Below are 55763 nucleotides of genomic sequence, written 5' to 3'. Positions count from 1 at the left end.
TGCTCGTCCAGGCGCGCCGCGGCCGACTCGAGCAACCGTCCGGTCAGGCCGGCGAGGGCCGCGCCGCGCCACAGCCGGAGGCCCGCTCGTAGCTCGGCCACGGCCTGGTGGGTCTCGCCGGCGGCGCTCAGGCTTCGCGCGTTCCCCACATGGGTCGAGAAAAGCCGCGCGTCGAGCGTGCCCCCGCCGAGCCGGAGCCGGTACGCGTTGCCCTCGGCCAGGATCGCGGGGGCCTCGCCCGAGGCGTCGGTGTCGGACTCGAGGAGGCGGCGTAGCGCGGAAAGGCTGTTCTGCACCTGGCGTTTCGCCGTGGAGGGCGGGTTCTCGTCCCATACGGATTCGATGAGCGAGTTGAGGGGAACTGCGCGATCGGCGTTGACCAACAGCAGGGCGAGCAGCGTACGTTGGCGCCGGCCGGTCAGGCGGAGCGGTTCCCCACCCGCCAACACCTCCAGGGGCCCCAGTACTCGGAACTCCATCTGCGCCTCCGCGGGCGGGATGTGACCACTCCGGCGGCGCTCATCCTAGCGATTGTGGGAGTTCCAATACCGTTCTTCGGGTTCTACTGAAGACCGGGCAGGAGCTTGCACGTCGGGTCGGTGGCGGCGGCCTTCATGTCTTCGCTGACCGGAACTCCGTCGAGGGGTTTGGCCGCCCTGTTGGCGACGCTCGGCCATGCGGTACCTACGACCTCGCCGAGGTCGGATTCGGTGGCCGCCGGCGGCAGGTCGGCCAGTGCGCGATGGGCGGTCTGGACGTTCTCGCGCAGGGTGGTCAGTTGGTCGTTCAGATCGCTTACGGCCTGCTCGGCGCCGGCAGGGGGGTTGGGGGGCAACGTGTCCAGGCGCGTCGTGGCTGTTCGGAGGGCGTCGGCGGCGGCGGACAGCTGGGTGTCGAACGCCTGGCGGAGGGCGGTGGGATCGCTGGGATCGGCGGCGCTGGCCCACAGCGCGGTGCGCAGGTCGGAGGCGACGGTGCATAAGGACGTCATCCAGGCCGTCGAGGCGGCGGGGGCCGGGAGGCGGGAGGTGGTGGGCGGGTTGGCAGGGGTGGCGCAGGCGGTGAGGAACGCCAGTGCCAGTGCGAGAGGAACGAAGCGAATCATCGGCTCCGTCGCTTTCGAAGAATGGGACGGGACGCCCAGTCCTCGTCCGCCAACGACAGGTTGGTGCCGTTTCGCTCGACGAGCGTCGCGTACTTCGCCAGGGTGTCCGGTTGAACCACGAAGCCCAAGACGGCCTCCAACGTGCTTGGGAAGCTGCTACGTTCGGCCGGTGAGTCGCCGGGATCGCAACGACGTCGTCGAGTGGGCCGTCCGCAGGTTGCGACGCCAAGTGTGCGTGACCATCGCCTTCGGCGGGTTCTTTTTCGCGATTTTCGCCATTCAGACGCAGCCGACGGCGGTTGGCGTTTTCGGTGGTGTGCCGGCGGCCGGTAGCTCGGTGTTGGCCATCGCGTCGATGGTGGCGGTGAAGAAGCGTCACGAGGTCGAGCGGGCCTGGCTCGCGATCGGGCTGTTCGTGTTCGCGATCGTGTTGGTGATCGTGGTCAACCTGTTCTGAGCCGCGTGGGTCAGGTGGTCGACGGTTCCTTCGCGGGCTGGACGGCGTCCAGGGCCAGCTGCACGGTCGGGTGAATGTTGAGGGACTCGTCCAGCTCGGTGATCCGCAGGGGACGCAGGACGGCCCGCTGGTCGGTCGCCACGGCCATGTCGATGCCGAGGTCGGCGGCGTGCCTCGCGGTCTCCAGCAGGACCCTGATGCCGGTCGTGCCGAAGAAGTCGGTCTTGGTCAGGTCGATGACCAGGGCCTCGGGGTGTTGGTCGAGCTCCGCGGTGAGCAAGGCCAGCACCGGGCCCCGGTTGGTCATGTCGATCTCGCCCGTCACCGCCACGACCGCGGCTCCGTCGCGGTCCGCTGTTCGGATGGTGGCGGTGGTCAGGGCGATGACGCAGGTGTCGCGCACGGTGGCACTCCTTGGTTGCACCCGAAAACCGGCAACCGAGCTGTTGCTCAACCCGTATCGTCGCTCACGTAGTGCTCGTGAAAATTACGAGACATGTCCACCGTACGTGGGTCGCCGGTGAGTCTCAAGGCGACCCTCGGTCACTCGTCCAACGCCGTGGAATGTGCGGCCTGGTCAGACTGTTGGAAGAGAGTTGCCCTTCGGGCGCGTGGCGTGCGCCACTCCACAGTCGTTCTGACCGCAGAGCGAGAACCGGCAAGGAGACCTCATGTCGTCTGCCCAGGATGTCGACCTGGCGGACTACTACCTACGGGACGCCTGTTCGACACCGCTGCTCAGCGCCGCCGACGAGGTCGCGCTGGCCAAGCGCGTCGAAGCGGGCCTGTACGCGGCCGAACTGCTCCGCGACGCGCCAACGCTCTCCGCCGGGCGGCGGCGGGACCTGCGGACCGTCGAGGCGGACGGGCGAGCGGCCAAGGACCACATGATCCGCGCGAACCTGCGCCTGGTCATCTCGGTGGCCAGGAAACACGCCTTCCGCGGGCTGCCCTTCCTCGACGTGGTGCAGGAGGGCAACCTCGGGCTGATCCGCGCCGTCGAGAAGTTCGACCACGCGAAGGGCTACAAGTTCTCCACCTACGCCACCTGGTGGATCCGGCAGGCCATCGAACGCGGGCTCGCCGACCAGGGACGCGCCGTCCGCTTGCCGTCGAACGTCATGGAGGAGCTGGGGCGGATCAACCGGGCCGAGCGGGAGCTCCGGCGTGAGCTCGACCACGACCCCACCGTCGAGGAGCTGGCCTCGGCGACGGGTGCGCCTGCGACGAGGATCACCGAGCTGCGCCAGGTCAGCAGGGCGGCGCTCAGCCTGGAGACCCCCCTCGGGGACGACGGACGAGCCTGCGTCGGCGACCTCATCGAGGACGGCGACGCGGAGGCCGCCTACGAGGCCCTCGAGTACCGGGAGACCATCGCGGAGCTCCGGGCGCTGGTGGGGACCCTGCCCGCGCGCCAGACACTCATCCTGACCAGGCGCTACGGCCTCGACGGCGAGCGCCCCCGCACGCTGCAGGAGGTGGCCGACGAGGTCGGGGTGACCAAGGAACGCATCCGCCAACTGGAAAAGCAGTCCCTGTGCCAGCTGCGCGACCCCGAGCGCAGCCGGGCCCTGGTGGGCCGGACGGCCTGACCGCGCCGGCCCGCTCTAGTCGGTGCTCGGCTGACCGCCGTGGGGCTTCAGCTGCTCCTTGGCGGGCGAGGGGCGGCGGCGCAGGAGACCATCCTCACACCGGCTTACTGGCCGGTGGTGGCCAGCGGCGGCGAGTAGGCGTGCACGGTCACCGTCGGACCGTCGGCGGGCTCGCGGCGCATTCCGTGGATGAACGTCGAGTCGAAGCGCAATGGTGACTGCGCGTCACCACTCCGCTACCCGTCCGGTTGGTCGGCGGCCAGGACGCGTTGACGTTGGGCGCGGAACACGACGAACAGCAGGCGCAGGCCGAGCAGGGCGCTGATGGCCAGGAGGTTGTAGCCGAACAGCTGGTTCAGCGTGACGGCCGGTGTGATCTTGGGGCCGCCATCGCTGGCCAGCAGGAGGACGGCCATGACGCCGGCCGCCATGCCGGTCATGGCCAGGAGCATCTCGTGGAGCATGCCGGTGAGGACGTGGCGGTCGCGTTCGTCGGCGAAGAGGCGGACGTTGATCGAGAGGCGGCCCTGTTCCAGGGCCGCGGTCACGCGGTCCACCCGGCGGGGGATCCGACGCAGGATCGGGAGCACCGACACGAGCTCCTCGGTCACGGTCTGGCGGACCGACGTGGGGCGCATCCGCTCGCCGATCAGGGTGCCGGCGAAGGCCCTGGACTCGGTCATCATGTTGAAGCTCGGTGAGAGCAGGGTCAGGGTGCCCTCGATCGTGGCGAAGGCGCGGAAGACCGAGGCTATCGCCGGGGGGATGGCCAGCCGGAAGTCCGCCACGATGCGGAACAGGTCGGAGAACATCTCGATCTGCAGCGCCTGGCCCTCGGCCATGTGCCGGGACACCAGCGAACCCAGCGCCCGCTCCAGTCGGTGCTCGTCGATCTGGTCGGGGCGGTCGACGATCTCCAGCAGACCGTCCCTGAGCGCGACGGGGTCGCCGCGGGCGATGGCGGCGAGCATCTCCTGCAGGCCGCTGCGCAGGGTCGCGTCCAGGCGGCCCACCGAGCCGAAGTCGAGCAGGCCCAGCCGGCCGTCGGCGAGCAGCAGGATGTTGCCGGGGTGCGGGTCGGCGTGGAAGACGCCGTGCAGCAGCACCTGGCGGAGCACGCAGTCGAGCAGGGTCTTCGCCAGGCCGCCTCGGCGGGCGGCGTCGACCTCGGCGACGGCGGACCGGATCGGGGTGCCGCGCAGCTGGCCCATCACCAGGACCCGTTCGCTGGACAGCTCCGCGAACACGGTCGGCAGCAGGACGGCCTCGTCGGTGTTGGCGGCGCTCACGGCGGCGATGTTGCGTGCCTCGACCCGGAAGTCGAGCTCCTCGGTCAGGGCGGCGGCGAAACCCTCGGCCAGGTCGACCACGCCGATCGACCTGGCCCACTTCGCCTTCCGGTCCAGCATCGCCGCCATGCGGTGCAGGATGTCCAGGTCCCGCTCGACGATCTTGTCCACCCCAGGTTTGCGCACCTTCACCACGACGTCCTCGCCGGTGTGCAACCGGGCCCGGTACACCTGGGCGATCGACGCGGTGGCCATCGGAGTCTTCTCGAACTCGGCGAAGGCCTCGGTCACCGGCCGGCCGAGCGCCCGGGCCAGCTCACGCTCGACGGCCTCGGGGTCCGCCGGGCGGACGTGGTCCTGAAGCCGGCTCAGCTCGTCGATGAACACCGGCGGCAGCAGGTCCGGCCGGGTGGACAGCACCTGGCCGAGCTTGACGAAGGTGACCCCGCCGTCCTCCAGCGCCCGCCGCAGCGACCTGGCGAGCACCGCGTGCCGCGCCCTGTCGCCGTCGGTCCGCCGCCCGGTGAAGTACGGTCCGATCCCGTGGCGCATCGCGATCCGGCTCACCTGCCAGTACCGCCGCGTCCGGGCGAGCCGGGCACGCAACGAGCGCACCTGGCCCAGCACCCCCAGACCACCGCCGCTGGGCAGCGCCATCTCCGCGAGGAACAGGAACATCAACGTGGTCAGGAACGCGCACCCGGCGATCGGGATGACCAGGCCGACGAACAGGCTCGGCGACGCCTCGGCGGCGGGGAACAGCAGCACCATGATGTGTACGGCGACCGCCCAGCCGGCCGCTGCCCCCAGCAGCGCGCGCACCACGCCGATTCGCACCCCGAGCACCCGCCGGGAGGCGACGACCAGCGGCCAGAGCATGAGCAGGTAGACGGGCAGGCTGAGCAATCCGAAGATCAGTTCGGTCATCCGGTTCCCCGTGTCCGTGCGGCTCCGTTTCGGATGATCCAGCAGCGGGCCTCGGCAGCACAAGCGAACCCGCTCGAGGCTCGGTCGAATCCCGCCGCCGTTCCTGGACGGGATTTGTCCGGGGAGTGACCAGGATTTTGTCTTGCCGGGGAATATTCCGCGTACCAGAATATTCCGCATGCCTTACCTCCTTTCCTCGAACACCGGATGGCGACGCGCACGCGCCTCGATCCCGTTCAACGACTGCGTCGAGGTACGGGCCGACCGGCAGCGCGTCCGCGTGCGCGACTCGAAGGAGAAACCGGGCGCTGAGCTGCGGTTCTACCCCACGAGCTGGGCGGCGTTCGTCCGGCGACTCGGCCACGGCAGGTGACGAATTCGTAGATCGTAACTAGCCCATTCGGGGAGCATCGACACCGAAGTGTTAGTCGGCCCGCAAAAGATCGTTACACGTCGCCTATGATCCCGCCGAACAAGCCATTCCATCGAGGGTGTTGGGGGACGTGGTGGCGGGACGACCGACCGAACGCGCCAAACGACGGGCCGCGGCACTGCGACGCGCACGCGAGAACGCGGGCCGCACCCAGCAGGAGGCAGCCGAGGCCCTCGACCGCAGCCAGCCCACGATCGCGAGGATCGAAGCCGGCACCCGGGTGCCGTCCCCCGACGAACTGCACGCGCTGATGACGTTCTACGACACGCCGCAGCCGCTCCGGGAGGAGATCGAGGGCTGGGCGACCCTGCCCGACGCGCCCGCCCTCGCCGCCCTGTCGCCCAACCGCCACCTGGTCGAGCTGGTGCACGCCGCGGAGCGGGCCGTGGAGATCTTCACCTTCCACAGCGAGCGGACGCCACTCCAGCTGCAGTCCCAGCAGTACGCGCTGCTCCAGTCCCGGCTGGCCGGCGCCTGCCTCGGCGAGACCGACGTGCTGCGCGCACGCGAGGAACGGCGACGGATGTTCACCCGCGACAACCCGCCGCCCTACCACGCGCTGCTCACCGAGTCCTCGCTGTACCGCGCCCCGGGCGGCAGCACTGTCGTAATCCGGCAGCAGGCCGGTCACCTGCTCGACCTGCTCGACCAGTATCCGCAGTTCTCCCTGCGCATCGTGCCCTTCGACGCCCGGCTCGCCTATATCGACACCGACTTCACCTGCTTGCGGATGCCCGGCCGGGAGGCCGACATGGTCTATGTGCCATTCAACCTGGACGGCCGTCTCATAAAAGGCCGAACCGCCGTCCAGGAACGGGAAACCTACTGGTACGAGGCTTATCGCGCGGCGTTGACCGAGGACGACAGCCGGAAATTCATTCATGCCCTCGCACAGCACGGAAATATTCCGACAGCACGCTGAGGACGCCTAATTGCGGTAGCATCTCCTATTCTCCGCGGACGACAAAGGGGAGGCGCCGCCGTGCCAGAACGGCAGCCCGGCTCAGCACCATCGGTCACCGTCCACCTGGAGACGCCCAGCATCGCGCGTGTCCACGACTACTACCTCGGCGGCACGGCCAACTGGGAGGTCGACCGCGCGTTCGGCGACGAGGTCCTCGACCGGTTCCCCCTGATGCGTCGGATCGTGTTCGCCCACCGCCTCTTCCTCAACCGGGCGGTACGACACATGGTGCGCCAGGGGATCCGCCAGTTCCTCGACGTCGGCTCGGGTGTGCCGAACGCGGGTGCCACCCACGACGTGGCGGACGAGCTGGCCCGCGAGACGCGCCGCCCGCCGGAGACCCGCGTCGTCTACGTCGACAACGACCCGGTTGCCGTGGCGCACACCGAACTGCTGCTCGACGCCCGGGGCGACCGCTGCCGGCATGCCGTGGTCGACGCCGACCTGCGCGACCCCGACGCCCTCTGGCAGCTGGCCGTCGAGACCGAGCTGCTGGAACCCGCCGAACCGGTCGGCCTCCTGCTGATCGGCCTCCTCCACCTGCGCCAGCCGGACGCCGAGGGCCAGGAGTGCGTGCCGGCCGCCGTCGCCAAGCTCCGCGAGCTGCTGCCGATGGGCTCGTTCGTCGCCATCTCCCACGTCAGCGACGACGGCGTGCCCGAGGACGTCGGGGCAACGCTGGCCGGCCTCAAGGAGCTCCTCGACAGGTCCGGCAGCGGCGACGTGCACTGGCGGTCCCGATGCGGGATCAGGTCGCTGCTCGGGGATCTCCGCCTCGTCGACCCGGGCTGGCTCCCGGCCACCGAGTGGCGTCCGGAGGAGACCGGGCCGAGCGCGCGGACCACCTCCCTGCCCTGCGAGGAGATCATCTGGGCCGGGGTCGGCAGGAAGGGCTGAGGGCTATCCCCGGCCCCAGCGCAGCCCGTAGGCCAGGCCGGGTGCGAGCCCGCGGAAGCGCACGTGGACCGCTCCCGAGGGGTCGACCGGCACCTCGTCGCCGGGTGACTCGTCGTCGTCGACGTCGCGCTGGAAGCCGGCACGCAGCAGCTGGACCCGGGCCGGCTCACGCCCAGGCGCGAACCGAACCCGCAGGTCGAACAGGTCACAGGCGCGCCGGGGCACGCAGGCGAGGTAGGGGCGGAACATCCGCTCCCCCGGGAACACGTAGCGCAGGCCGAACGAGTGCACCCCGCCCGGGGCGAGCGGCTCGGGCAGGCGCAGGGCGAACCCCAGCCGCTCGCTGGACTCCCTGCGACGCCAGCGCAGCACACCCCCGTGCAGGACCGACACCTCCGGCGCGGGCGGGATCGAGCGGTCCCTGCGGCTGAGCGTCACGGCGAGGTCGAGCTCGTCGAGGCCCGAGGCGTGGGCGACGACGCGGCGCTGCTCGACCACCTCGGGCCGCGGGCCGTCGAGGGCCACCAGCACCCGCAGGTCGGTCGTGTGCCACGCCGCCGGCGGGGGGACGTCCTCGCCCGCGGAGACCCGGTACAGCTGCTCGGCGACGTGCTGCACGGCATCGTCGACGCGGCGGCGGGCGGTGCGTGGGACGTGGCCCAACCGGTCGGCCACCCACCGCACCCGGTCCTCGTACCGGGGCAGGCGGGCCTCGGGGAGCAGACCGTAGCCCGCCATGAGCGCGAGCCGCAGATCCGGCGGCAGTGCCGCGGCACAGCGCTCCAGGGTGGCCGCCACCTTGCGGCGCACGTCCCCCGGGCCGTCCTGCTCGGTCACGCGGCAGGCGACGCGCAACCCCGGACCGATCCGGCCCCGGAGATCCCCGGCGAACACGCCGTTGCCCTTGCGCAAGATCTTGAGCTCAGCCACCAGCACCGCCAGGAAACCCATCGTCTCGTCCTCCCGACGTGTTCAGTGGATCTCCATCGAGATCTCCTCCGCTCCCGTGAGCCCTGGCGCCGGCCACCCTGCCCGAGCTCGATGGATCAGATGTGGAAGGACCATGAACCACGCCGCGGTCATCTGGTCAGTTCCCGGACCCACGAGACCAGCGCGGTTCCCGGCCCGACGAGTGCCCGGCGGCGGACCACCCCGCCGGTGCCGATCCGGCGCAGGGTCGACAGCTCCGCCTCCCCCACGGCGAGCGCGACCACGACCGGACCGAGCGCGGCCAGGTCGGCGTAGGTCGGCGGCCAGCTCGCCGGGTCGCTCGGCTGCCCGTCGGACAGGAAGAGCACGGCCGGCCGGCGCTCGACGGCGGCGAGCCCGTCCAGGTCCCGCGCCATGGTCTCGCGCAGGAGCGTGAAGGCCGGGCCGAAGTTGGTCGCCGAACCGGGTCGCAGCAGCGGCATCTCGGCGATCTCGACCACGGGTGAGAGGGGCAGCAGGACCTCGGCTGTGCCGGAGAACGCGATCACGGACAGCCGGCTGGCCGCGCCCGTGGGATCGGCGAGCAGTGCACGCCGAAACTCCCCCAGGTCCTCGTTGAGCTGCTCGAGATCGCTCGTGACCGACATTGACACGTCGCACACCAGATACAGCAGGACAGCCATTCACCCAGCGTGCGGAGAACACGTGGAGAACATGTGGACCAAGAAGAGATCGGACGGTGACACAACGGCGGGTGCGCGGATGTTGGTATTGCCTCCAACGGCCGAGACTGGGGAGACAGGTTATGGAATTCCGGCTGCTGGGACCGTTCGAGGCATGGCACGACGGCGCCCAGGTGGAACTCGGTGACCTGCAGCAACGGCACGCGCTGGCGGTCCTGCTGCTGCATGCGAACACGCCGGTCCCCGGCGAGCGGCTGATCGACATCATCTGGGGTGAGAACCGGCCCAAATCGAACCTGATCATCGGTTACATCGCGAAGATCCGGCGCGTGTTCCGCGACGCCGGAGCGGACGACGTCGCCATTCTGACCACCCCCACCGGATATCGGCTCGAGCTCGACGAGGACGCGCTGGACACCGTGCGGTTCCACAAGCTCTGCGCCGGCGCCGCCGCGGCCAGGCGCCGGGACGACCCGGCGGGCGCGACGCGGCTCCTGCACGAGGCGGTGGCGCTGTGGCGGGGGGATTTCCTGGACGGCCTGGACATCGACCGGGTCGGGGGCAGCGGGGTGCTGGCGCCGGACGACGCACTGCGCGACGCGGTCGGCGACCTCGCGGAGCTGGAGTTGGCGTCCGGGAACCACCGCTGGGTGCGGGACCGGCTGCGCCCGCTGGTGGACAAGGACCCCACGCACGAGCGCCTCGCCGTCCTGCTGATGCGTGCGCTGCTCGGCAACGGCGACCGGGCCCGGGCGCTGGAGGTCTACCGGCGCACCGAACGGTCGATGGAGGCCTACGGCATGACCGTCCCGCCGGAGCTGCAGAGCCTGGCCAGGCAGGCCAGGTACGGCCCGCCCCGCGGCGACCTGCCGCCCCGGTCCGGCCGCTTCACCGGCCGCCGCGAGGAGCTGGCCGAGATCGAGGCCCTGGCGCCCGGTCGCGACCGCGCTGGCCCGGCCGTGGTCTGGGTCAGCGGGCCACCGGGGGTGGGCAAGACCTCGCTGGCCGTCGAGGCGGCCCACCGGCTCCGCGACCGGTTCACCGACGCGCGGCTGTTCGTGTCGTTGAACGGGTTCACCCCACAGGTGCGGCCCACCACGCCGACCGAGGCCCTGGGCGAGCTGCTGGCCGAGCTCGGCGTGCCGCCCGAGCAGGTACCACGGACGCTGCGCGAGCGGGCCGCGCTGTACCAGGACGAGCTGGCCGGCACCCGCACGCTCGTCGTGCTCGACAACGCCGGCTCGGAGGAGCAGGTACGCGCGCTGCTGCCGAACGCACCGGCGTGCATGGCCATCGTCACCAGCCGCCGGGTCGGCGACCTCGACGTGGCCGACTCGCTGCGGCTCGACCCGATGCCGGAGGCGGAGGCCGTCGAGCTGTTCCGGTCCCTGGCCGGCGCAAGACGGCTGACCGGGTGGACCGAGCGGGTGCGCGAGGTCGTGGCGCGGTGCGGACGGGTGCCGCTGCAGATCACGATCGTCGCCTCCCAGTTCCGCAGGCACCCCGCCTGGCCCCTGGACCACCTGCTCCGGCTGCTCGGCGAGGCCGGTCCGTGGAACCCCAACGGCGGGTTCGACGACGCCGGGGTGGCCGCGTACCTGGTCTCCTACCAGCAGCTCGAGCAGCCGCAGCGCACGCTGTTCCGGCTGGTCGGGCATCTGCCCGGCCACGACCTCGGGCCGGAGGCCGCCGCGGCGATGCTGGGCGGCGAGGTCCACCGGGCCAGGGCGCTGCTCGAGGCTCTGTACCAGGCGAGCCTGGTCGAGGAGTCCCGTCCCGAGCGCTACCGCATGCTCGACCCGCTGAAGAGCTTCGCCTCCTGCGCCCTGCCCCCGCCCGACCCGGCCGAGCACCGCGCGGCGCTCGAGCGCCTCCTGGACTTCTACCTGGCCGCCACGCACGCCGCGATCACCACGGCGTTCCCGTTCGACCGCGACCAGCAGCCGCGGGTGGACACGAGACACGTGGCGGCCCCCGTGTTCGCGGACCGGAGGGCGGCACTGGACTGGCTCGGCGCGGAGTGGCCGAACCTGCTGGCGGCCGTGCGCCACGCCGCCAAGCACGACCACCCGGACCACACCTGGCGGCTCGCCCTGCTGCTGTGGCGCTACTTCCACACCACGGCCAGGCTGGGCGAGTGGATCGAGACACTCGAGCTGGCCAGGGAGGTCACCGCGGGCGACCCGGACAACCTCGAGGGCCACGCGCGCGTGCTGCTGCGGCTGTCCACGGCCCGCTGGCGGGCCGGTGAGCTCGACCACGCCCTCGAGCTCGCCGCCGCGGCGCTGCCGAAGCTGATCCGACTCGGCGACGTGCGGGGCGAGGCTGACGGCCTGTGCGGCATCGCCCTGGTGGCGATCGACCAGGGGATGCACCGCCGCGCGATGGCGCACTTCGAGGCCGCGCTGGTCAAGTACGAGGAGATCGGGCACCGGCGCGGCCAGGCCCATGCGCTCAGCCATCTCGGGTACCTCGACGAGATGCACGGCGAGCTCGAGTCGGCCGAACGCCGGCAGCTGGCCGCGATACCGCTGCTCCGCGCGATCGACCACCGGGCCGGCCTGGCGAACACGCTGGACAACCTGGGCTCGGTCCGCCAGCGGCTCGGCCGGGTCGACCAGGCCCTGGCCAACCACCAGGAGGCGCGCGCGCTCGCCGTCGACATGGGCGACAGCGTCGCCGCGGCCTACGCGCTCACGAACCTCGCCAACGCCTACCGCCGCCTCGGCCGGCTGGACGAGGCGACCCGCCACCACGAACTGGCCGCGGCGGCCTGCCCGGAACCCGACCCGTCGCTGCGGATCCAGCTGCACCTCGACCAGGGAGCCACCCGGCTGGCCAGGGGCGACCTGTCGGGCGCGCTCCGCGAGCTGCGGGCCGGCCTGGCGCTGGCCACCGAGATCGGGGACCGCGCGCAGCGGGCGAGGGCCGACCTCGCCCTCGCCCGCATCCTGCACTCGGTCGACGACCACGCGCGGGCGGCCGAGCACTGGCGCAGCGCCGAGGCCGAGTTCGACGACCTCGAACTGCCCGAGGGCCGCCGGCTCCGCTCGGAGCTGGACCGCCTCGACTGCGCCTGCGCCGGCGACCGGGACTGATCCCCGCGGTGCCCCACCGCGAGGCCGGGCCCGGCCGGCCGGCACCGTTGGTCCCTCAGTCACCCCAGCTGTGCCCGTCGCTGGTGGGCGGCGGCGGGGGCGGCGGGGTCTGCCCGGAGTCGCCGTCGGCCACGGCCACGGTGGCCGCGAGGATCGGCGCCACCAGGACGACGGCGGCCGCACCGGCCGCCGAAACGACTCCCGAAACAATTCGGGACGTACGAGAAATGGACATGACAGTCCTCCGTTGACGTTTCCGTTTTTTGATCCCCCGGGGGTTTCTGACTGGGCCCACCAAGAGCATCAGCCAATTCCGGAAATGCAGCAAGTAGTTTCCACGTAGCTATATTCGGCGCGAAACAGGAAACGCGCCGCGGGCGCTCGGCGGAGAAAGAGACCGGCCCGCGCTGTCAACGTCGACCGGGCCGAACGCGTCCCTTACGTATGGACCGGAACCGGGCACGGCTGGACTGGCTGGACGCCCTGCGCGGCGTCGCGGCCCTGGTCGTGGTGTTCGACCACTCGTCCTACGCCTTCATGCCCGAGCTCCGGCAGGAGCTGATCCCGGAGTTCAACACCAGTAGGTACGGCATCATGGTGTTCTTCCTGGTGAGCGGCTACATCATCCCCGCATCACTCGAGCGGCGGGGAAGCGTCCGCGGCTTCTGGCTCGGACGGGTGTTCCGCATCTACCCGTTGTGGCTGGCCGTGGTCGCCGCCGTCCTCGTCGCCGGCCTGCTGGGCGCGGCGAAGGTCCGCGGGTTCGGCGAGCAGAGCGCCGCGTCCGCGGCCCTCGCCCACGTCACCCTGCTCCAGGAGCTGCTGGGAACGCCCAACCTCCTGCTCGTCCTGTGGACGCTCTCCTACGAGATGGCCTTCTACCTGCTGGTCGTGGGGCTTTTCACGGTCCGGCTGCACCAGCGGTCGGCGGCGGTCGCCCTCATCCTGGCGGGGACGGCGGTGATGGGGGTGACGGCGGGCGTCCTGGTCCCGGGCTCGGCCCTGTCCGCCGCGGTCGGCACCGGCACGCTGGTCGCGCTGGCCTCGGCCGCGATGGTGGTCGCCGTCTGCTGTGCGAGCGTGGGACCGCCCGCGGTGCGGGTGTTCGGCGGCGTGCTGGGCGGGGTGCTGGCGCTGGTCCTGGTCGCGTTGAACGGCACGGTCCCCCTGTGGGAGGGCCTGGTGATCCTCGCCGTGATGTTCCTCGGCACGGCCGTGCGACGGGCCGAGAGCGGACAGCGGAGCCCGCGGTACGCGGCCGGCGTCGCGCTCGTGGTGGTCACCTGTGCGGTGGCCAGCGCGTACCTGTAGGGCGACGGGGCCTAGTTCACCCGGCGCGGCTGGATCGCGGCGTTCCTGCTGGCCGTACTGACCTTCGGGGTCGGCCTGGCGCTGCGCCACCGACGGCTGCCGCGCTGGCTGACCGGCCTGGGGACGATCAGCTACTCGGTCTACCTGGTGCACCCTGTGCTGCTGGCGGTGAGCGACGCCACGATCGGCCGCGGGCGGCAGAACAACCTGGTGCTCGAGGTCGGGTTCTACGCCGTGCTGCTGCCGCTGTGCGTGCTGACCTACCGGTACGTCGAGGCGCCGGCGCAGCGGTGGGGACGACGGCTGGTCGGCCGCGAGCGCGTGCCCGAGCCGGCGCTCAGCCGCGCTGGCTCCCGCTCATAGCCGCGGTGAGCTCCGGGGTCAGCCGGCGGACGGCGGGATGCCCCGGCCAGCGCCGCATGGTGGCCGACAGGCGCTGCACGTCGGCGAGGGCGGTCGCCGAGTCGAGCGCGGCCACCGACTCCAGCAGCTCCTCGACCAGCGCACACGCGTGGTCGATCTCGCCGGAGGCGGCGTGGGCCAGCGCCTGGCGCAGGCCGAAGCGCACCCTGGCGCGGATCGCGTCGGGGGCGATCTTGGCCACCTCCCGGTCGAGCACCTCGGCAGCCCGCCGCGAGTGCCCGAGGTCGTGCAGGCACCAGCCGGTGACGATCGCGACCGGGTCGCTCACGGTCGTGGTGCCGATGACGGGCTCGCCGTCCCTCGGCTGCGCCGCGGCCAGGGCGAGCAGGTCGGCGGCGCGGTCGAGGGCATGCATGCACTCGTCGTAGGCGCCGGCCAGGGCGTGCCCCTGCGCCTCGCGCTGGGCCGCGAGACCGAGGATGCGCGGCGGGAGCTGGGGATCGCGCTGTGCCTGCCTGGCGAGGTCGATCGTCGCCGCCGCGTCGCCCTGGTAGAGCGTGACCAGCGCCTCCCGGACGAGCGCGTAGGCCGCGAGGTCGTGCCGGCCGACACCGGCGGCCATCCGCACCGCCTTCCTGGTCCACCACAGGGCGGCGTTGTCGTCGCCGGACTCCTGGGCCATCCAGCCCGCGTACTCCGCGTTGCGCGCGGCGAGCAGGGTCAGCTCGGTGCGGGCGTGCGGTGAGGACCGCGCGAGTACGCGCAGCATCTGGGCCTGGCTGACCACGACGGGGAAGACCAGGCTCGCGCTGACGGTCTGGCCGAGGCGGCGAGTGTGGTCGAACGCGCTCCTGGACAGGCCGACCACGTCGCCGCCGTGGGCCGGGCGGACACGTCCTGGGATGGACAGGGCCGTAGCCGCGGCCATGCCCATCACCAGGACGTCCCGCCTCCCCACTGGTTGGAAGCCGGACTCGCCGTCTGGACCCAGGCCCATCAGCCACACCTCCGCGTCGTCTTCGCCGGCGCCGAACGCCGAGGCGGCGGAGCTCTCCGCCGCCTCGGCGCGTCGCGCGCCCCTCGGTCGAACGAGTGCCAGGAGCTCCCCGCCGGCGCCGAGGCACGCGTCGCAGCGGCGCGCGAAGTCCTCGGTGGGCCGGGCCAACCCGTTCTCGACCTTGCTCAGGTGGCCCTTGCTGTAGTGCACCTGGCCGGCGAACCGGGCCAGCGAGAAGTCGGCCGCGATCCGCCGGCGCCGGAGCTCGATCCCGAACGCCTCAACACCGTTCACTACTCCATGCTGGGGGATGGTGTCGCATTTCCACATCCGTTTCCCGTTTCCAATTCGGACGGGCCGGGGAGAACGGACAGGGCGTCGCTCACGCGGTCGAGCGCGACGCGGAAGGACTCCTCGGGCAGGTGTCCGAAGCCGACGCGGAACACGCGGTCGGGCTCGGCGAACCAGGCCCCGGGCGCGACCCGGACCTCGCGGGCGGCAAGCGCCTCGTAGAAGGCGGGAACCGCGCCGTCGTCGACGCGGTCGGCCCGCAGCCGCAGGCAGCACATGGCTCCCCCGTCCGGGGGAAGGAACTCGAGGACGTCGGCGTGCTCCCGCGCCCACCGGGTGAGCACGTCCACCGTGCTCGTGAGCAAGGCGCTCCGATCGGCGAGCACCTCCTCGGCCCGGTCGAGCACCTCCACGGCCAGCGCCTCGGCCATCCCCGAGCAGCAGACGGAGGTGTTGAACTTGGCCGCTCGCAACCGTTCCCGCAGCGCGGGGTCGGTCGCGGTCAGCCAGCCGACGCGCAGACCCGGTGCCCCGTGCGCCTTCGACAGCGAGGAGCAGGTCACGACGCGGGGCGAGAGCGCGGCAGCGGAGGCCGGCGGGCGAGCCCCGCCGTAGGTGCTCTCGCGGTAGGTCTCGTCGACGAGCAGGACCGCCCGCGGTGCCAGGACGGTCATCCGCTCGAGGAGGCGGCGCAGCTCCGGCTCGGTGACCCGGACGCCGGAGGGGTTCTGCGGCGAGGCCAGCACCACCAGCCTGGTCTCGGGCGTGAGCGTCGCGGCGACGGCGTCGACCGCCTGCTCGTCGAGCCGGTACCCGCGGTCGAAATCGAGCCCGACCGTGCTGGTCCGGACGGCGAGCGCGTCGAGAACCGCGCGGGTCGGCGGAAAGTACGGGGCCAGGAGGACGGCGTGGTCGCCGGGCCCGCAGGTGGAGAGCGCCACCAGGAACAGCGCCGAGCTCGCACCCGCGGTGACCAGGACCTGGTCCGCGCGCACGCCGGCGCCGGCCGCGACGAGGGCACGCAGGTGGGGGTCTCCCTCGGTGGTGCCGTAGCCGATCTCCACCTTCTCCAGGCGGTCGAGGACGGCCGGGGTGAACAGGTCCCCCAGACGCAGGGACGGGCAGGTGCTCTCCGCGAGGTCGAAGCGGACCGGGCGGTCCACCAGGGCGGACATCGCCGCGTCCGAAAACCTGGGTGGGAGGTCGGTCAGTGGCGTGGTCGAGGTGGTCATGCCTCGGATGGTCGCCCCCGGCGTGCTTGACGGACAGGGCCAATACCGGGTAATTGGTCCGCCGATGAGACCAATTCCGCCGGAGTCGCTGGTGGCCCTGCTCGGCCGGTGGTCGGCCGGGCGGGGACCGCTGTACCTGCTGCTGGCGACCCGGCTCCGCCAGCTGATCGCCGACGGGGAGCTGCCCGACCAGCACCTACTCCCGCCGGACCGCACGCTGGCCGCGGCGCTGGCGGTCGGCCGGGGCACCGTCGTCGCCGCCTACGACGTGCTCCGCCAGGAGGGCCGGCTCGTCCGGACCAGGGGCAGCGGCACCCGGGTGTGCGCCGAGGCGCCGGACCCGGGAACGAGCGGCACGGCCACCGCGAACCCGCTGTTCCTGCACCTGCTGGACAGGCCGGGGGACGGCGTCCTCCAGCTGGCCTGCGCCGGCCCGGACGCGCTGCCGCCGGAGCTCGTCGCGGCACACCACACCGCGCTGGACCACCTGTCCCGCATGTCCTCCGCCGGGCTCGGCTACCACCCCGCCGGCGTTCCGGAGCTGCGGACGGCGCTCGCCGCGCGGTACACCGCGCAGGGCGTGCCGACCACACAGGACCAGATCCTCGTCACGACCGGCGGCCAACAGGCGCTGGCGCTGCTCGCCCGGCTGCTGGTGGCCCCCGGGGACCGGGTGCTCACCGAGACACCCACCTACCCGGGCGCCGTCGAGGTCTTCCGGGACGCGGTGGCGGCCATCCGCACGGTCCGGGTCGCCGAGCACGGTCTCGACGTGGACGCCTTCGCCGCGGCGATGACCCGCGAGCGCCCGGCGCTGGCCTACGTGACCGCGAGCTTCCACAACCCGACCGGCACCTGCGTCCACACCCTCGCCCGCCGCCGCCTGGCCCGGGTCGCCGAGCGGTCCGGGACGCCGCTGGTGGACGACGAGGTGCTGGCCCCGCTCGGGTTCACCGACCAGCCGCCACCAATTGCCGCCTTCGCCACCGCGGACGAGGTCGTCACGATCGGGTCGCTGAGCAAGCTCGTGTGGGGCGGGATCCGCATCGGGTGGGTCCGCGCCGCCCCAGCGATGATCACCCGGTTGGCCCGGCTCAAGGCCACGCACGACCTCGGCGGGGACGTGTTGGCCCAGCTCAGCGCCGCGCACCTGCTGCCGCAGCTGGACGAGCTCCGCCGGCGGCGGGTCGCGGCGCTGCGGGAACGGCACGACCACCTGCGCGGCGAGCTCGCCAGGGTGCTGCCGGAGTGGGAGGTGACGAGCGCACAGGGCGGCCAGACCCTCTGGGTGCGGCTGCCCGGCACGGACACCGAGTCCTTTGCCCAGACCGCGCTGCGCCACGGGGTCGCCGTGGTGCCGGGGTCGGCGTTCGACCCGGGCCGGGGCCACCGCGAGCACGTCCGGATCCCCTACCTCGCCGACCCGGCCACGCTGGGGGACGCGGTGGAACGGCTGGCCAGCGCCTGGCGGCAGGGGGCCGCCGTTCGTTGATCATGCCGTCCTCCTGGGCGCGTGCCACCATCGAGCTACAGATCCGTGAGGTGCGCTTTTGGAGGACAGGCGGTGCGATTCAACGAGAACGCTGAGCTCGACACGTCCCAGGTCAGCGACCAGCGTGGGATGGGCGGGCGCGTCGCCGTCGGCGGAGGTGGGCTCGGGATCCTCGGGCTGATCATCTACTTCGTGATCTCGCAGCTGGGCGGCGGTGAGGCCCTCCCGTCCGGCGCCGGGTTCGGAGACGTGAGCCCGGACCAGCAGGTGGGGTCGGAGGCCATCGCGGAGCGGTGCCGGACCGGTGCGGACGCCAACCGGGAGGCGGACTGCCGGGCCGTCGCGTTCATCAACTCGATCCAGGCCTACTGGGAGGACCAGTTCGCGGGCTCGGGTGCGGACTACCGGACCGCGCAGACCAACTTCTTCTCGGGCGGGGTGCAGACCGGCGGATGCGGCAGCGCCAGCTCCGCCGCGGGGCCGTTCTACTGCCCGGCCGACGCGGAGGTCTACATCGACCTCAACTTCTTCACCGAGCTCGAGCAGCGGTTCGGGGCCACCGGTGGGCCGTTCGTCGAGGCCTACGTGCTGGCCCACGAGTACGGCCACCACGTGCAGAACCTGCTCGGAACGTCGGACCGGGTGCAGCCCGGCACCGGCCCGACCTCGGACTCGGTGCGCCTGGAGCTGCAGGCCGACTGCTATGCCGGGGCCTGGGCCAACCATGCGACGACCACACCGACCGAGTCGGGTGAGCCGCTGATCATCGGCGTGACCTCCGAGGACATCGCTGCCGCGCTGGACGCCGCGTCCCGCATCGGAGACGACTTCATCCAGCGCGAGCTGGGTGGCGGCAGGGTGGACACGACCCAGTTCAGCCACGGCTCCTCGGAGCAGCGGCAGAAGTGGTACAACGTCGGCTTCGAGAGCGGCGATCCCAACCGCTGCAACACCTTCGACACCAACAGCCTCTGACGCCGCCGAACACCACCCGACCCTGACGGCCGGCCTCCGCGCGTTCGCGGAGGCCGGCTTCGTGCTGCTTGCCGACGCCTCAGGTTAAAAATCTTTGACACCAAGTCAGCTCTGATTTACATTGGTCCTGTCAAAGTTGTTTAACATTGGGAGTGCGCGGTGACGTACGAAGAAGGACGCGCGTGGATCATGGCGGTGGTCAGCGCCGTCGGCTATGCGGTGTACCTGGTGGTCACCTTCGCTCGGGCGGCTGGACAGCCGCTCGCCGAGACGCCCTACGTGGCCCAGCTGTTGTGGTCGATCGGCGGCGCGATCGTCGTCTCCATCGTGCTCGGCATCGGGGTGGCGGCCAGGGCGGGGACCGCCAGCGACGAACGAGACCGGGAGATCAACCAGGTCGGCGACCGGATCGGCCAGTCCTTCGTCGTGCTCGGGGGCGTCGGGGCGCTGCTGCTGGCGATGTTCGAGGTGGCCCACTTCTGGATCGCCAACGCGATCTACCTGGCGTTCGTGCTGTCGGCCGTCCTCGGCTCGGTGGCCAAGATCTACGCCTACCGCCGGGGTGATTTCCAGCGATGGTGAAGCCGACGAAGGTCACCAACTCGATCCGCTCGCTGCGCTTCGCGCAGGGGGAGATGACCCAGGCGGAACTCGCGCGGCGCCTCGGGGTCACCAGGCAGACGGTCATCGCGATCGAACAGGGGCGTTACTCGCCGTCGCTCGAGATGGCCTTCCAGATCGCCCGGGTGTTCCGGGTGCCGCTCGACGAGGTTTTCCAGTATCCCGAGGAGGAACAGCCGTGAAGGCGATCGTGCACGACGAGTACGGCGAGGCCGAGGTCCTGACGCTGGCCGAGGTCGACAGACCGGAGCCCGGCCGCGGGGAGGTGCTCGTCGAGGTCCGTGCGGCGGGCGTCGACCCCGGCGTGTGGCACCTGATGGCCGGGCTGCCCTACCTGGTCCGCACCGCAACGGGCCTGCGCAGGCCCCGCGACCGGGTGCGCGGGCGGGACTTCGCCGGTGTCGTGGTGGCCGTCGGACCGGGCGTCGACGCGTTCGAGCCCGGCGCGGAGGTGTTCGGCACCTGCGGGGGCGCGTTCGCCGAGTACGCCCGGGTGCGGGTGGACAGGTGTACCGCGAAGCCGCCGAACGTCAGCTTCGAGCAGGCGGCCGCGCTGCCGGTCTCGGGCCTGACCGCGCTGCACGCCGTGCGCCGCACCGTGCGGCCCGGGAACAGCGTGCTGGTCATCGGCGCGGCCGGCGGGGTCGGCTCGTTCGCGGTCCAGCTGGCCAAGGCGGCCGGGGGTGAGGTCACCGGCGTGTGCAGCACCGGAAAGCTCGAGCTGGCCCGCTCGCTCGGGGCCGACCACGTCGTCGACTACACCCGGGAGGACCCGGTGTCGGGCGCCCGTCGGTACGACGTCGTCCTCGACACCGCCGGACTCCGCCCGCTGTCCCAGCTGCGCCGGGCGCTGACCCCCCGGGGCACGCTGCTCATCATCGGCGGCGAGGGCGGCGGGCGGTGGCTGGGCGGCCTGGAGCGGGTGCTCGGCGCGATGCTGCTCTCCCCGTTCGTGAGCCACCGCCTGCGCGGGGTGATCTCCCAGGAGAACCGGAAGGACCTCGAACACCTCGGACAGCTCGTCGCCGACGGCACGCTGACGCCGGTGATCGACCGGACCTACCCGCTCGCCGACGCGGCCGAGGCAATCCGCTACATCGTGGGCGGAAACGCCCGGGGCAAGGTCGTCGTCACCATCTGATCCGGAACACGCGTTCGAATTGTCCCCAGTTCCATCCACAGCTGTGGACAACTGCCTCAGGAGCCGCTCCCCCGCCGCGACAGCGTGAACAACAGGTACGCGGCGAGGGACGGACCGTCGGTGATCACACCGTCGCGCAGCATCCGCTCCACGTCCGCCCGCGAGAACCACTGCTGGCGCATGTCCTGTTCGGTCTCCTCGCGGTTGGGCTCGCCGGGCGTGAGGTCGGTCGCCAGGAACACGTGAACACCCTCACCCGTCATGGCGTTCGCGCTGTGCAGAAAGCCGAGCCGCTCGAGCCGACCAGCCGTGAACCCGGTCTCCTCGGCCAGCTCGGCGACGGCCAACTCCTCCGGCGCGCCGCTCCGTCCGTCGGGGAACGCACCAGAGGGAAACTCCCAGGATCGGCGCCCGAGCGGATACCGGTACTGCTCCACGAGGTGAAATCCGTCGTCCTCCAAGGGGATGACGAGCGCGAAGTCGGGTTTGTCGATCACCGAGTAGAGGCCGCTGGAACCGTCGGCGCGCTCGATCCGGTCCTCGCGCAGCGACAGCCACGGGTTCTCGTACACGACTCGGGACGACAGCGTCTTGATGCTCACGCCGTCAGTCTCTCGTCATGACCAGCACCTCCGGGTGTCGGCCGGACAGGCTCACCGGGTGGCGGGCCAGCACGGGGAGGCCGGGACGGAGGTCGGCGGGGAGCAGGAGGACCGCTCGGCCGCCGGGGCGTAGGACGCGGCGCAGCTCGCGCCAGAAGCGGTCCGGGCGGCGGGCGAGCAGGCCGCCGGCCGGTACCTGGCGGTTCCACGGCGGGTTGCTCACCACCACGTCCACCGCGCCCGACCCGACCGGCAGCCGACCGGCGTCGGCCAGGCCGGCCGAGGACAGGCCGTTGGCCCGCGCCGCGGCGACCGCCGCCGGGTCGTGGTCGGTGGCCACCAGGGCGTCCGGGGCGGCACCGGCCTCCAACGGGATCGTGCCGACGCCGCAGCACGGGTCGAGCAGGCGGCGGCCCTCGAGCGGACCAGCCAGGCGGAGCATGGCGGCGGCCAGGGGCGGGTGCAGGCTGCCCGGCCGGGTCACCCGCCGGTAGGCCCGCCGGTGCAGTGGCCGCCGCGCCAGGCGCAGCGCGAGCACCGCCCGGTCGTCGGCCACGGTGACCCGCCAGGACAGGCCGGGTGGGGGCACGCCGACGCGCCGTGACCGGTAGGACAGGCCGGTGGCCGCGGCGAGCGGCTCACCGACGGCGTCCTCGAGGTCGTACCGGGTGAAGGCGCGCCGGCCGAGGAACGAGGCCGAGACGTCCACGGTGTCCACCTGGGACACACCGGCGACGTGCCGGCGCAGCGCGAGCAACGCCGGCACGTCGACCGCCGCGGCCGCCTTCGCCAGCGGACGCAGGTCCCGGCCGCGGCCCAAGCCCTCGGCCGTGGCGGCCAGCAGGAACAGGTCGTCCACACAGCGCAGGCCGAGCAGCGCCGGCCCAGGATCCGGACAGTCGAACCAGACCTCGCGGTGACCCACGTGCACCACGCGGCCCAACCCCAGGTCGTGGATCTCCTCCACGACAACGAACTCGACTCCCCGCACCGTCCGCGCCAGCAGGCGCGCGGCCGTCACGTGACGACGACGGTGCCAGGACGAGGTTCACGAGAAAACACGTGATCTTCTCCCACGTCGCGACCCGGAGCGGGGATGACCGCTCCGCATCGCTGGCGAGGGGTACCCGCAACCCGCCAGCGGTCGCGTCAGACTCGGAAGAAGAACGTCATGCGATGATCTTACCGGGAGCGCGCAATGTCATTGGTGACCAGGCGGTTCGTCGTGCAGCGGCACCGGGCGCGGCGGCTGCACTACGACCTGCGCCTGGAGCTGGACGGGGTGCTGGTCAGCTGGGCGGTGCCCAAGGGGCCGACGCTGGACCCGACCGTGCGCTCCCTCGCGGTCCGGGTGGAGGACCACGCGCTCGGCTACTTCGACTTCGAAGGCATCATCGGCGCCGGTCGCCCCGGCGGCGGCGACGTGATCGTGTGGGACTGGGGCACCTGGCGGCACGGGCGCGAGGGCGACCCGGCCGCGGCGCTGGCCGCGGGCCAGCTGCACATCGACCTGGACGGCGAGAAGCTGGGCGGTCGCTTCGTGCTCATCCACACCGGGCGCGGAAACCCCAACCACTGGTTGCTACTGCACAAGAACGACGAGTACGCCAGCCCCGGCTGGAACCCCGAGGACCACCCGCGCTCGGTCAAGACCGGACGGACCAACGACGAGCTGCACTGAGGCGCAGTACTCGACGCGAGTCAGACCCGGCGCTCGAGGGTGACCAGGATGCCTTCCACGCCACCAGGGCCGATCCGGCCCTTGATCTCCGCAGACGTGATCGCCTTGAGCTGCCAGCCCTCTGCCGCGTGCTCGTTGAGCAGCCGTTCCAGCTTCGCGCCGGACATCTTGCCGCCGATCAGCTTCTCGCGGAGCTCGATCACCTTGTACTCGAACCTGTCAGCCATGGAACCCATCATCCGGGTTCCGCGGCCATCCCGCCGGGTACTCGTACTCGAGGCGCCGGAAAGGGTGCTCGCTAGAGCATGCCGAGTGGACGGATGACCGTCGGCGTCGGCAGGTCGCCGGGAAGGCGGCATTCGCCGCACGGCGGGTACATGAGCATCGGCGCAGACGGGTCGGAGGGGGCCGGCAGGCTCATGATGGCGCGCAGCGTCCACAGTGCGCTTTCGCAGTAGTACTCCCACAATACGGTCGGCGGCGTGAACAGGTCCCTTTCCCGGAAGAGGGGCGCGCGGTAGGCGTTGCCGGACCCGTTGCGCCTGAGCAGGAGAACGTCCACCTGTCGTGCGGTGCACCAGCGGAACACCCCGGCCAACAGCGCCGGGTCCTCGGCCTCGCCCCAGCGGTAGAGCGTCCATCGTCGGTACCGCAACTCCCGAAGCAGGTCGTCGAGTGTTAGGTTGACCGCGTTCGCCACAACAATCCCTCCACCGAACACAGCATGTCGCGATGCTGAGACTAGGTTTTGTTTTCGGAAAACGGCGGAGTGTTTCCGGCGAGGAAACATGCCGGGGAAGGAAAAGCTGTGGTAGACCGCAGGAAGTCGACCGTCCGCGACCGTCAGATAGGGACTCGACTACGAACTCTGCGTGAGTCCAAAGGGCTGCGAATGGCGGCCGCGGCAAAGGTGACCGGGCTGAGCGCGCCGACGTTGAGCCGCATCGAGACGGGAAAACGTCGTATTTCCACCGAAGACGTCGCCATGCTGACGACCGCTTATGGGATGCCGGTGGAGGACCGGCAGGAGCTGATCGAGTTCGTGAAGCAGGGCGACAGCGGTGGCTGGTGGGAGCGTCCGCTGCCCGGGGTGCCGCCGGAGATGGGGCTGCTGGCCAGTTACGAGGCCGAGGCCAACAGCATCATCGACTGGTCGGTGATGCTGATCCCCGGGCTGTTGCAGATCGAGGCCTACGCGCGGGCGTACATGTTGTCCGCCCGCGTCGTGCCGGACGAGGCAGACCTGCGCTGGATCGCCCGGCGACGCCGCCAGGACATCCTGGGCAAAATCGACTACACCGCCTACATCTACGAGGGAGCGCTAGGCGTGGGGTTTGGTGGTCGCGCCGCCTTTCGGGAGCAGATCAAGCATCTTCTCGAGGCTCCCGATCGCGGAGTGGGAGTGCGGCTCGTGCGGGAGCGTCAGCCCGTGGCAGTACTGCTTCACAGCTGGCACTACATGACTTTCCCCAGCGTGGACCCGATCGTGAACGTTGAGGTCAGCAGTGGCGGGATCTATCTCCAAGATGATCAGGCCGCACCCTACACCCGGCACGTTATGATGTTGGACGAAATAGCGGTTTCACGGTCTGCGACGAAGGCGAAGCTCCAGGCACTGCTGAAGGAGATCTGATGACGTGGCGTAGTTCGACCTACTCGGGAGAAAGCGGCAACTGCGTGCAGATCCGCGGAGACCTCGCCGCCGTCCGGGACAGCAAGAACCCGCAGCGCGCACTGGAGCTGGGCCGCACGTCACTGGCTCGGTTGACGGCCTTCGCCCGAGCCGGGCGGTTCTGACACCCCCAGGTTCCCGACCGAGGCGGTCGGCGACCCGGGTGGAAGCCGGATCGTGACGAGGAGGCCGCCGGTGGGTCGGGCGGTGAGGTCGAGGGTGCCGTCGTGTGCTCGGACGATGGTCTGCACGATGGCCAGGCCCAGACCGACCCCCGCGTGCTCGTCGGTGCGCGTCCGCTCTGTACCGCGTTGGAAGGGTTCGGTCAGCGTCGGTACCAGCTCCGGCGGGAGTGGGTGACCGGTGTTCTCGATCCGCAGCAGGCTCGCGCCGTAGCGTCGTTCCGTGTGCACGCGCACGCTGCCGCCCTCGGGCAGATTGTGCACGATCGCGTTCTGCACGAGGTTGGTCATCATCCGCAGGAGCAGCGCCGGAGAGCCGACCGTGTGTGCCTTCTCGCCGGTGACGACCAGCGTGACCCCGCGCTGTTCGGCCAGGGGCAACAGCGTCTCGGCGGCTTCCTCGGCCACGAGGGACAGGTCGACGTGCTCGCGGGGCCCGCGGTCGCCGCGGCTGAGCAGCAGGAGGGCCTCGGTGAGGTCGATGGCCCGCGTGTTGACGGTGTGCAGGCGCTCGATCAGCTCCGTGTGGTCGGCTGTGGGGTCGTTGCGGGCGACGTCGAGGAGCGTCCGCGAGATCGCCAGTGGCGTGCGTAGCTCGTGGGAGGCGTTGGCCGCGAACCGTCGCTGCTCGCCGACGTGGGCTTCCAGCCGCGCGAGCATGGTGTCGAAGGCGTCGGCGAGCTCGCGGAACTCGTCTCCCGGCCCGTCCAGCTCGATCCGGTGGGAGAGCGACCCGGTCGCGGCCGTGCGGGTGGCCTCGGTGATGCGGTTCAGCGGCGACAGCATCCGACCGGCGAGAATCCACCCTCCCACGAGGCCGAACACCAGCAGGAACGCCAACGCCGCCGCCGCCCGTGGAACGAAAACCTGCAGGAGCCTGGACCGGATGGGAAACACTCCGTTGGGGAGGTCGTCGGCGGCGATGAGGAGCGCGCGGTCGGGGACGTAACGCAGGAGGAACACCCACACGGCGGCGAGCAACACGGCGCCGGCGACCATCAGGAACCCGGCATAGCTGAGGGTGAGCTTGATGCGAACGCTCCACCCGGGCTCCCTATCCACGGCTCTCGTCCTCGTGCCCGGTGTCGATGCGGTAGCCGACGCCGGACACCGTGGCGATGACCCAGGGTTCGCCGAGGCGTTTGCGCAGTGCCGAGACCGTGATGCGCACGGCGTTGGTGAACGGGTCCGCGTTCTCGTCCCACGCCCGTTCCAGCAGCTCCTCGGCGCTGACCACCCCGCCCTCGGCGGCGACGAGGACCTCGAGCACGGCGAACTGCTTGCGGGTGAGCGCGACATAACGCCCGTCGCGGTACACCTCGCGGCGGAACGGGTCCAGCCGCAGGCCGGCGATCTCCCGCACCGGTGGCCGGTTGTGGCCGCGCCTGCGGTCGAGCGCTCTGAGCCGGAGCACCAGCTCCTTGAGCTCGAAGGGCTTGGTGAGGTAGTCGTCGGCACCGAGCCCGAACCCGGTGGTCTTGTCGTCGAGCCGGTCGGCCGCGGTGAGCATGAGGATCGGCATGCCGCTACCGGAGGCGACGATGCGTCTGGCGATCTCGTCGCCCGAGGGGCCCGGGATGTCACGGTCGAGGACGGCGATGTCGTAGCTGTTGACGCCCAGCAGCTCCAGCGCGGTGTCCCCGTCCCCGGCGACGTCCGCCGCGATCGCCGCCAGCCGGAGGCCGTCCCGGACGGCTTCCGCCAGGTAGGGCTCGTCCTCCACGATCAGCACACGCATCTACCCAGCGTAGACAGCACGGTGTGCCGGGCTCAGCCGCCGCCGGGAGGGTCGACCGCCACGCCGGTGACGGCCTCGTTCTCCGCCATGCACATCTCCAGCAGCGGGAACTCGTCGTAGTTGCTGAGGATGACGCCGACCCAACCGCTGTCCCCGTAGACGGTCCAGTTGGCGCCGACGCCGCCGCCCCCGCCGCCGCGCCCGAACGTCGACACGTCGCCAATGATCGAGATTGGCATCGTGTACGTGTGGTACGAGGTGGGGTCGTAGCCGGGGATCTTGGCCGAGGTGAACAGGTCGACGTAGGGCGGGGCCAGCACCGCACCGACACGCAGCGCGTTCGCGAACCGGACCAGGTCCGGGGCGGTGGCGAAGCCGTCGCCCGAGGCGTAGCCGACGAAGGCCCGGCCCGGGTTCCTGCCCGGGGCTCCCGGGTGGACTGTGCCCTTGTCCAGGTTGCGGACGCCGTCCACCCGGCTGCCGTCGGCCTGCATCATGTACGGGTGCGCGATGCGCTCGTCGGTGAGCCACTGCTGCCTGGTGTAGTACGCCGAGCCGGTCATGCCGCAGCGTCGGAAGACGCGTTCGTGCACGTAGTCCCAGAACGTCATGCCGCTCACGGCCTCCACGACCTGGGCGGCGATGGAGAGCCCGACGCCCGCCCCGGGGCGGTGGCCGTTGTCGCTGGAGCCGGGGACGGCGACCAGCCGCGCCTGCCGCGCCCACTGCCGCTGTGCCTCGTGCACCTCCGCCACGCTGTGGAAGACGCGTTGCCAGTCCGGCATCGGGGCGTCCAGCCCGGCGAGGGTGAGCAGCAGGTGGTGGATGGTCACCTGGTCGGCGATGTCGTCGGGGAAGCCCGTGAGGTGGGTACCCACCGTGTCCGACAGCGCCAGCCTGCCCTGCTGCGCCAACTGCAGGACGGCCACCGACAGAAAGGGCTGGCTCGCCGAGGAGAGGTTGAACGCGACGTTCTCGTGGTTGCGGACCCCCTTCTCCCGGTCGGCCATCCCGTAGCCGCGGGACAGCACGGTCCGGCCCCGGTAGGACAGCAGCACCACGCCGGAGAACCGGTCCTCGGCGGCCAGCCGCGCGACGAACCGGTCATAGGCCCCGCCGGGCAGGGTGTCCGGCGGGATCCGGCCGGGGCGGGCCGGGTCGGCGTGGCCGACCGAGGTCCCCACCACCGGCACGCCCGCCGCCACGCCGGCCGCCGCCAGCCCGCCCCACCCGAGCAGTCGGCGCCGCTCGACACCGCCCGCGGAGTCAGAGGTCACGGTCGCAGTCCTTTCCCCTGGTGGCCATGACGTGCACTGAAGACACCGGGCCGTTGCGAGGGCGTATGCGTTTTTCGATATGCCGGCAATACACCGGGCCTCCGACCGTGTGGTCGAAGGCCCGGTTCCTACCGTGCGCCTCAGGTCGGCCGGTTGGTGCGGCGCTCGAAGGCGCGGCGCGACCAGAGGAAGCCGACCAGGGCGATCACCACGCACCAGGCGAGCGCGAGCACCCAGGCCGAGCCGATGCCGGTTCCCATCAGGAGGCCGCGGACGGTCTCGATGATCGGGGTGAAGGGCTGGTACTCGGCGAAGTGGCGGACGCCGGCCGGCATCGAGTCGGTGGGTACGAAGCCGCTGCCCAGCAAGGGGAGGAAGGTCAGCGGCGTCGGCATGTTGCTGGCCGACTCGGCGTTCCTGGCGACCAGGCCGAAGCCGGCGGAGAGCCAGGTCAGGGCGAACACCAGGAGGGTCAGGATGCCCGCCGCGGCCACCCACTCCAGGGCGTCGCCGTTGGGCCGGAAGCCCATCAGCAGCGCCACCCCGATCACCAGCGCCACGCTCAGCAGCGTCTGGAGCACTCCCCCGATCACGTGCCCGGTCAGGATCGCGGACCGGGCGACGGCCATCGTGCGTAAGCGGTTCATGACGCCCTGGGTGGCGTCGACGCACACCGACACCGCCGTCGCGATACTGCCGGAGGTCGCGGCGACCAGGATCACGCCCGGCGCCAGGTAGTTGATGTAGTCGCCGCCGCCGAGCCCGGTGCTGATCCCACCGCCGAGCGCGGAGCCGAAGACGCCGCCGAACAGCAGCAGCATCACCACCGGCACGGCCAGCGTGCCGATCGTCATCGACGGGTAGCGCCGGGCGTGGGTCAGGTTGCGGCGAAGCATGGTCAGCGAGTCGGTCATCACGTAGGTGCTCATCGGCGCGCGCTCCGATCGGTCAGGGCGAAGAAGACGTCGTTCAGGTCAGGGGTGTGCACCGACAGCTCGTCGGCCTCGACCGACACGTCGTCGAGGCGGGCGAGGACCGAGCGCAGGTCGCGGACCCCGCCGTCGGCCGGCACGCGCAGGACCAGCGCCTCGTCCTCGCGCTGGACGTCGCCGAGCACGCGCGCGGCCGCCGCGAGGTCGACCTCGTCGGCGAAGCGGATCGTGATGTGGGCTCCCGGGATCATCCGCTTCAGCTGGGCGGCGGTGCCCTCCGCCACGATCTTCCCGCCGTCGAGCACGGCGATGCGGTCGGCGAGCTCGTCGGCCTCCTCCAGGTACTGCGTGGTGAGGAAGATCGTCACGCCCTCGGCGACCAGCTCGCGGATGATCTGCCACATCGTCTGCCGGCTGCGCGGGTCGAGCCCGGTCGTCGGCTCGTCGAGGAAGATCACCCGCGGGCTGCCCACCAGCGTCATCGCCAGGTCGAGCCGGCGCCGCATCCCGCCCGAGTAGGTCGAGGGCAGCTTGGCACCGGCCTCGGTCAGGTCGAACCGCTTCAGCAGCTCGTCGGTCACGCGCCGACCGGCGGTGCGCGGCAGGTGGTGCAGGTCCGCCATCAGCATCAGGTTCTCCGCCCCGGTCAACAGGTCGTCGATCGCGGAGAACTGCCCGGTCACGCCGATCGCGCCGCGAACCGCCTCCGCGTCGCGGACCACGTCCTTCCCGACCACGTGGGCCGTGCCGGCGTCGGCGCGGAGGAAGGTGGTGAGGACGTGCACGATCGTGGTCTTCCCGGCGCCGTTGGGCCCGAGCAGTGCGAAGATCGTCCCCTCCGGGACGGCCAGGTCGATGCCGTCGAGCACCAGGTGGTCGCCGAAGGACTTGCGCAGTCCAGCGGCGGAGATCGCAGTCGACATGTCGGTGTCTCTCCTCGTTCCTGTGGTGTCCCTCATCGGATGTCCGCCCGGTGGACCACGATGTCGCCGGCGATCGTGCGCGCCCGCACTTCGGCCACCTCGCCCGGTTCCGGCGCGTGGTCGGTCGGGGTCATCCGGTTGTGCACCCGCCCGCTCACCGAGTTCACGTCGAGCCAGGCCGCGGTGCCCTCCCGGATCCCGACCTCCAGGTCGCCCGAGGCGACGTCGAGATCGACGACCCCCCGGCTCACCTCGTCGATCCGCACGCCGCCTTTGGCCGAGCGGACGTGCACCCCGGATCCGGCGCGCTCGACGACGGTGTCCCCGTTGGCCGAGTTCACCCGCAGCTCGCCGGTGATGCGGCCGATCCGCGTGCTGCCGTTCAGGTTCTTCACCACGGCCGAGCCCTCGACCTCGCCGAGCCGGACGTCGCCGGTGCCGGTGCTGACGTCGACGTCACCGGAGGCGCGGGCAACGGACACCCGGCCCATGCCCAGGCTCACCTGTACCGGCCCGGTCTCCTCGAAGTGGGCACCGCCGTCGTAGGTCTTGAACCGGCACCGGCCAAGCCGGCCCTCGGCGGTGAACCCGCCCGAGGTCACGTCGGCGTCTACCGCCGAGCCGGCCGGCAGCTCGATGTGGACGTCGAACGACTCCGACTTGCTGCTGAAGATGCTGCTCCGCCGGGCCCCCTTCACCAGCAGCTGGCCGTCGGCGTACGTGACGCGTACCGCGCCGGCGGCGCGCACGTCGGAGGCGTTGGACTCGTTGGTCGGCCGGACCTCGACGACGGTGTCCGCGCGGTCGCCGGCGATGATCGTGGTGTTGGCCGTGACCGCCGCCAGGACGACGGAGATGGGTTCCGGCGTGGCGAATTCAGGCATGGCTCTGCCCTCACAAGGTGTCGGTGGTGCTCGTGTGCTGGTCAGGGGCCCGGGACGACGCCCCGGGAAGTCAGCGGCTGGTCAGCGGACCCAGCCGGTGTAGTGCTGGCCGCTCCAGCTGTTCTCCCGCCGGACCGGCCGCTCGTTCTCGGCGAGGGCCGCGGAGGCGACCCGGATGAGCCAGGCGTTCGCCGAGAGCCCGGCCTTTCCGGCCGCCTCGTCGATCCGGGCCTTGAGGCTCTCCGGCAGGCGGAGGTTCAGGCGAGTGGTGGCCCCATCGTCGGGCTCGGGTGCCACCGGTGGCGCGGGTGGTGCCATATCTGGTGCCGCAGTGGCCCGCGACTCGGCTGCGGGTTGCGAGACGACGAACTCGGCGTCCTGGCCACGGAGACGAACGTCCACCGAGCCCGGGGCGAGCTCGCGGGTGATCTCCTCCGCCGCCGCCGAGAGCACGGTCAACAGCGTGAGCCTGGTCGCCGCGTCGATGGGTGCCAGCATCCGCTCGGCAAGCAGACGTGCCTCCTCACCTGCGGCTTCGGCTGCGACAGCAAGCTGGTGCCGGAGGTTGTCGACGTGGGGCGTCAGGTCCATGGCACAACTATGGCACCGCGTCGCCGGCTGCGCAAGCCATCTTGGCACCAAGCGGTGCCAAGATGGCACCTAGAGGTCGGTTACGCGGCGTGCCAGCTCCACCCGGGAGCGCACTCCGAGCGTGGCGAAGATGTTGCGCAGGTGGTGGTCGACGGTGCGGTGGCTGATCACCAGGCGGCGGGCGATCTCCTTGTTGGTCTCCCCCACTGCGACCAGCCGGGAGATCTCGGCCTGCTGCGGGGTGAGGCCGGCCAGCGTCGCCCTCGCGTCCTCGACGCTCTCCCCCGAGGCACGTAGCCCGGTCCGGGCGCGCTCGGCCCAGTGGTCGGCACCGGCCAGCCGGAACCCGCGCAGCGCGGCGCGGAACTGCTCGCGTGCCATCCGGGTACGCCGGTGGCGTCGGAGGCGGTTGGCGTAGGCGAGCTGGGTCCTGGCCAGCTCCAGTGCCGAGCCGGCCCGGCGGTGCAGGGTCAGCGCGGTGCGGAAGTGGTGTTCGGCGCCGTCGAGGTCCTCGGCGAGCAGGCCGTGGCACCGGTGGGACAGGGCGAGCCAGGCCGGGTCGGCGCCGGCCAGCACCCATTCGTCGAACGTGGCCAGGGCGCGCGTGACGCGGTCCGGCTGCTCGGCGCGGACCGCCGCCTCGACCAGCTGTGCGGTGGTGAGCACGCGGATGGCCGGTTGGTCGCCGCTCACGCCGGCGCACAGGGTCTCCAGCCGGCCGAGGGCGTCGCCCGGCCGGTCGTCGACGAGGTCGAGGCAGGCCAGGGCCCACGCGCTGACCGCGCCGGGACGGCCAAGAGCACGCGCCGCGATCCCGGGGGCGGCGCTGTCCAGGGCGGCCAGGGCGACCTCCCGGTCGCCGAGCAACGCGGCGGACAGGGCACGGAGGGAGAGGTGCTCGGCCCAGGTGTTGCGTTGGCCGGCGGCGACCGACGCGGCGAGGCCCTCGGCCGTCGCGGCCTGTGCCACCCGGTGCCGGTCCAGCGTGATCGCGGCGAGCGCCAGGTGGACCAGCGCCCACGGCAGCGCGGCGGCGCGGCGGCCAGCCCTCGCGCGGCTGACCGCGGCGGCGGCGCACTCGAAGGTCCGCTCGAGGTCACCCAGCGCGAACGCGGCCTCCGCCGCCCAGACCGCCGAGCCGCCGTCCGTGCTCGCCGAGCCCAGCGCCACCACCTCGCGCAGGGGCTCCCTGGCCCGGGCGTGCCGCCCGGTGAAGGTGGCGCTCGCGCCGGCGAACTGCGCGGCGGCGAGGGCCAGTACCGGCTCGGTTCTCCCGGTGGCCGCGAAGCGGGCGAGCAGGCCGGGGACCCGGGCGGAGAGAGCCTGGTAGCCGGCGAGGTCACCCCCGAGCCGGCGCGCCTCCCCGGCGAGGAGGAGAGCGGTGGCTGCCTCGGTGGGGTCGGCCAGCTCCTCGGCCGCGGCCGCCAGCTCGTGTGTGGCGACGGCCGGCTCCCCGTCACGCAGCTCGATCTCGCCCCGGAGCAGAGCGGCCCTGGCGAGGACGGCCGCTGCGGCCTCGGAGGTGCCGGTGGGTTCGCGGCCGGCCTGGCGAGTGCTCGGGTGGCAGCGGGACAACAGGGTGCGAGCTCGGCCGGGGCGGCCGGCCAGCCAGGCCTGTTCGGCCGCGGCCAACAGGCGGGTCGCCCGGTGATCGGGGTGGACGGTGAGGACGGCGGCCCGTTCCAGGAGGCTGGTGGCGGTCGCGGGGTCGGTGCCGGCGGCCGCGCTGGCCAGGGCGTCACCCAGGGGCGGGCTCGGGCCGGGGGCGTCGCTGGCCAGGGCGTCACCCAGGGGCGAGGTCGGGTCGGCGGCCGCGCTGGCCGGAGCGTCACCCAGGGGCGAGGTCGGGTCGGGGGCCGCGCTGGCTGGAGCGTCACCCAGGGGCGGGCCCGGGTCGGGGGCGGCCATCGCCTGGTGCCAGATGCGGCGGGGGCCGGTCAGCGCGGTGGCCAGGAAGGCGTGGGCGGCCTGGCGCTCGGCGGCCGTGGCCAGGTGGTAGAGGGTGGCGCGCACCAGCGGGCTCGGCAGGCGGGGCGCGGTCCCGGCCAGGCGGAGCAGGCCCGCGGTCAACAGCTCCTCGACGGCGGCGGGGGTGGCGCAGCCATGCAGCGCCTCAAGGTCCGCCGAGGGCTCCGCGGCGACGCAGACCAACAGCAGCCGCGCGGGCGGGGACAGGGCGGCCAGGCGAGCGCGGTAGTCGGCGGCGCGTCCCTCCGGCAGCACCTCCGGCAGGGGGGCGCGGTCGGCGAGCTGCGCCGGGCTCAGCGACTCGGCCAGCGCGAGCAGGTCCTGGGGGTTGCCGCCGGCCAGCTCGGTCAGCACCGCGCGAACCCCGGCGGGGAGCGGCAGCAGGCGCTCGCACGCCTCCTCCGGCAACGGCGGGAGCCACATCCTGGGGATGCCGGCCAGCGGGTCGTGACCGGGCCGGGCGAGCTCGGGGCGGGCGGCGAGGACCACGGCCACCGGGTGGCCAGCCAGGCGCCTGGCGGCGAAGGCCAGGACCGCCAGCGACTCGGCGTCCAACCACTGCGCGTCGTCCACGCACACGCGTACCGGGGCGGTCTCGGCAAGCACGGTCAGCAGGCGGTGGACGCCGCAGCGCAGCAGGAACCCGTCGGGGCGACCGGCGAGGCCGACGGCGTCGCGCAGAGCCTCCGCCTGTTGCGCGGGCACCAGCGGGAACCGGTCGGTCAGCGGGGCCAGCAGGCGGTGCAGCGCGGCGAACGGGACGTCGCGCTCGGCCAGTAGTCCCGACACGGCGACCGTGGCGTCTACTGTGGACAAGATGGTCGTCTTGCCCATGCCCGCCTCGCCGAGCAGCAGCAGCGCGCCACCCGTCTCGGCGAGCGCGGCCAGCCTGCGCAGCTCGGCCGCCCTGCCGAGCAGGGCGGGCCTCACGGGACGTCGACGAGCCGGCCGCGCAGTTCCCGCTTGAGCACCTTGCCGGCCGCCGAGATCGGGATCTGGTCCACGAAGTGCACCTCCCGCAACCTTTTGTAGGCCACGACCTGCTCGTTCACCGCGCCCATCAGGTCCTCCGCGCTCACCGACCGGTCGGCCGGCACGACGAAGGCCACCGGCAGCTCACCGACAGCCTGGTCCGGACGGCCGACGACCGCCGCCGCGAGCACGGCCGGGTGCGCGGCGAGCAGCTCCTCGAGCTCGCGTGGGTAGACGTTGTAGCCCTTGTAGAGCAGCATGTCCTTCATGCGATCCACAATGGACAGATAACCGTCCTCGTCGAGGACGCCGACGTCGCCGGTGTGCAGCCAACCGTCCCTGAGCACCTCGTCCGTCGCGTCCGGACGGTTGTGGTAGCCGGCCATCACCTGGGGCCCGCGGATGCACACCTCGCCACGCTCACCGGCGGGCAGCGGCTCGCCGTCGTGGCCAGTGACCCGCACCTCGGTGTCGAAGATCGGCACCCCGACCGTTCCCGGCTTGCGCAGCCCGGATCGGTGGGTCGGGCCGAGCGTCGCGCCCATCGTCACCTCGGTCAGCCCGTAGCCCTCGCTGATCACGGCGTCCGGCGCCAGCTCGCGCAGCCGCCGGATCATCTCCACCGGCATCGGCGCGGCGCCCGAGGAGATCGCGCGCACCGAGGACAGGTCGGTCGTGGCGATGTCCGGGCAGGCGAGCAGCGCGGCGAACAGCGCCGGCGCGCCGCCCATCGACGTGACCCGCAGGCGTTGCACGTCGGCGAGGTAGGCGGCGGGGTCGAGCCGGTCGTGCAGCACCGTCGAGTACCCGCAGAGCAGCAACGCGTTCAGGCCGGCGACCGTGCCCATTGCGTGGAACCACGGGGTCAGGTTGACCGCCACCGCCGTGCCCAGCCGGGTCGGCCACTCGCTCTCGTCGCCGACCTGGTCGAGCACGAGCCCGCCGTCGCTGTCCAGCGCCGGCAGCGAACCCGTGCCCCAGCAGGCGTACTGCAGGGTGTTGACCACCACGTTGCGGTGCGAGAGTCGAACCCCCTTGGACTCGCCCGTGGTGCCGCCGGTGTACGCGAGGTGCGCCAGGTCCGTGCGCACGTCGATCTCCACCTCGGGGGGCAGCTCCGGATGCCCCTCGCAGATCGAGGGCACCTCCGCCGCGGTGACCACGAGCACCGCGCCGGCGTCGGCGATCTGCCTGGCCGCGGCCGGCTCCGGCAGGAGCGGGTTGACCGGGACGAACACCGCGCCGGCGAGCAGTGTCCCGTAGTAGGCCACCGGGTACTCCAGGCAGTTCGGCATCCGCAGGGCCACCCGGTCGCCGCGGGAGACGCCGCGGGCGAGCAGACCGCCCGCGAAGCGAGCGGCGCGTCGGCCCAGCTCCGAGTAGGTCAGCTCCTCGCCGCCCCGGGCGAAGGCCACGCGGTCGCGGTAGCGCCGGGCCGAGCCGGCGAGGATCGCACCGACCGGGACCTCGGGATAGGCGAGCGATCCGGGGAGACCGGGTGGCCAGCACGCGTCGGTCCAGGCAGGCATCGGCTCTCCTCGCGTCAACGGTGAACGCCGGCCCCCCGATGAAACACCAGCCGGATGTGTTTCACAAGGCGGTCGCCCGGACGGAGGACTCCCGAGCCGGGACACCCGCCTCGACTAGCGCGGCGAGCAAGGTCGACGCGGCCTCCAGGTCCGGTGCCCGGCCGACCAGCACGTCGGAGTACAGGAACGCCTCGCCGAGCCGGACTATCGCGTAGCAGAGGCTCTCCAGGCTCACCGCCGGCACGAAGCCGCCGTCCTCGACGTCGCGGCGCAGCAGGTCGACGTGGGCGCTCATCACCCTGGGCTGGACCCGGCCCTGCGGGTCGGTCAGCACCCGGATCGCTACCGTCGGCTCCTCGTCGAGCAGGCGGCGGAACCCCTCGTTGCCGGCGATGTCCGACCGGTACCGGCGCATCACCGCGAGGCAGCGCAGCTCGCCCGAGTCGTCCCGCACCCGGTCGCCGTTCTCCGCCTGCCACGCGCGCAGAGCGGCCGCCATGGTGCGGTCGGCCAGGTACCAGAGCGCCTCCCCCATCAACTCCTCGCGGTTGCCGACCCGGCGGAACAGCGTGCTGCGGGAGATGCCGAGGGCCGTCGCGAACGTGCGGGTGTCCAGGCGGGCGCCGCGCCCGATCCAGTGCGCGGCGGCCCGGACGATCTCCTCGGCCGTGGCGCTCACGCCCGAAGCCTACGGCCGCGGCGGCCGCTCGGACCCCGGCTGCCAGACGCACCGGCGATTTCACCGATGCGAGTGATGCCTACTCGCTGCGACGCTTCCATCACCATACGCTTCCAACCCGGCGCTCAGCGCTGAGCCGACCGAGAGGTGCGACAGATGCGACGAACCCTTCGAACCCTGTGCGGGCTGGCCCTGGCCGGCTCGGTGCTGGCCGGCACGGCCAGCACCGCGAGCGCGCAGGAGAACCCGTACGAGCGCGGCCCCGACCCGACCGAGAACAGCATCGAGGCGACCCGCGGTCCGTTCGCGGTATCCCAGACCTCGGTGTCCAGCCTGGTCGTGACCGGCTTCGGGGGCGGGACGATCTACTACCCGACGAGCACCGCCGAGGGCACCTTCGGCGCGGTCGCCGTGTCCCCCGGGTTCACCGCGACCCAGTCGAGCATCGCCTGGATCGGTCCGCGGCTGGCCTCCCAGGGGTTCGTGGTGATCACCATCGACACGCTGACCGTCCTCGACCAGCCGGACAGCCGCGGTGACCAGCTGCTGGCGGCCCTGGACTACCTGACCCAGCGGTCCTCGGTCCGCGGGCGCATCGACGCGTCCCGGCTCGCGGTGTCCGGACACTCGATGGGCGGCGGCGGCTCGCTGGAGGCGACCGAGACCCGGCCGTCCCTGCAGGCCTCGGTGCCGCTCGCACCGTGGAACGCGGACAAGACCTGGTCCTCGGTGCGGACACCGACGTTCATCATCGGCGGCGAGAGCGACTCGGTGGCATCGGTGTCCTCGCACTCGATCCCGTTCTACCAGTCCATCCCGGCCGCGTCGGAGAAGGCGTACATGGAGCTGGACGGGGCAAGCCACTTCTTCCCGAACACGCCGAACACCACGATGGCGAAGTACCTCATCTCCTGGATGAAGCGGTTCGTCGACAACGACACCCGCTACGAGCAGTTTCTCTGCCCGCCGCCGAACGACAGTGACATCGAGGAGTACCGCCACACCTGCCCGCACGTGTAGCGGGCACCGGCAGCGGGGCACCCGGCGACCCGGGTGCCCCGCGTTCGCGCTGTGGTCAGCCAGCGAGCACCTTGCGCAGCCGCTCGGCGAACTCGACCGGCACGTCGGTGAAGCCGCCGTGGTCGCCCGGGAACTCCACCGGGTCGGACCCCAACAACTCGGCGAGCGCGACCGAGGTCCGGACGGTGAGCAGCCCGCCCGAGGCGGCACCCACGCCCACGACCACCCTGGCCGCCCGGAGCGCCGCGAGGTCAGGCACGTAACGGGTGGTGCCGCGCAGCTCGTGGGCGAAGAACCGGGCGGTGTTGGCCAAGTCCTCCTCGCTTGGCTCGTAGTCCGGCGCGACGGGGCCGCCGCCGTCCTCGCCGGACAGGTCGAACCCGGCGTTGACCATGAACGTCGCCCAGGCTGCCCCCGGCCCGTCCCGGTGGAACACCTCGATGTTCGCCTCGGTGGCGGCGTGCCGCTCGGCGGCGTCGGGCAGCAGCTCGAGCAGCGGCGGCTCGTGCGCGACCAGCGTCCGCACCCGGTCCGGGTGCCGGGTGACCAGGGCGAGACCGGTGACCGCGCCGCCGCTGCTGCCGAAGACGTCGGCGTCCGCGGCACCGATCGCGTCCAGGATCGCGGTGACGTCGTCGGCACGCAGGTCGGGTGTGGACTCCTGGCCCGGGTCCTCGAGCCGGCTGCCGGAGATCCCCCGCGGGTCGAGGGTGACCACGGTGTGGTCGGCGGCGAGGGCGTCGGCGAGCGGAGCGAACGCCGCGGCGTTCATCGGTGAGCCCATGGCGACCAGGACCGGTCCCGAACCCCGGACCTCGTAGTACAGCCGGGCTCCTGGCACGTCCAGAGTGTGGCTCGTGGTCATCACGTCGTCCTTTCGTAGCGGAGGTGACGTCGGTAGGACTCCCCGCCGCGCCCGGAATCGTCGCTCCGGGAGAAACCCGCACACTGGTCGGGTGAACGGGATGATCGCGGTGGGCTGGCCGCTGGCCGGAGTCCTCGTACTGCTGACCGCCTTCGCGGCCCTGGTCGTCCGGCTCGGCCAGCTCGGCCCCTGGCTACCGGTGGTCACGGCGGCCGCCCGGGCCGTGGCCCAGCTGGCGGCGGTGTCCCTGCTGATCACCGCCGTCCTCGCCTCGGGCTGGCTGACCGGCGGGTTCGTGCTGCTCATGTACGTGATCGCCGCGCTCACCTCGTCCCGCCGCGTCTTCGGGCGGCTCAGCACGACGCCCGCGCTGTCGATCGCCGCCGGGGCGGCGCCGGCGCTGGCGCTGCTGCTCGGCACTCGCCTGGTGCCGCTGGAGCCGGTGGCGGTGATCCCGATCGCCGGGATCCTGATCGGCGGTGGGATGACCGCCACCTCCCTCGCCGGGCGGCGAGCACTGGACGAGCTGAAGACGCGACACGGCGAGTACGAGGCCGGTCTCGCGCTGGGCCTGCTGAACCGGGACGCGGCGCTGCTGCTCACCAGGCCCACCGCGCACCAGGCGCTCGTCCCGGTGCTCGACCAGACCCGGACCGTGGGACTGGTGACCCTGCCGGGGGCGTTCGTGGGCGTCCTGCTCGGCGGCGGCGACCCGGTACAGGCCGGAGCGACACAGATCGTCGTCCTCATCGCGCTGCTGGCGGTGGAGGCGGTGGCCGTGCTGCTGACCGTGGAGCTGATCGCCCGGGAAACTTGATTGGTCCAGACCTTGTGAATCACTGTTGGTCTAGACCACACTGCGCTCAAGGGGGGCCCTGCATACGAGGAGACCCGCATGCGTAGACGTCTGACGGTCCTGCTGGCCGCGTTAGCCATGATCATGTTGGGGCTGGTGGCCGTGCCCGCCACCGCCGCTCCCGGCCTCACCGCCACGTTCACCAAGGTGTCCGACTGGGGCTCCGGGTTCGAGGGCAAGGTGACGGTGACCAACACCTCGGGCACCGCGCTCAACGGCTGGACCGTCGAGTTCGACCTGCCGGCCGGCCACACCATCACCAGCTCCTGGGACGCGCAGCGCACCAGCTCCGGCCAGCACCACACGTTCCGCAACCCCACCTGGGCACCGACCCTGCCCTCCGGCGCGAGCGCCGTGTTCGGGTTCAACGGGAGCCCGGGCGGCGCAGTGGGCATCCAGAACTGCCGGCTCAACGGCGACACCTGCGACGGCGGCTCCGGGAACCCGGGCGTCCCGCCGGCTCCCGGCAGCCCTCGGGTCACCGGCACGACCGCGAACTCGATCTCGCTGGCCTGGAACGCCTCCGGCGGCTCGGTCACCGGGTACCGGGTGTTCGAGGGTTCGACGGTCCGGACCACCGTGACCGGCACCTCGGCGACCGTCGGCGGCCTCGGCACCTGCACGAGCCACACGTTCACCGTCGCCGCGTACAACGCCGCCGGCGAGTCGGCCCGCAGCGCACCGGTCTCGGCGACAACGACCGGCTGCACCCAGCCCACCGGCGGCCGCGGAGCGCCCTACCTCTACCTCGGCTGGGGCAACCCGCCGTCGCCACAGACGGTGATGTCCGCGACCGGCGTCCGCTGGTTCACGATGGCGTTCGTGCTGTCCGGCGGCGGCTGCACCCCGGCCTGGGACTCCACCCGCCCGCTGCGCGGCGGGGTGGACGAGCAGACGATCAACGCGATCCGGGCGGCCGGCGGTGACATCGTGCCGAGCTTCGGCGGGTGGAGCGGCAACAAACTCGGCCCGAACTGCGCCGACGCGCAGGCGCTGGCCGGCGCATACCAGCAGGTGATCGACGCCTACCAGCTCAAGGCGATCGACATCGACATCGAGAACTCCGACGAGTTCGAGAACGAGGCCGTGCAGGACCGGATCCTGAACGCGCTCAAGATCGTCAAGCAGAACAACCCGGGCATCCAGACGATCGTCACGTTCGGCACCACGACCACCGGGCCGAACTACTACGGCAACAGGCTGATCGAGCGGGCGGCGGCGCTCCAGGCCGGGATCGACGTGTTCACGATCATGCCGTTCGACTTCGGCAGCGCGAACATCGGCCAGGACACCGTCAACGCGGCCGAGGGCCTGAAGAACAAGCTGCGCTCGACGTTCGGGTGGACCGACGCGCAGGCCTACGCGCACATGGGCATCTCCGGGATGAACGGCCTGTCCGACCAGCGGGAGCTGACCAGCACGGACACCTGGACCCAGATCCGCGACTGGGCCAAGGCCCGCGGCCTCGCCCGGCTCGCCTTCTGGTCGGTCAACCGCGACCGCCCCTGCCCCGGCGGCGGCGTGACCCCGGACTGCAGTGGCATCGAGCAGCCCGAGTGGGAGTTCTCCAGGATCACGGCAGGGTTCTGAGCGGACCGTCCGGGGGTGGCCGCGCCACCCCCGGACCTCAGCCCACCTCCGCCAGGGTTGGCAGCCTCAGCTCGGCCAGTACCCGCGGGACGTTGTTGACGCACAGCGCGTCCACCCCGGCGTCGAGCAGTTGCTGGGCGAAGGACACGCCGGGGCACCAGGCGAGGAACTCCCGCCCGCTGGTGTGCACCAGGTCCACCACGTACTCCAGCGGCCGGTGCAGTTCCGGTGGCTCGACGTCGTTGGGGCGGAGCGACCCCCAGTGTGGGGCCAGCACCTGCACGTCCAGGTGCCCGGCCATCGCGACGGCCTGGCCGATCGGGAACGACAACCAGGTCAGCAGGCCGCGAGGCACCTCGGGTGCGAGCTCGCGGGCGATGTCCAGGGCGCCCGCGTCGAACGAGCTGATCAGGGTCGGGCGGCGGGTGGCCTCGCGGCGCACCACGCCGGCCAGGCGGCCCATGGTCGAGTCGGCCCGGGAGCGGGTGGCGTCCTCCATGGCGGACTTGACGTCGAAGTCGACGCCGACCTCGGTGGGTAGGGCCTCGAGCAGTTCCTCCAGGTCGAGTGCGTCGCCGGTGCCGGTGATGTCGGCGTAGAACACACCGTCGTCGGTGGCCGGATTGTGGGCGACCACGAGCCGGTCGTCGCAGGTCCGCCGGACGTCGACCTCCACCCAGTCGATCCCGAACTCGACCGCGGCGAGGAAGGACTCGAGGGTGTTCTCCCGGTGCCCCTCCACGGTTCCGCGACCACAACCCCGATGCCCCAGGAGAACCGGCCTGGGCCCGAACACTCCGTTGCCGTCCATAGCGCGCCGACACCCCGCGCGCCGGACCGGCGGTCAGGCGGCGGAGGTGACGGTCCTGCCCACCTCCACGTTCGCACGCTCGAGGTCGCCGGCGAAGTCCACCTCCACGACGAAGAACTCGGAGATGTCCAACGCCAGAACCCGCATCCCGGCCACCGCGATCGCGGTCTCGATGCCGCGTTCGAAGTAGTCGGTGTCGGAACAGCCCTCCAGGTGCTCGACCAGCGCCGCCCGGTCGGACGACGCGACGTAGTTGATCCCGACGGCCTCCCCGAGGCCGTCGATCACCGATTTTGACAGCTCCAGAACGTATCCGTCGACGGTGGCGGTGTACTTCACCTCTTCTTCACCCACAGCTTCCGTGTTGACACACACGAAGCTCCGGTCGGCCTCGATCACGGGCGAGATCCGCTCGAGCAGCCGCGGGTCGAACACGACGTCGCCGTTGAGCCAGAGCACGCCGCCGGGCGCCCCCACCCGCAGCGCGCGCAGCAGGCTCTTGGCGGTGTTGGTGTGCTCGTAGCGCTCGTTGTATGCGAAGACCGCCTGCGGTGCGGCGGCCATGACCTCCTCGGCGTGGAACCCGACGACGATCGTCACGCGCACACGCTCGCCGAACACCTGGTTCAGGTTCTCCAGCTGCCGGTGCAGGATGCTGCGCCCGTCGGCAAGCGGGGTCAGCGGCTTGGGGTGCGGCATGCCGAGCCGGGTGCCCATGCCGGCGGCCAGGATCACGACGTGCAGGTGGTCGGTCATGCCGTCACTCCCTCGGAGGTGGTGGGGTCGGACTCCAGCGCGCCGAGCGACCGGTCGCGGGTCGCCACGGCGTCGTCGACGGCAGCGAGGAAGCGGGTCGTGCTCTCCCCCGGAGCGAGGTCGCCGAAGTAGGTGGCGCGGGCGGCCTGCCGCGCCGCGTGGTGGACGTCGTGGGCCAGGCGGTCGGCGAGCGTGCCGGGGAGCGCGGCCAGGGTCGCCGAGTCGATCACGTCCGCGCACCGGCTGATAGGGGCGTTCGCGTGCAGCCTCGCCCGGTCGTCGTGCCGGTCGGCGATCAGCACGGGCGCGTCGCCACGCAGGTACAGGAAGTCCAGCCCGACCGAGGACACGTCGGTGACCATCAGGTCGACCGCGGGGAACACGCCGAGGATGTCGCCGCCGACGAGCACCTCGTGGCCCGGCTGCCGCTCGAGCATCCGCACGATCGCCCGGTGCGCCTCGGCCATCGCCGGCAGCGGGCTGATCACGACCCGGGGATGCGGCTTGTAGACCACGCGGGCACCCGGGACCGACAGGGCCGCGGCGACGATGGCCGGGCCGAACACATCGACCGAGGTGTAGTTGTTGGACGCGTTCTCGCCCTCCCAGGTGGGTGCGTAGAGGATCGTGGGCCGCTCGCTGGGGGCCAGCAGGGGCTCGGGGCGCAGGTCCAGCTGGGGGCGGCCGACCCGCACGAGCTTGGTCTCGTCGAACTCGATCAGGGCGGCGCGGTGCCGGCGGACCGCCGCCTCGCCGGCGACGAACACCCGGTCGTAGGCCTTGACCTGGTTGGAGACCATGCAGACCTTGTCGCTCTCGCCGTGGTTCACGTGCACGTGGAGCATCCGGCGCTGGGTCAGCGCGTGGAAGTTGTGCACGGAGTTGTTGACGTAGAGGCACACCTTGACCTCGCTCGCCTCGAACAGGCCGACGAGGTCGGGGAAGGCGGGCGCGAGCACGCGGCGCAGCCCGGTCAGCCGCGCCAGCTCGGCGTAGGTCGCCTGGTTGCGGGTGACGATCACCACCGGGTGGAGCTCGTCGAGCAGCTCGAACACCGGTAACCACTGCTGGAGCTGGTAGAGCTTGCGCGGGTCGTCGGCGAAGTAGACGGCCACCGTGCCGGGCACCGGCTCGCCCGGGGTGTAGCCCGCGGGCAGCGGACCGCCTGGGGTGTCCAGCAGCCGGCGCTGGTCGCCACCGGCCTTCCTACGCCTGCCGAACGAGAGCACGCGGCGACTCCAGATGCGCATGGGCGGGGGTACCGCCTGGTGGGTGGGGGTGCGCCGCTGCGATGAACACGGGCCGCGCGGATCCATCTTCGCGCCTGCCACACCCGTAGGCCAAGTCCCGGACGCCGCAGAGAAACCTTATGTTTACCCACCCGGCCGCCGAGCGGCTGCCAGGATGAGCCGGTGACGCCTGAGCCCACCGGGATCGCCACCTGGTCCACACCGGAATGGATGGCAGGGGCGGTGTCCTGGATGGACACCGAACTGGCCGCGGCCGGCCTGCGCAGAACCGGACCGGTCACCCAACCCCACCTGCGTGCCTGGAGCACGGTTCTCACCGCGCCCACCGGGCAGGGCCCGGTGTGGCTCAAGGCACCAGGGCCGCGCGCGGTGTTCGAGGTCCCACTCTACGAGCTGCTCGGAAGGGTGGTGCCCGACCGCGTGCTGACCCCGATCGCGGTGGACCTCGACCGCGGCTGGCTGCTGCTGCCCGACGGCGGTCCGACGCTGCACGCGGCCGGCGCGGGCGACGCCGAGCTGGCCGAGATGCTGCCTCGGTACGGCCAGCTCCAGCGGGACCTGGCCGGCGAGGTCGACGCCCTGCTCGCCATCGGCCTCACCGACATGCGTGCCTCCGCGATGCCGGCGCGGTTCGAGGAGGCACTCGAGGTGGCTCGCCGGCTGACGGCGGACGAGGAGGACCGGGCCGCGGTCGAGGCGGTGGCGGCGCTGCGGCCCGAGTTCACCGAGTGGTGCCATCGCCTGGCGGCCTCACCCGTGCCGTCGAGCCTGGACCACAACGACCTGCACACGGCAAACATCTTCGCCGATGGAACGCGGTTCTACGACTGGGGCGACGCGGTGGTGGCGCACTCGTTCGCGAGCATGCTCGTCGCGCTGAACTTCGCGGCGGACGTGCCCCGCCTGCGCGATGCCTACCTCGAGCCGTTCACGGACCTCGCGCCCCGCGCCGAGCTGGTCGCGGAGGTCGAGCTGGCCTGCCGGGTGAGCAAGGCGGCCCGCGCACTGGTCTGGGAACGTGCGCTCGCCGCCGACCCGACCGGCTTCGAGCGCGCCCCGCTGCTCACGCTGCTCGCCGTCGGCGACCCGAGCTGGCTGACGCTCGGAGCCTGAGGCGACGGGGGACGCGCGAGGCCTGACCAGGGACGTGCCAGGATGCGCGCGTGAGTGGTGAGATCCGGATCGCGGCGCGGGAGGACCTGCCGGCGCTGCCGGAGGTCGAGCGCGCGGCCGGCGAGGCGTTCCGCGAGCTGGGTATGGCCGCGGTCGCCGACGACGACCTCCCGTCGCTCGCCGAGCTGGCCGGCTACCAGCGGGACGGGCGGGCCTGGGTGCACCTCGAGGACGGCCGGCCGGTCGGGTACCTGCTGGTGGCGGTGGTCGACGGACATGCCCACGTCGAGCAGGTGTCGGTGCACCCCGACCACGCGCGCCGGGGGATCGGCCGGCGGCTGCTCGAGGCCGCACGCCGGTGGGCGGTCGAACAGGGCCTCACCAAGCTGTCCCTCACCACCTTCGCCGAGGTGCCGTGGAACGGGCCGTACTATGCGCGGCTCGGGTTCTCGGTCCTCCCGGAGGACCGGTGGGGGCCGGGGCTGCGTGCGATCCGCGCGGCCGAAGCGGCTCGAGGGCTGGATTCCTGGCCCCGGGTCGTGATGAGCACAGAAGTCGGGGATGACCATAGGTGGTTGATTGAACACGAATAGTAGTAAGGGTTTGGCCGGACCACGAAGGGGATATCCGATGCCAGGAACTGACCGCAGGACGCGGGTTTCGATCCCGTGCGCCCGGGGTACTCAGCCGCGCATGTGGCTACACACGTGTGCGGGGCAGGTGACGCGATGAGCTCCGAGGCGTTTCAGGAGGACAGCCCTGGTCCACGAGGGTTCTCGGTCGACGTCGAGGACCACGGCGAGACGGTGGTGCTGAACGTGGTCGGTGAGGTGGACCTGGTGACGGCTCCCGTACTCGAGGAGTCGATCACGACCGTTCTCGCCCGCAACCCCGAGATGGTCGTCGTCGACCTCACCGAGGTCGGCTTCCTGGCCTCAGTGGGCATGAGCGTGCTGATCGGCTGCAACGAGCAGGCCGGGGACGACACGCGGTTCCGCCTGGTCGCGTCGGGCGCGTCGACCTTCCGGCCGATGGAGCTGACCGGCGTCGCCGACGTCATCCAGATCTTCCCCACCCGTGAACAGGCAATGACGGAGGATTGAGAATTGTCGTGCCTCGTGACAACTCCCACGTGACATTAGAGCACCGGAGGCGGAAAGGTGGGGACTGGCGGAGTGAACTCCGGGCAGCAGCAACTCGATGACGTCCGCGAGGGTGACCTCCACTTCCGAGTACCCGCCGCCCCCGCGCGACTCACCAGCCTGCGGCACGCCCTCGCCGAGTGGGCGGAGCGCAGCGGCCTGTCGCGCGAGGACCGCGAGGCACTGGTTCTCGCCAGTTACGAAGCCATGGCCAACAGCGTCGAGCACGCCTATGCGGGGCAATTGCAGGGCGTGCTCGACCTGCGTGCCGTCCGGGACCCCCAGCTCGGTCGGGTCGTCGTCACGGTGACCGACTACGGGCAGTGGAAGCAACCGCCGAGGAACCCCGGCACCCGCGGCCGTGGTCTGCCGCTGATCCGTGGCCTCACGCCGACCGCGGAGATCACGACGTCGGAGCAGGGCACGACCGTGGCGATGTCGTGGCCCATCACGGAGCCCGAGCACTAGAGTCCACTATAGACTTAACGGCCCCGGTTGCTCGTCCCGCGATCGGGTAACCCTCTTCTCGCACCGCCATTAATGCCGGCGGTCCGAGGCGGAGGAGTGTGTGATGAAAGCCGTCGCATGGCACGGCAAGCGGGACGTCCGGGTGGACACCGTCCCCGACCCGAAGATCGAGGAACCGACCGACGCGATCATCCGGGTGACCAGCACCGGGATCTGCGGTTCGGACCTGCACCTGTACGAGGTACTCGGGTCGTTCATCGACGAGGGCGACATCCTCGGCCACGAGCCGATGGGTGTGGTCGAGGAGGTCGGCCCTGAGGCCGGCCGGCTCAAGCCCGGCGACCGGGTCGTCGTTCCGTTCAACATCTCCTGCGGGCACTGCTTCATGTGTGGCCAGGGGCTGCAGAGCCAGTGCGAGACCACCCAGGTACGCGACCGCGGCAAGGGTGCCGCTCTGCTCGGCTACACCAAGCTCTACGGACAGGTTCCCGGCGGTCAGGCCGAGTACCTGCGGGTCCCGCAGGCCCACTACGGCCCGATCACGGTGCCGGACGGCCCGCCGGACGAGCGGTTCGTCTACCTGTCCGACGTGCTGCCGACGGCGTGGCAGGCCGTCGCGTACGCCGACGTCCCGGCCGGCGGCAGCGTCGCGGTGTTCGGCCTCGGCCCGATCGGCCAGATGTGCTGCCGGATCGCCAGGCACCTGGGCGCGGAGACCGTGATCGGCGTCGACCTGGTGCCAGAACGCCTGGCGCTGGCGGCGAAGTACGGGGTGACGCCGGTGAACCTGAACGAGTCCGGCGAGGTGGGCGACGCGATCCGCGAGCTGACCAGCGGACGCGGTGCCGACGCCGTGATCGACGCGGTGGGCATGGAGGCGCACGGGTCGCCCGGAGGCAAGCTCGCGCAGCAGATGACCACCCTGCTGCCCAAGGCGCTCGCCGCGAAGATGACCGAGAAGGCCGGCGTGGACCGGCTCGGCGCGCTGTTCGCCTCGATCGACGCGGTGCGCCGCGGCGGCACGATCTCCCTGTCCGGCGTGTACGGCGGGATGGTGGACCCCATCCCCATGATGGAGCTGTTCGACAAGCAGATCCAGCTGCGCATGGGCCAGGCCAACGTGCGGCGCTGGGTCGACGAGATCCTGCCGCTGGTGACCGGGGACGGCGACCCGCTCGGCGTCGAGGACCTGGCCACCCACCGGCTGCCGCTCAGCGAGGCCCCGCACGGCTACGAGATCTTCCAGCAGAAGCAGGACGGCGCCATCAAGGTGCTCCTGCTGCCCTGAGTGGTTCACCGCCGGCAGGGCGGGTACGTCCAGGCCATGACCGACGCACCCGCCCTGCTCGGGGTCTACCTCAACGACCACCTCGCCGGCGCGACCGCCGGCATGGAGCTGTCCCGGCGCCTGGCCAGGAACGAGGGGAACTGGGCCGGAGAGCTGACCCGGATCGCGGAGGAGATCGCCGAGGACCGGGCGGCCCTGCAGGACCTGATGCGGACGCTGGGCGTGCAGACCCAGCTGTACAAGCCGTGGCTGGCCTGGATCGGCGAGAAGGCGACACGGCTCAAGCCGAACCGTCGGTTCGCCTCCCGCTCCCCCCTGAGCCGGGTGATCGAGCTGGAGACCATGCGGCTGGGGGTCCTCGGCAAGGGCATGGCGTGGCGTGCGCTTCGCGAGGCCGGGGACCCGCGGCTGCCGGCCGAGCGGCTGGAGCGGCTCATCGAGCGGGCCGACCGACAGGCCGACGAGCTGGAGAAGCTGCGTCAACGTGCCGCAGCCGAGGTCTTCGGCCGGTGAGGACAGGACAGAACGCCGGCCGGCCCGGTGTGGGGAACACGCCTCGGGCCGGCCGCGATCTGTTCGCGGTCGCTACTTGCCGAACCGGCGCCGCTTGCCCGAGTCGTCGTCGGGCCAGGTACCGGTGACCTTGCGGTAGCCGATGGCGCCGCTGCGGTCGAGGGCCGCGCGGACCAGTCCGAAGATCGCGCCCTGGACACCCGCCGCGAGCAGGATCTCGCCCCAGCCGCGCCTGCGGTCGGTCGGCTCGGGAGCCTCGCGGTCTCCCGTGACCGCCTCCCACACCTTGCCGAACACGGCGCTGGCCGCGACCCCGCCGAGAACACCGATCAGGGTGCCGACCGGCTTGTAGATCAGCTTGTGCTTGTTCACACGTCCTCCCATCCTCGCCGAACACATACCCCAGGAGGCTCCGCCCTACCCATCCCGGCGCCGGGTTTCGCCGCGGGGGAGGCCGGGTAGGCCGGGCACCGCCTCATGTCGATGGGACACGACCCCCTCAAGCCGGCCTGAGTACGGCCAGGCGGGAGGGGCACCCCCGGGGCCCTTCCCGCCTACTCCGAACGGACCATCACCCAGGTCTGAAACTTCCTCACATTCCTGCGAACGCCGCGTGTACCTGACGGTTGGCCCAGCACCACGGGTGCCGTTCGGCCGATTGTGACGCATTTGCAAATCAAAAACATCCCCGCAGGTATGCGATTTCGCATTTGCGGTTCGTATACACGCCGTCTCCCAAAGTAAGCACCGTTTCCCAATTGATTCTCGCCGGTTCGACCATGGCTCCGTTCGGCCGATTCGTCGCCCACGACGCCGCTGTAGCGTCCTGTGGCCGAGAAGTTGACCAGGGAAAGGCGTGTGCGATGAGCGGGTTCCACCAGTTTTTCCAGCGTGATTCCGCCCGTTTAGCCGCCCTTTAGTGGCGCCACCGTGAACCACGTCTTCGTCTTCCCCACATCCTCGGGCCAGCGGCGGTTGTGGCTGCTCGACCAACTCCTACCGGGTAGCCCCGCCCACAACATCGGCTGGCGGATCACGGTCAGCGGTCCGCTGGACCCAGGCCGGCTCACCGAGGCACTGCGGGCGCTCATCGCGCGGCACGAGGCGCTGCGGACCACGTTCGGCGCGACCGACGGGATCCCGACGCAGGTCGTCGCCCCGCGGGCGCACGTGCCGGTCGTGGCGATCCAACCGTCCCAGGTGGACAGGTTGGTCCGCGCCCCGTTCGACCTCGCGGCAGGACCGCTGCTGCGGGCCGGTCTGGTCCGCCACCACGCCGAGGCGCACGAGCTGGTCCTGGTGGTGCACCACGCCGTGGTCGACCGCTGGTCCTGCGCGGTGCTGTTCGACGAGCTGACCCGGTACTACGCCGGCGAACGCCTTCCCGAGCCGGCGCTGCAGTACCCGGACTACGCGGTCTGGCAGCGGGAGCAGGTCGAGGCGAACGGCTTCGCCCAGGCGGCACGACACTGGACGAGGGAGCTGGCCGGAGTCCCCACCGTCCTGCGGTTGCCGACCGACCGCCCGCACACCGCGGCTCGCGGGCGCGGGGCCGAGCTGGTGACCGAGCTCGAGCCGGCGCCCGGCGCATCGTTCGGCGAGCTGCTCGCGGTGTACCAGGCCGTCCTGCACCGGCTGTCCGGGCAGGACAAGTTCCTCGTCGCCACCCCCGTCCCGGGCCGCACCCGACCGGAGACCGAACACCTGGTCGGCTTCCTCGCCAACACCCTCGCGCTGCCGGCGCGGATCTCCCCGGACACCACCGTCGCCGAGCTCGCCGCGAACACCCAGCGCACCGTCCAGCTCGCGCTCGCCAACCAGGACCTGCCGTTCGAACAGCTGGTGGACCTGCTGGCACCGCAGCGCGGAGCGACCCGCACACCGCTCGTGCAGACCATGTTCGCGGTCGAGCCCCGGCCCGAACCGTTGACCGCGAACGGGGTGACGTTCGCCCCGGAGCCGCTGCCCAACGGCGGTTCGGCCTTCGACCTGCTCCTGACCGTCGAACCGGGACCGGACCGGTGGCGGGCGAGGTGGAGCTACGACGTCGACCTGTTCGACGAGGTGAGCGTTGCCGGGTTCGCCGGGACCTACGCGGTGGCCCTACGTGCCGCGATGGCCGACCCGCACCGGCCGGTGGCCGAGCTGCCGCTGACCAGCGCCCGTCCGCCGGCCGTCCCGGTGCGGACCGGCGGCCCGCTCCGGGTCGACCTGCGCCGCTTCGGGGACGCACCCGCGGTCTGCGGGCCGGACGGGGCGTTGACCTACGCGGAGCTGGACGAGCGGGCCAACCGGCTGGCCGAGCTGTTGCGCGGCAACGGGGTGGGGCCGGACGTACCGGTCGCGCTGTGCCTGGCCCGCGGCACCGCCGTACCGCTCGCCATCCTCGCCACCTGGCGGGCCGGCGGCGGTCACGTCCCGCTGGATCCCACCTGGCCGGCGGAGCGGCTCAGCGCGATGGCCGCCGACGCCGGGGCACCGGTCCTGCTCACCCACCGGGCAGCCGGCGTGGAGCTGCCCGGTCCCTGGCGGGTGATCGACCTGGACAGCATCGACCTGGACAGCATCGACCTCACCGAGGTGCCCGGGACGCCGCCCGAGCCGCCCCCGACGGCACTCGCCTACCTGCTGTTCACCTCCGGCTCCACCGGGCGCCCCAAGGGCGTCGAGGTGACCAGGGGCGGTGTGGCGAACCTGCTGTCGCACCTGGACGAGCTGCTCGACCTGACGCCCGCGGACCGCGTCGCCTCGATCAACACGCCCTCGTTCGACATGTCGGTCGTGGAGATGATCGCCCCGCTGCTGCGCGGCGCGTCGGTCACCCTGCTCGCCGCGCACGACGTCGGTGACGGTCACCGGCTGCGCGAGCGGCTGGTCGAGAGCGGCGCGACAGTCGTCCAGGGCACGCCGTCGGCGTGGCGCTCGCTGGTCGCCGCCGGCGGGGTTCCCACCCGGGTGCGGCTGCGGATCACCGGCGGCGAGCCGCTCACCCGGGAGCTGGCCGACGCCCTGCGCGGCGACGGCGCCGAGCTGATCGACGGGTACGGCCCGACCGAGACCACCGTCTACTCCGCCGCCGGCCGCGTCCCGCCGGCCCCGCACCCGATCCGGCTCGGCCCGGCGGTCGCGAACACCACCCTGTACGTGCTCGACCGCGCGATGCGACCGGTGCCGGACGGGGTGATCGGCGAGCTGCACATCGGGGGGGCGGGTGTGGCCAGGGGCTACCGGAACCTGCCCGGGCAGACCGCGGAGCGGTTCCGGCCCGACCCCTTCTCCGCGACGCCGGGAGCCCGGCTCTACGCCACCGGCGACCTGGTGCGCCGCCGGCACGGCCGGCTGGAGTTCCTCGGCCGCGCCGACCGCCAGGTGAAGGTGCGCGGGCACCGGGTCGAGCTCGGCGAGATCGAGGCCGCGCTGCGGGCGCACGACTCGGTGCGCGACGCGGCCGTGACGACGTGGACGACCGGCGACGCCGCGGTGCGGCTGGTCGCCTACCTGGTGCCCCGTCGCCGGGTGGGTGCCGCCGAGCTGCGGCCCTGGCTGGCCCGCCGGCTGCCCGACCACATGCAGCCCGACCGCTACGTCTCGCTGGAGGCGCTGCCGACGACGCCGAACGGCAAGATCGACCATGCCGCGCTGCCCGAACCGGCCTGGACCAAAGACCGCACCCGGACCGTCCCGCCGCGCACGGACACCGAACGGCGACTGGCCACCATCTGGCGCGAGGTGCTCAGCCTCGGGCCGGGGACCCCCATCGGCGTACATGACGACTTCTTCGCGCTCGGGGGGCACTCGCTGACCGCGACGCGGCTGATCGCCCGGATCCGCCGCGGGCTCGCGGTCGACCTCTCCCTGTCCACCTTGTTCACCGCGCCCACGATCGCCGGGCTGGCGGCCTCGATGGCGACCGGTCGAGCCGGGCGACGCTCGCCGAGGCCCGGGAGCAGGTCCTGGACGATCCGATGATCGTTCTCACGCTGCGTGACCGGGTTGAGCCATTCAGGTAGACAACGTTCGGTGCCCTGTTCCCCCGCCGCCCGGCCCCTAGGGTTCCGGTGTCGGCCTGTTGGAGTTGGGGAGCGAGCGAGGCGGGCGATGGGTCGTCGGGCTGGGTTTCGCAAGGTGCTCGCTGTTCGGGAGTTCCGTGCCCTCTGGGCCGCGGACCTGCTGTCGGTCACCGGGGACCAGCTCGCCCGAGTCGGCCTGGCCGTGCTCGTCTACGCGCAGAGCTCCTCGGCGAGCCTGACCGCGCTCGCCTACGCCCTCACGTTCCTCCCCGCGCTGGTCGGCGGCGCCCTGCTGGGCTGGCTGGCCGACCGCTTCCCGCGCCGCGAGCTGATGGTCGTCGTCGACCTCCTCCGCGCCGGGATCGCCGCGGCGATGGCCGTCCCGAGCCTGCCGTTACCGGTGCTGCTGGTGCTGGTTGTCCTGGTGACCCTGGGCGGCGCGCCGGTCAAGGCCGCGCAGCAGGCGCTGCTCCCCACCGTGCTCACCGGCCAGCGGTACCTGCTGGGGCTCACCCTGCGCACGATCACCAACCAGGCCGCCCAGGTCGCCGGGTTCCTCGGCGGCGGCGCACTGCTGGTGGTGCTCGACCCGCACGTGGCGCTCGGCCTGAACGCGGCGACCTTCGCGCTCGGCGCCGCCGTGCTCCTGGTCGGCGTCGCCCACCGCCCCGCCGCGCGCACCGGCAGGTCGTCGCGCTCGCCCGGAGCCGTCACGCTGATCTGGCGGGACCCGGTCCTGCGGGCCCTGACCGCGTTGTCCTGGCTGGTCGGCCTGTTCGTCGTGCCGGAGGCGCTGGCCGCCCCCTACGCCGCCGGACTTGGCGTGACGGCAGCGGCAGTGGGCCTGCTGATGGCCGCGGACCCGGTCGGCAGCATCGTGGGTGCGTGGTTGGTCAGCCGGGTTCCGCCGGCCAACCGAACCTCGGCCACCGTCGTGTTCGCGGTGGCCGCGGGCCTGCCGCTGCTGGCCTGCCTCACCGGGCCGCCGCTCGCGCTGGTCGTGGTGCTGTGGGCGCTGTCCGGGGCGTGCACCACCGCGTACCTGGTCCTCGCGCAGGCCGCGTTCGTCCTCGGGGTGCCCGACTACCGGCGCGGAGCGGCCTCCGGACTCGTCGGCGCGGGCGTGCTGTCCTCGCAGGGAGTCGCCGTCCTCGGCGCGGGCCTGGTCGCCGACGCCACCGGCCCGGTCGTCGCCGTGGCCGCGGGCGGTGCGCTCGGGGTGCTGCTCTGCGGTGTCGTCGGGGTGTCGTTGCTTCGCGCCCGTTCCCGCCGGGCGGGTTCGCCCGCCCGCACGGGAGGGCGCGAAGACGACGGCACCGATCATTATGAGATGCTCACCAGTCCTTGTTCATCGTTGGTACCTCCTCCCACAGGGAGTGCCGCCGAGCACGGCAAGGGAAGCGCTGACCGGAACGAAAGGCTCACCAGTCCTTGTTCACCACTGACACCTCCTCCCAACAGGACAGCCGCGGACCGCGGCGCGGGAAGCGCTGAGGCGGAACGAAAGGGTCACCAGTCCTTGTTCATCGTTGGCACCTCCTCCCGGCAGGACAGCCGCCGACTGCGGCGACGGGGGTGCTGATCAGGTGGTTCTCGCCCGATCAGCGCGATCAGCATCCCCGGACGCCGATCACCGGTCCAGGTCGCCCTCGCGCTGGGCACTGTGGAGGGAGCCCGCGCCGGTGCTCACTCTCATCCTCGTGGTGGAGCTCACCGCGGTCGCGGTGACGGCGCTGCTCTCCCGGCAGGCGGTGGTCACCACCGCCGACCTGACCGCGCTCGGCATCATCGTGGGGCTCGGTCTGCTCATGGGTGAGCTGACCCGGCACGTCGAGCGGGTCCGCCGCCGGTTCAACGACACCCCGCACGTCAACCTGACCTCGGTCTGGACGTTCTCCGCCGCGCTGGTACTCCCGCCGGCGCTGACCCCGGCCGTGGTCGGCGCCCTCTACCTGCACCTGTTCTGGCGCAGCTGGTACCGGGTGCGCGGGGTGCGGGCCTACCGGCTGGTGTTCACCGCCTCGACCGTGGCGCTCGCGGCGCACACCGGCTGGCTGGTGCGGGAGCTGGTCGCCCCGGCCGGCCCGGACCAGTGGGACCGCCCGGTGACGGTGGTCGCGGTGGCCCTGGCCGTGCTGGCCTACTCCGCGGTCAACTCCGGCCTGGTCGCGGCCGCGATCACCCTGCACGAGCGTCGGCTGGACCTGCGGCGGGCGCTGGGCACCGGCAAGGAGAACGCGCTGGAGTACGGCACGCTCGGGCTCGGCGCGATCACCGCGCTGCTGATCTCGTTCAACCCGGCCTGGGCGCTGATGGTCGTGCCGGCCCTGCTCGTGCTGCACCGCAGCGTGCTGATGCGCCAGCTGGAGGAGGCGGCCTCGACCGACCAGAAGACCGGCCTCGCCAACGCGACGGCGTGGACGACGCTGGCGACCGCGGAGATCCAGCGAGCGGCGCGGGACGGCAGCCAGGTCGGCGTGCTGATGGTCGACCTCGACCGGTTCAAGGCCGTCAACGACGCACACGGGCACCTGGTCGGCGATCGGGTGCTGCAGGCCGTCGCGGACACGCTGACCGCCTGTGCCAGACGCTACGACGTGGTCGGGCGCTGGGGTGGCGAGGAGTTCGTGATGCTCTGCCCCGAGGTCGACGCGGAGGCCCTGCGGGCGATCGGCGAGCGCGTCTGTGAGCGGGTGCGCGAGCTGCGGGTGCCGATCTCGGAGACCGGCGGCGGCGCCGTCGACCGGTTGAGCGTCTCCGTCGGCGTCGCCTGTTACCCGGAGTTCGGGCCCGAGCTGCAGGACGTCCTGCTCGCCGCGGACGACGCGTTGTTCGTGGCCAAGGACTCCGGCCGGAACCAGGTGCAGACGATCGTCGCGGCGATCGGCGACGTGGGCGCGCCCCGGGCCCCGAGCACCGGCTCGTGACCCGGGGCGCCTCCCCGGCCCCTCCCCCCGTCAGAGGTCCAGCATCCACCGGTCCACGTAGCCCGAGTCGCCGAGCTGGGTGTCGCGCACGCGCAGCTGCCAGACGCCGTTGGCGTTCTCGGCGGACAGGTTGCGGGTGAACCGCTGGTCGATGTTGTCCGCGGTGCCGCCGGTGTGGCTGAGCAGCGGGTAGACCGTCCCGTCCGGGGCGACCAGCTCGACCACCAGCTGTCCGCGTGCGCTGTGCCGGACGTGGATCTCGATGATGCTCGCGGTCGAGGCCTTGCCGACACAGCCGGTGACGTTCACCGTGCTGACCGCCTGGGTCAGGTCCCTGATCCGCACGTCGGCGACGTTGGCCACCGGCGGGCACACGGCCTTGGCGACCGTCCAGGTGAACGTCGTCGTGGCGATCTTCCTGGCGGCGTCGGTAGCCGTCGCGAAGACCGTCCAGGTGCCCGTGACAGTCGGCGTACCGGAGATCAGGCCGGCCGTGTTGATCGTCAGGCCGGTCGGGAGCCCGTTCGCCTTCCAGGTGTACGGGGTGGTGCCGCCGGTCGCCGTGAGCTGGAGCGACGCCGTGGTGCCGAGGACCGTCGAGCGGGCACCGGGGTTGGCCACGACCAGCGCCGGTGGGAGCGGCTTGGGTGCCGGGGGCGGCGTCACGGTGGCGGGGCCGGTGTACAGCAGGCGGTTGGGTGAGCCGGCGCCGGCACTGGTGACCTT

At 72.0% G+C, this 55763-nt stretch carries 57 protein-coding genes (1 of these 57 running past the window's edge); 28 read left to right on the top strand and 29 right to left on the bottom strand.

What is annotated here, in order from left to right:
- On the bottom strand, nucleotides 1–479 hold the 5' end (the start) of the coding sequence (locus BU204_RS23225) for an AfsR/SARP family transcriptional regulator (RefSeq protein WP_075127847.1). Its footprint begins 2347 nt before the window's first position; 479 of the gene's 2826 nt are visible here — the first part of the coding sequence; its start codon is at nucleotides 477–479; the stop codon falls past the left edge of the window.
- Nucleotides 480–562: 83 nt separating this feature from the next.
- Nucleotides 563–1105 carry a hypothetical protein gene (locus BU204_RS23220; protein ID WP_075127846.1) on the bottom strand — a complete coding sequence of 181 codons (543 nt, stop codon included), beginning with the start codon at nucleotides 1103–1105 and terminating at the stop codon, nucleotides 563–565.
- 169 nt (nucleotides 1106–1274) lie between these two features.
- On the opposite strand from BU204_RS23220, the gene BU204_RS23215 reads away from it, so the two are divergent.
- Nucleotides 1275–1562: a hypothetical protein gene (locus tag BU204_RS23215; RefSeq protein WP_143229670.1), complete on the top strand. Its 288-nt coding sequence runs from the start codon at nucleotides 1275–1277 to the stop codon at nucleotides 1560–1562.
- A gap of 10 nt (nucleotides 1563–1572) precedes the next feature.
- Here BU204_RS23215 and BU204_RS23210 read toward each other — a convergent pair whose 3' ends face one another.
- Nucleotides 1573–1965: an STAS domain-containing protein gene (locus BU204_RS23210; RefSeq protein ID WP_075127844.1), complete on the bottom strand. Its 393-nt coding sequence runs from the start codon at nucleotides 1963–1965 to the stop codon at nucleotides 1573–1575.
- 268 nt (nucleotides 1966–2233) lie between these two features.
- On the opposite strand from BU204_RS23210, the gene BU204_RS23205 reads away from it, so the two are divergent.
- Complete coding sequence (locus BU204_RS23205) at nucleotides 2234–3154, top strand: sigma-70 family RNA polymerase sigma factor (protein ID WP_075127843.1); 921 nt, start codon at nucleotides 2234–2236, stop codon at nucleotides 3152–3154.
- A 236-nt stretch (nucleotides 3155–3390) separates the two neighbouring features.
- On the opposite strand, the gene BU204_RS23200 is transcribed toward BU204_RS23205, so the two are convergent.
- Nucleotides 3391–5370 carry an ABC1 kinase family protein gene (locus BU204_RS23200; RefSeq protein ID WP_075127842.1) on the bottom strand — a complete coding sequence of 660 codons (1980 nt, stop codon included), beginning with the start codon at nucleotides 5368–5370 and terminating at the stop codon, nucleotides 3391–3393.
- 178 nt (nucleotides 5371–5548) lie between these two features.
- On the opposite strand from BU204_RS23200, the gene BU204_RS23195 reads away from it, so the two are divergent.
- From BU204_RS23195 to BU204_RS23185, 3 genes are all read left to right on the top strand, one after another.
- Nucleotides 5549–5743: a DUF397 domain-containing protein gene (locus tag BU204_RS23195; protein ID WP_075127841.1), complete on the top strand. Its 195-nt coding sequence runs from the start codon at nucleotides 5549–5551 to the stop codon at nucleotides 5741–5743.
- Between the two features lie 130 nt (nucleotides 5744–5873).
- Complete coding sequence (locus BU204_RS23190; RefSeq protein ID WP_075127840.1) at nucleotides 5874–6725, top strand: helix-turn-helix domain-containing protein; 852 nt, start codon at nucleotides 5874–5876, stop codon at nucleotides 6723–6725.
- Nucleotides 6726–6785: 60 nt separating this feature from the next.
- On the top strand, nucleotides 6786–7664 hold the full coding sequence (locus tag BU204_RS23185) for an SAM-dependent methyltransferase (protein ID WP_075127839.1): 879 nt from the start codon (nucleotides 6786–6788) through the stop codon (nucleotides 7662–7664).
- 3 nt (nucleotides 7665–7667) lie between these two features.
- Here the strand turns inward: BU204_RS23185 and BU204_RS23180 are convergent, their stop codons facing one another.
- Entirely contained in the window at nucleotides 7668–8615 is a 948-nt protein-coding gene (locus BU204_RS23180) for a hypothetical protein (protein WP_083661549.1), read from the bottom strand.
- A 128-nt stretch (nucleotides 8616–8743) separates the two neighbouring features.
- Entirely contained in the window at nucleotides 8744–9277 is a 534-nt protein-coding gene (locus tag BU204_RS23175) for a vWA domain-containing protein (protein WP_143229669.1), read from the bottom strand.
- Nucleotides 9278–9399: 122 nt separating this feature from the next.
- Between BU204_RS23175 and BU204_RS23170 the strand changes: the two genes are divergently transcribed.
- On the top strand, nucleotides 9400–12375 hold the full coding sequence (locus BU204_RS23170) for an AfsR/SARP family transcriptional regulator (protein ID WP_233160509.1): 2976 nt from the start codon (nucleotides 9400–9402) through the stop codon (nucleotides 12373–12375).
- A gap of 55 nt (nucleotides 12376–12430) precedes the next feature.
- On the opposite strand, the gene BU204_RS39280 is transcribed toward BU204_RS23170, so the two are convergent.
- Nucleotides 12431–12610 (bottom strand): hypothetical protein, encoded by a 180-nt coding sequence (locus BU204_RS39280; RefSeq protein WP_143229668.1) that lies wholly within the window; start codon nucleotides 12608–12610, stop codon nucleotides 12431–12433.
- A gap of 209 nt (nucleotides 12611–12819) precedes the next feature.
- Here BU204_RS39280 and BU204_RS23165 point away from each other — a divergent pair, with 209 nt between their 5' ends.
- Both BU204_RS23165 and BU204_RS40840 read left to right on the top strand, forming a co-directional pair.
- Nucleotides 12820–13686 (top strand): acyltransferase family protein, encoded by an 867-nt coding sequence (locus BU204_RS23165; protein WP_198942970.1) that lies wholly within the window; start codon nucleotides 12820–12822, stop codon nucleotides 13684–13686.
- Nucleotides 13687–13719: 33 nt separating this feature from the next.
- On the top strand, nucleotides 13720–14049 hold the full coding sequence (locus tag BU204_RS40840) for an acyltransferase family protein (RefSeq protein WP_332888589.1): 330 nt from the start codon (nucleotides 13720–13722) through the stop codon (nucleotides 14047–14049).
- Here the strand turns inward: BU204_RS40840 and BU204_RS23160 are convergent.
- Both BU204_RS23160 and BU204_RS23155 read right to left on the bottom strand, forming a co-directional pair.
- Nucleotides 14024–15340, bottom strand: a complete 1317-nt coding sequence (locus BU204_RS23160; RefSeq protein ID WP_233160507.1) for a helix-turn-helix domain-containing protein — start codon at nucleotides 15338–15340, stop codon at nucleotides 14024–14026. The genes BU204_RS40840 and BU204_RS23160 overlap by 26 nt on opposite strands.
- Nucleotides 15340–16569 carry a pyridoxal phosphate-dependent aminotransferase gene (locus BU204_RS23155; RefSeq protein ID WP_075127836.1) on the bottom strand — a complete coding sequence of 410 codons (1230 nt, stop codon included), beginning with the start codon at nucleotides 16567–16569 and terminating at the stop codon, nucleotides 15340–15342. Before BU204_RS23155 ends, BU204_RS23160 begins: the two co-directional genes overlap by 1 nt.
- Before the next feature lie 64 nt (nucleotides 16570–16633).
- On the opposite strand from BU204_RS23155, the gene BU204_RS23150 reads away from it, so the two are divergent.
- From BU204_RS23150 to BU204_RS23130, 5 genes are all read left to right on the top strand, one after another.
- Nucleotides 16634–18061, top strand: coding sequence for an aminotransferase-like domain-containing protein (locus BU204_RS23150; protein ID WP_075127835.1), 1428 nt, complete (start codon nucleotides 16634–16636; stop codon nucleotides 18059–18061).
- A 72-nt stretch (nucleotides 18062–18133) separates the two neighbouring features.
- Nucleotides 18134–19036, top strand: coding sequence for a KPN_02809 family neutral zinc metallopeptidase (gene ypfJ / locus BU204_RS23145; protein ID WP_075127834.1), 903 nt, complete (start codon nucleotides 18134–18136; stop codon nucleotides 19034–19036).
- A 159-nt stretch (nucleotides 19037–19195) separates the two neighbouring features.
- Nucleotides 19196–19618, top strand: coding sequence for a hypothetical protein (locus BU204_RS23140; protein ID WP_143229667.1), 423 nt, complete (start codon nucleotides 19196–19198; stop codon nucleotides 19616–19618).
- Nucleotides 19612–19839 carry a helix-turn-helix transcriptional regulator gene (locus BU204_RS23135; RefSeq protein ID WP_075127832.1) on the top strand — a complete coding sequence of 76 codons (228 nt, stop codon included), beginning with the start codon at nucleotides 19612–19614 and terminating at the stop codon, nucleotides 19837–19839. The genes BU204_RS23140 and BU204_RS23135 overlap by 7 nt, the downstream gene beginning before the upstream one ends.
- Nucleotides 19836–20798 carry an NAD(P)-dependent alcohol dehydrogenase gene (locus tag BU204_RS23130; RefSeq protein ID WP_075127831.1) on the top strand — a complete coding sequence of 321 codons (963 nt, stop codon included), beginning with the start codon at nucleotides 19836–19838 and terminating at the stop codon, nucleotides 20796–20798. The genes BU204_RS23135 and BU204_RS23130 overlap by 4 nt, the downstream gene beginning before the upstream one ends.
- 56 nt (nucleotides 20799–20854) lie before the next feature.
- Here BU204_RS23130 and BU204_RS23125 read toward each other — a convergent pair whose 3' ends face one another.
- Both BU204_RS23125 and BU204_RS23120 read right to left on the bottom strand, forming a co-directional pair.
- Entirely contained in the window at nucleotides 20855–21400 is a 546-nt protein-coding gene (locus BU204_RS23125) for an NUDIX hydrolase (protein WP_332888587.1), read from the bottom strand.
- 4 nt (nucleotides 21401–21404) lie between these two features.
- A complete protein-coding gene (locus BU204_RS23120) occupies nucleotides 21405–22421 on the bottom strand; it encodes a methyltransferase domain-containing protein (protein ID WP_083661548.1) in 1017 nt (338 codons plus the stop codon).
- Between the two features lie 177 nt (nucleotides 22422–22598).
- Here BU204_RS23120 and BU204_RS23115 point away from each other — a divergent pair, with 177 nt between their 5' ends.
- The gene (locus BU204_RS23115; RefSeq protein WP_083661547.1) at nucleotides 22599–23081 is read left to right on the top strand and encodes a DNA polymerase ligase N-terminal domain-containing protein; all 483 of its coding nucleotides are present in this window, start codon (nucleotides 22599–22601) and stop codon (nucleotides 23079–23081) included.
- A gap of 20 nt (nucleotides 23082–23101) precedes the next feature.
- On the opposite strand, the gene BU204_RS23110 is transcribed toward BU204_RS23115, so the two are convergent.
- The gene (locus BU204_RS23110) at nucleotides 23102–23308 is read right to left on the bottom strand and encodes a DUF4177 domain-containing protein (RefSeq protein WP_075127830.1); all 207 of its coding nucleotides are present in this window, start codon (nucleotides 23306–23308) and stop codon (nucleotides 23102–23104) included.
- Nucleotides 23309–23379: 71 nt separating this feature from the next.
- A complete protein-coding gene (locus BU204_RS23105; RefSeq protein WP_083661546.1) occupies nucleotides 23380–23781 on the bottom strand; it encodes a hypothetical protein in 402 nt (133 codons plus the stop codon).
- Nucleotides 23782–23850: 69 nt separating this feature from the next.
- Between BU204_RS23105 and BU204_RS23100 the strand changes: the two genes are divergently transcribed.
- Both BU204_RS23100 and BU204_RS23095 read left to right on the top strand, forming a co-directional pair.
- A complete protein-coding gene (locus tag BU204_RS23100; protein WP_332888588.1) occupies nucleotides 23851–24714 on the top strand; it encodes a helix-turn-helix domain-containing protein in 864 nt (287 codons plus the stop codon).
- Nucleotides 24714–24878 (top strand): DUF397 domain-containing protein, encoded by a 165-nt coding sequence (locus tag BU204_RS23095; protein ID WP_075127828.1) that lies wholly within the window; start codon nucleotides 24714–24716, stop codon nucleotides 24876–24878. The genes BU204_RS23100 and BU204_RS23095 overlap by 1 nt, the downstream gene beginning before the upstream one ends.
- On the opposite strand, the gene BU204_RS23090 is transcribed toward BU204_RS23095, so the two are convergent.
- The 10 genes from BU204_RS23090 to BU204_RS23045 all read right to left on the bottom strand — a co-directional run bounded on the left by BU204_RS23090 (nucleotide 24834) and on the right by BU204_RS23045 (nucleotide 36428).
- Nucleotides 24834–25997, bottom strand: coding sequence for a sensor histidine kinase (locus tag BU204_RS23090; RefSeq protein WP_075127827.1), 1164 nt, complete (start codon nucleotides 25995–25997; stop codon nucleotides 24834–24836). The genes BU204_RS23095 and BU204_RS23090 overlap by 45 nt on opposite strands.
- Nucleotides 25990–26673: a response regulator transcription factor gene (locus BU204_RS23085; RefSeq protein ID WP_075127826.1), complete on the bottom strand. Its 684-nt coding sequence runs from the start codon at nucleotides 26671–26673 to the stop codon at nucleotides 25990–25992. The genes BU204_RS23090 and BU204_RS23085 overlap by 8 nt, the downstream gene beginning before the upstream one ends.
- A 32-nt stretch (nucleotides 26674–26705) precedes the next feature.
- Nucleotides 26706–27950, bottom strand: coding sequence for a serine hydrolase domain-containing protein (locus BU204_RS23080; protein ID WP_075127825.1), 1245 nt, complete (start codon nucleotides 27948–27950; stop codon nucleotides 26706–26708).
- Between the two features lie 140 nt (nucleotides 27951–28090).
- Entirely contained in the window at nucleotides 28091–28879 is a 789-nt protein-coding gene (locus tag BU204_RS23075; RefSeq protein WP_075127824.1) for an ABC transporter permease, read from the bottom strand.
- Entirely contained in the window at nucleotides 28876–29805 is a 930-nt protein-coding gene (locus BU204_RS23070; RefSeq protein WP_075127823.1) for an ATP-binding cassette domain-containing protein, read from the bottom strand. Before BU204_RS23070 ends, BU204_RS23075 begins: the two co-directional genes overlap by 4 nt.
- Before the next feature lie 32 nt (nucleotides 29806–29837).
- Nucleotides 29838–30689 carry a DUF4097 family beta strand repeat-containing protein gene (locus tag BU204_RS23065; RefSeq protein ID WP_075127822.1) on the bottom strand — a complete coding sequence of 284 codons (852 nt, stop codon included), beginning with the start codon at nucleotides 30687–30689 and terminating at the stop codon, nucleotides 29838–29840.
- An 81-nt stretch (nucleotides 30690–30770) separates the two neighbouring features.
- The gene (locus tag BU204_RS23060; RefSeq protein ID WP_075127821.1) at nucleotides 30771–31280 is read right to left on the bottom strand and encodes a toxin-antitoxin system HicB family antitoxin; all 510 of its coding nucleotides are present in this window, start codon (nucleotides 31278–31280) and stop codon (nucleotides 30771–30773) included.
- Nucleotides 31281–31349: 69 nt separating this feature from the next.
- Nucleotides 31350–34178 carry a helix-turn-helix transcriptional regulator gene (locus tag BU204_RS23055; RefSeq protein ID WP_075127820.1) on the bottom strand — a complete coding sequence of 943 codons (2829 nt, stop codon included), beginning with the start codon at nucleotides 34176–34178 and terminating at the stop codon, nucleotides 31350–31352.
- Complete coding sequence (locus BU204_RS23050; protein ID WP_075127819.1) at nucleotides 34175–35749, bottom strand: class I adenylate-forming enzyme family protein; 1575 nt, start codon at nucleotides 35747–35749, stop codon at nucleotides 34175–34177. The genes BU204_RS23055 and BU204_RS23050 overlap by 4 nt, the downstream gene beginning before the upstream one ends.
- A gap of 61 nt (nucleotides 35750–35810) precedes the next feature.
- Nucleotides 35811–36428: a QsdR family transcriptional regulator gene (locus tag BU204_RS23045; protein ID WP_075127818.1), complete on the bottom strand. Its 618-nt coding sequence runs from the start codon at nucleotides 36426–36428 to the stop codon at nucleotides 35811–35813.
- 156 nt (nucleotides 36429–36584) lie between these two features.
- On the opposite strand from BU204_RS23045, the gene BU204_RS23040 reads away from it, so the two are divergent.
- Entirely contained in the window at nucleotides 36585–37448 is an 864-nt protein-coding gene (locus BU204_RS23040) for a poly(ethylene terephthalate) hydrolase family protein (protein ID WP_075127817.1), read from the top strand.
- Nucleotides 37449–37503: 55 nt separating this feature from the next.
- Here BU204_RS23040 and BU204_RS23035 read toward each other — a convergent pair whose 3' ends face one another.
- Complete coding sequence (locus BU204_RS23035; protein ID WP_075127816.1) at nucleotides 37504–38313, bottom strand: alpha/beta fold hydrolase; 810 nt, start codon at nucleotides 38311–38313, stop codon at nucleotides 37504–37506.
- 100 nt (nucleotides 38314–38413) lie between these two features.
- Here BU204_RS23035 and BU204_RS23030 point away from each other — a divergent pair, with 100 nt between their 5' ends.
- Together BU204_RS23030 and BU204_RS23025 are read left to right on the top strand one after the other, a co-directional pair.
- On the top strand, nucleotides 38414–39130 hold the full coding sequence (locus BU204_RS23030) for an ABC transporter permease (protein WP_075127888.1): 717 nt from the start codon (nucleotides 38414–38416) through the stop codon (nucleotides 39128–39130).
- A gap of 78 nt (nucleotides 39131–39208) precedes the next feature.
- On the top strand, nucleotides 39209–40759 hold the full coding sequence (locus tag BU204_RS23025; RefSeq protein WP_075127815.1) for a cellulose binding domain-containing protein: 1551 nt from the start codon (nucleotides 39209–39211) through the stop codon (nucleotides 40757–40759).
- Nucleotides 40760–40796: 37 nt separating this feature from the next.
- Here BU204_RS23025 and BU204_RS23020 read toward each other — a convergent pair whose 3' ends face one another.
- From BU204_RS23020 to BU204_RS23010, 3 genes are read right to left on the bottom strand one after another with little or no spacing between them, the layout of a single operon-like run.
- Complete coding sequence (locus BU204_RS23020) at nucleotides 40797–41570, bottom strand: glycerophosphodiester phosphodiesterase (RefSeq protein ID WP_075127814.1); 774 nt, start codon at nucleotides 41568–41570, stop codon at nucleotides 40797–40799.
- A 33-nt stretch (nucleotides 41571–41603) separates the two neighbouring features.
- The gene (locus BU204_RS23015) at nucleotides 41604–42326 is read right to left on the bottom strand and encodes a phosphocholine cytidylyltransferase family protein (RefSeq protein ID WP_075127813.1); all 723 of its coding nucleotides are present in this window, start codon (nucleotides 42324–42326) and stop codon (nucleotides 41604–41606) included.
- A complete protein-coding gene (locus BU204_RS23010) occupies nucleotides 42323–43576 on the bottom strand; it encodes a CDP-glycerol glycerophosphotransferase family protein (protein ID WP_158073497.1) in 1254 nt (417 codons plus the stop codon). Before BU204_RS23010 ends, BU204_RS23015 begins: the two co-directional genes overlap by 4 nt.
- 162 nt (nucleotides 43577–43738) lie before the next feature.
- Between BU204_RS23010 and BU204_RS23005 the strand changes: the two genes are divergently transcribed.
- The 6 genes from BU204_RS23005 (at nucleotide 43739) to BU204_RS22980 (ending at nucleotide 48100) form a co-directional block, all read left to right on the top strand.
- Entirely contained in the window at nucleotides 43739–44689 is a 951-nt protein-coding gene (locus BU204_RS23005) for a phosphotransferase (protein ID WP_075127811.1), read from the top strand.
- A gap of 50 nt (nucleotides 44690–44739) precedes the next feature.
- On the top strand, nucleotides 44740–45282 hold the full coding sequence (locus BU204_RS23000) for a GNAT family N-acetyltransferase (RefSeq protein WP_233160505.1): 543 nt from the start codon (nucleotides 44740–44742) through the stop codon (nucleotides 45280–45282).
- Nucleotides 45283–45417: 135 nt separating this feature from the next.
- Entirely contained in the window at nucleotides 45418–45792 is a 375-nt protein-coding gene (locus BU204_RS22995) for an STAS domain-containing protein (protein WP_075127810.1), read from the top strand.
- A gap of 72 nt (nucleotides 45793–45864) precedes the next feature.
- Nucleotides 45865–46299: an ATP-binding protein gene (locus tag BU204_RS22990; RefSeq protein ID WP_075127809.1), complete on the top strand. Its 435-nt coding sequence runs from the start codon at nucleotides 45865–45867 to the stop codon at nucleotides 46297–46299.
- Between the two features lie 103 nt (nucleotides 46300–46402).
- Nucleotides 46403–47587 carry a zinc-dependent alcohol dehydrogenase gene (locus tag BU204_RS22985; RefSeq protein WP_075127808.1) on the top strand — a complete coding sequence of 395 codons (1185 nt, stop codon included), beginning with the start codon at nucleotides 46403–46405 and terminating at the stop codon, nucleotides 47585–47587.
- 36 nt (nucleotides 47588–47623) lie between these two features.
- A complete protein-coding gene (locus tag BU204_RS22980) occupies nucleotides 47624–48100 on the top strand; it encodes a hypothetical protein (RefSeq protein ID WP_075127886.1) in 477 nt (158 codons plus the stop codon).
- Nucleotides 48101–48172: 72 nt separating this feature from the next.
- On the opposite strand, the gene BU204_RS22975 is transcribed toward BU204_RS22980, so the two are convergent.
- Nucleotides 48173–48472: a DUF4235 domain-containing protein gene (locus BU204_RS22975; RefSeq protein WP_332888586.1), complete on the bottom strand. Its 300-nt coding sequence runs from the start codon at nucleotides 48470–48472 to the stop codon at nucleotides 48173–48175.
- Nucleotides 48473–49030: 558 nt separating this feature from the next.
- Here BU204_RS22975 and BU204_RS22970 point away from each other — a divergent pair.
- The 3 genes from BU204_RS22970 to BU204_RS22960 all read left to right on the top strand — a co-directional run bounded on the left by BU204_RS22970 (nucleotide 49031) and on the right by BU204_RS22960 (nucleotide 55037).
- Nucleotides 49031–52069 (top strand): non-ribosomal peptide synthetase, encoded by a 3039-nt coding sequence (locus BU204_RS22970; RefSeq protein WP_075127806.1) that lies wholly within the window; start codon nucleotides 49031–49033, stop codon nucleotides 52067–52069.
- A gap of 156 nt (nucleotides 52070–52225) precedes the next feature.
- A complete protein-coding gene (locus tag BU204_RS22965; protein ID WP_075127805.1) occupies nucleotides 52226–53692 on the top strand; it encodes an MFS transporter in 1467 nt (488 codons plus the stop codon).
- 100 nt (nucleotides 53693–53792) lie between these two features.
- Entirely contained in the window at nucleotides 53793–55037 is a 1245-nt protein-coding gene (locus BU204_RS22960; RefSeq protein WP_083661543.1) for a GGDEF domain-containing protein, read from the top strand.
- A gap of 30 nt (nucleotides 55038–55067) precedes the next feature.
- Here the strand turns inward: BU204_RS22960 and BU204_RS22955 are convergent.
- On the bottom strand, nucleotides 55068–55763 hold a 696-nt coding region (locus tag BU204_RS22955; protein ID WP_198942968.1), incomplete at its 5' end, for a proprotein convertase P-domain-containing protein.

Source organism: Actinophytocola xanthii (assembly GCF_001921205.1).
GTDB lineage: Bacteria > Actinomycetota > Actinomycetes > Mycobacteriales > Pseudonocardiaceae > Actinophytocola > Actinophytocola xanthii.
Note: the sequence above shows the minus strand (reverse complement) of the source record. Positions and strands in the feature narration are given on the sequence as shown.

Bases quoted from the DNA above. Each gene is read 5' to 3' on its own strand.
- BU204_RS23095 (WP_075127828.1), top strand. From the start codon at position 24,714: ATGACGTGGCGTAGTTCGACCTACTCGGGAGAAAGCGGCAACTGCGTG.
- BU204_RS23070 (WP_075127823.1), bottom strand. From the start codon at position 29,805: ATGTCGACTGCGATCTCCGCCGCTGGACTGCGCAAGTCCTTCGGCGAC.
- BU204_RS23150 (WP_075127835.1), top strand. From the start codon at position 16,634: ATGAGACCAATTCCGCCGGAGTCGCTGGTGGCCCTGCTCGGCCGGTGG.
- BU204_RS23135 (WP_075127832.1), top strand. From the start codon at position 19,612: ATGGTGAAGCCGACGAAGGTCACCAACTCGATCCGCTCGCTGCGCTTC.
- BU204_RS23065 (WP_075127822.1), bottom strand. From the start codon at position 30,689: ATGCCTGAATTCGCCACGCCGGAACCCATCTCCGTCGTCCTGGCGGCG.
- BU204_RS23220 (WP_075127846.1), bottom strand. From the start codon at position 1,105: ATGATTCGCTTCGTTCCTCTCGCACTGGCACTGGCGTTCCTCACCGCC.
- BU204_RS23195 (WP_075127841.1), top strand. From the start codon at position 5,549: ATGCCTTACCTCCTTTCCTCGAACACCGGATGGCGACGCGCACGCGCC.
- BU204_RS22985 (WP_075127808.1), top strand. From the start codon at position 46,403: ATGAAAGCCGTCGCATGGCACGGCAAGCGGGACGTCCGGGTGGACACC.
- BU204_RS23050 (WP_075127819.1), bottom strand. From the start codon at position 35,749: ATGCCTGCCTGGACCGACGCGTGCTGGCCACCCGGTCTCCCCGGATCG.
- BU204_RS23110 (WP_075127830.1), bottom strand. From the start codon at position 23,308: ATGGCTGACAGGTTCGAGTACAAGGTGATCGAGCTCCGCGAGAAGCTG.
- BU204_RS23200 (WP_075127842.1), bottom strand. From the start codon at position 5,370: ATGACCGAACTGATCTTCGGATTGCTCAGCCTGCCCGTCTACCTGCTC.
- BU204_RS39280 (WP_143229668.1), bottom strand. From the start codon at position 12,610: ATGTCCATTTCTCGTACGTCCCGAATTGTTTCGGGAGTCGTTTCGGCG.
- BU204_RS23015 (WP_075127813.1), bottom strand. From the start codon at position 42,326: ATGACCGACCACCTGCACGTCGTGATCCTGGCCGCCGGCATGGGCACC.
- BU204_RS23115 (WP_083661547.1), top strand. From the start codon at position 22,599: ATGTCATTGGTGACCAGGCGGTTCGTCGTGCAGCGGCACCGGGCGCGG.
- BU204_RS23060 (WP_075127821.1), bottom strand. From the start codon at position 31,280: ATGGACCTGACGCCCCACGTCGACAACCTCCGGCACCAGCTTGCTGTC.
- BU204_RS23170 (WP_233160509.1), top strand. From the start codon at position 9,400: ATGGAATTCCGGCTGCTGGGACCGTTCGAGGCATGGCACGACGGCGCC.
- BU204_RS23035 (WP_075127816.1), bottom strand. From the start codon at position 38,313: ATGACCACGAGCCACACTCTGGACGTGCCAGGAGCCCGGCTGTACTAC.
- BU204_RS23205 (WP_075127843.1), top strand. From the start codon at position 2,234: ATGTCGTCTGCCCAGGATGTCGACCTGGCGGACTACTACCTACGGGAC.
- BU204_RS23085 (WP_075127826.1), bottom strand. From the start codon at position 26,673: ATGCGTGTGCTGATCGTGGAGGACGAGCCCTACCTGGCGGAAGCCGTC.
- BU204_RS23155 (WP_075127836.1), bottom strand. From the start codon at position 16,569: ATGACCACCTCGACCACGCCACTGACCGACCTCCCACCCAGGTTTTCG.
- BU204_RS23030 (WP_075127888.1), top strand. From the start codon at position 38,414: ATGATCGCGGTGGGCTGGCCGCTGGCCGGAGTCCTCGTACTGCTGACC.
- BU204_RS22980 (WP_075127886.1), top strand. From the start codon at position 47,624: ATGACCGACGCACCCGCCCTGCTCGGGGTCTACCTCAACGACCACCTC.
- BU204_RS23075 (WP_075127824.1), bottom strand. From the start codon at position 28,879: ATGAGCACCTACGTGATGACCGACTCGCTGACCATGCTTCGCCGCAAC.
- BU204_RS23025 (WP_075127815.1), top strand. From the start codon at position 39,209: ATGCGTAGACGTCTGACGGTCCTGCTGGCCGCGTTAGCCATGATCATG.
- BU204_RS23020 (WP_075127814.1), bottom strand. From the start codon at position 41,570: ATGGACGGCAACGGAGTGTTCGGGCCCAGGCCGGTTCTCCTGGGGCAT.
- BU204_RS23040 (WP_075127817.1), top strand. From the start codon at position 36,585: ATGCGACGAACCCTTCGAACCCTGTGCGGGCTGGCCCTGGCCGGCTCG.
- BU204_RS23180 (WP_083661549.1), bottom strand. From the start codon at position 8,615: ATGGGTTTCCTGGCGGTGCTGGTGGCTGAGCTCAAGATCTTGCGCAAG.
- BU204_RS23175 (WP_143229669.1), bottom strand. From the start codon at position 9,277: ATGGCTGTCCTGCTGTATCTGGTGTGCGACGTGTCAATGTCGGTCACG.
- BU204_RS23165 (WP_198942970.1), top strand. From the start codon at position 12,820: ATGGACCGGAACCGGGCACGGCTGGACTGGCTGGACGCCCTGCGCGGC.
- BU204_RS23010 (WP_158073497.1), bottom strand. From the start codon at position 43,576: ATGCGCATCTGGAGTCGCCGCGTGCTCTCGTTCGGCAGGCGTAGGAAG.
- BU204_RS22995 (WP_075127810.1), top strand. From the start codon at position 45,418: ATGAGCTCCGAGGCGTTTCAGGAGGACAGCCCTGGTCCACGAGGGTTC.